The sequence below is a fragment of the uncultured Pseudoteredinibacter sp. genome, assembly GCF_947500695.1.
Taxonomy (GTDB): Bacteria; Pseudomonadota; Gammaproteobacteria; order Pseudomonadales; family Cellvibrionaceae; genus Pseudoteredinibacter.
The window spans coordinates 1-56,838 of record NZ_CANMSS010000012.1; the positions used below are offsets into that span (position 1 = coordinate 1).

Below are 56,838 nucleotides of genomic sequence, written 5' to 3' on the forward strand. Positions count from 1 at the left end.
ATAACAAGCACATCAAAAATCGCTCCACTTCGTTGCGCTGGACGTCGCTGACGCTCCGCCTTTTATGTGGGCGTTATGAGCTACTAGCGATGAGATTTATTGGAATAACACTAATTATGTTCTCTTTTTTTTCGTTCGCGAGTGGTGGACCAAAAGAAGTAACATTAACTCCTGAGCTGGCAGAGACTTTGGGTTTTAATATTCAGGTGAATCCTGAAGGCCTTGCAATCATGATCGAAATGGAGGGGCCGCTGGAAAGCCCATCTGGTTGTCCTGCCAAAAGAAGCGGATCATTCCTTCTTGGTTCAAATGGTGAGGAACTATTTGTATATATAACCGAGTTGCCAGTGTCCAATTCAAAGCCAGAAGCTATCGGATACTACACGAATAAATCGCATGAAATGGGTGTGTTTATTGACTATTTGTGTAAAGGCACAAAAGTGTTAAAAAGTATCCGGTACTCTGTGCCATCAATTAGCAAGTGGCTCATAACAAGGCCATCAAATTGACCGCTTTACGCTGCGCTTCAAGCGGCAATTTATGGCGGCGTTAAGTGGCTATGAAGTATAAATTAAAATTAGTAGTGCCAGCCGCATTGTTTGGGGTATCGATGGGGCTTGTTCCACCGTATCCATATACGTATCAGATGGAGATAACACTGGGTGCGATGCTTGTGTACTACATTTTGGGCTGCGTGATAAAGAAGCAAAGTCGAAATGCGTTTCAACTTGTGGGTTTTTTAGCTTTTTTATGTATGCTGGTAGTAATATTTTGGTTTTGGCACTTGTCTATACCGCACGGGATATGGTTCCCTCCAGATTATTTTCCAGTGGTTCAACAGTTCTATCAGGTGGATGGTGAGTCCGGGTACGATGCGAAAGTGTCGAATATTTTTATCACCCTTTGGTTAGGTGCGCTATTTATTATTTGGATTCGCCACTTAACAAGGAAATTAACTGCACGCTTGTCAGCGTCGGACGCGCAAAAAGCGCGCGCCGGTTATTGAGGCGTTATAAGTCGTTGAGGGTGTAAGGTGCATAAATACCAATTTCGAATTGTGATTAGTTTCCATTTCAACGATCACGGTGATGATCGGCGTAGGTGGTTTATGTTCGGTGATGATTGTCATAGGCGCGTGCCAGTAGAAATGGAAGGGGTAGATGACCTAAATACAATTGGAATGTTTGTAGAATCACCTGGTACCTTTTATGAGGGAGACTCCTGCGAAGCTGATTGTATTGTTATTGCTCCTGAACTATTCAAGCCAGCAATCCATCCTGGTTGCAAAGGCAAACTGTGGGATGGTGGTTTTTTCGCTGATGTAAGCGTGTTGGAAATATATGAAGATGGATGGCCAAAAAACTTATAACAAGTTAAGCCACAGCGACACAATGCACTCCGCTTAAATTTTGTGCGGAAAAATAATCGCACAAAACCAAAGCTTCGGCATTGGGCGCGTGCTTAAAGCGTTAAATGCCTATGAGCCAAGAACTGATTGAGGCAGTGAGAAATAAGAAAATTGATAGTGTTCGTAAGTTCATTGCTGATGGTTTTGATCTTGAGTATTGCGATAATAAAAAAATGACTGCTTTATCTCACTGTTGCGAAGTACAATCATTAGATATCTTAAAAATATTAGTTGAGGCAGGCGCCAATGTTAACCACAAAGATGAGCTTGGTTATCGGCCGATAGATATTGCTGGTTGGTATGGTGAGTATCGAAACGGGGCCTATACAAAACAATGCCTAGATATTATTGCCTATTTAAAGGAGCACGGTGGTGAATCATTTAACAAGAAAAGCCAGTAAAGCCCTGCGGGCAGGATGGCTCCGCCACCTCTGCTTTGGGCGTTATATGCTTACGAGGATTGAGCTGTGAGGCGTCAATTACAAAGTTTGTGCTACTTTCTTTGTGCCATTTCAGTAGTTGGAGGAATGGCCGACATTGTGTTGCAACTTTACGAAGGTAGTGAGGTACTTCGTTGGCGTCTAACGATCATTTTAATCGGCGTCGGTGTTGGTTTGCCCATTATTTTGTTCCCACTTCATGTTCCTTCAGAGGCAGAGGATCTGAACTATGATGAGAATGACTTATCTTCCGTATATCAAAATGACAGTAGTACTTTGTCAAGCTTAGCACCTGACTTAGACAGTGGGGTAAGTGGTGATGACGGTAGCCTTGACGGTGGTAGAGATGGCGGCGATTGAAGCCTCATATAACAAGTGGCTGTTGGTTGGCCGCAAAAAGCGCGGCCGGGACAGCCTACACGTTCGTTGCGGCTGCCCCAAAGCCAAGCGTTAAGTTTCTATGAAAGTATCGGAAGGAATCAGGCTCATAAAGCCTCAAATAGAAATACCCTGGGGAATTGATCAATCGTCGTGTAAAGCGATGTTTGGTGATTTTTGCCTAAGTAAGAAAACTGATAGGGTATATGAAGTTCGCTGCCAATGGCTGTCCACTGAACCAGAGATACTCACTTTGATGTTCAACCAAAATGGGCTGCATACCGTTGAATTACACCGAGTGCCTAGTAAGCAAGTGGTAAAGTCTTTCAAGCGTTGGCAGTCATTTGCAGAATCACTATTAGGTGAGCCTACTAGCAAAGACCTCGAATATTTCGAAGGCCCTGAAAGTTCATATTGGGAGAAAAGCGGAGTTCATGGTTATCACAGGTACTATTACAAATTCGGTTTTGTCGAGAAGCTCGGAGTTGTCAAAACTTAACAAGCCGCAGCAATTGCTCCCGTTGGTCGCTGGGATCGCCAAAACGCTGCGCTTTTTTGTCGTCCCCTGTGCGGAGCGTTAGGGCACAAATCAAATATGGAGCTTTGAATGAGTTTTAAAGGGCATAGGTACATTGCAAGACCCGATGGTAGTAGCAACGAAAGTTGGGAGGCGTATTCATGTGGCTACTGCGGAACGAAAGTAAGTGGTGCCGTAGTGTCATATTATGACTGGAATACTCAGCTTGGAGATACACAAAGAAATAAATGGCTTCTCTGCCCTAACTGTACAAGACCGTCAGTTAAATTTAACAACTCGGTCTTTCCCGGCTCTCCTTTTGGCCCAGAAGTTCAAGGTTTACCCGAAGAAGTAGACGGCTCCTATAACGAAGCTCGCCGATGTATGGAGGTCAATGCATTCACGGCGGCTGAGTTAATTTGCCGAAAAATATTGATGCATGTGGCAGCCGATAAAGGTGCGAAAGAAGGTGAATCATTTGCTTTCTATCTAGACTATCTAGAACAGCAAGGCTATGTAACGCCACCGATGAAAGGCTGGGTCGATCTCATACGTCAGCATGGAAATAAATCTACTCATAAATTAGATAGCCCAGAGAAGGAAAGGGCCCAGAGCACAGTAATGTTTACTGCCGAATTACTAAGGTTGGTCTATGAAATGGAGTTTATGGCAAATCAATTCACCCAAGGCCAGCCCTAACAAGGCCAGCCAGAGGGACCAAATAACCGCCGCTTTGCTCTGGTTTTTCGGCCCCTGCTGGCGGCGTTATACCTACTGGAGAGCAAAGTGCTGAGTGTCTGTCTTAGAGCTGCTGTTGTCGCTTTACCTTACTCGATTGTTGTTGGGATTCTTGTCTACTATACAAACCTATATTTTATTGGCTTTCATGATCTAACTGAACAGAAGAAATACGCTGGTTTTGAGGCGATAGAGTATATGCTTAAATTTCATGGGCCCATAGGACATCTTTCAGATGCATTGTTGAATATTACATTGGTAGCATTCGTATCATTTTTTGCTCTAATCATTCAGGGTTTCATGTATGAGAGGTCTGCGAGTGTATAACAAGCCGCAGCAATCGCTCCCGCTGGTCGCTTGGACAGTCAAAACGCTGCGCTTATTTGTCTGCCCATGTGCGGAGCGTTATGAGTTCCTACGAGGCATGAAATGAAGAAAGAAGTTGATGTCTATCCAGATCTAGAGCCAGAAGAAGATAAGATTTACCGTCTGGCTGAGGCTGTAACTAGTCTTATTCCTGCTGGTCAAGTAATGCTTCACTCATTGATATCTCCTCCAGTACAGCGACGTATGGAATCCTGGATTGCCAGCGTTGAAGACCGTCTAGCTGATCTGGCAAGCACAGGTGATATTGATTTGGCCTTAATCAAGAACAAGGAGGAGTTCTCCGCTTTAGTTCTTCGGTCTATACAAACCGCATCGGTTACCAGCCAACAAGAAAAACTCAATTATCTCGAAAACTTCATAGTTAATGTAGCAAGAGTTCCAGAAGTAAGTGAAGATGAATTGTATGTGCTTCTTAGCATTTTAAATGAGTTTACGCCATCTCATATAAGGGTACTTCACTTCTATGCCCATCCAGAAGAATATGCCAGCAAAATAGTCAATGTTCCTTCTGATGCTCCGCCAAATAATCAAGCACAGGGTCGTGAGCTAGCTATAGTCTTTGGGCAAGGTGATGCTGAGTATTGGCAAAGTGTCTTTTGGCTTGTTTCTGGTCATCACGTAGTTACAAATCATACTTCTCCAGTTAAAGCTGCTATGCCTGTCGAGAAAACAGTGTCAGGTAGGGCAACCCGTCTAGGGTTAAAGTTATTAAATATGGTGGTAGAGTAATGTGTTTAATAAACACTCATAACAAGCAGCTCAATCCGACCTCCACTGCGTTGCTCGTTTTGTGCTTTTCCGCTACCCTCGCACAAAACAATCAACTCCGTTCCGGCGGCTTAGCTGGGCGTTAGGGCGTCACTGCATCATAGTTAGGGAATAATATGGCATTAAAGGACTTTTTTGAAACAGTAGAGTCGGAAGTAAAGACTACTGTTTCTAGCGATTTTGATATTGAAATTACTGATACAAAGTTTGTTCCAAATTTTGATGATTCATGTATTACATTTGATAATTTTGATGATAAAAAGAAAAAGTGTAAGCGGCTTGAAAGCTGTGTTCTTTACGTCGACATAAGAAATTCAGTTCAAATCAGCGCCTCAAAAAAACCAAAAACTCTTGCTAAGACATATTCCGCATTCGTTCGTTCAATGATCTTGTGTGGCCGATATTATGGTGGTCATGTTAGAAACATTATTGGCGATAGAGTAATGGTGGTATTTGATCAAGATGACTGCTTTAAAAACGCAGTGAATACGGCCACTCTTATGAATAGTGTTTGCAAATATATTCTTAACGAAAACATTACAACATCGACGATTGAGTGTGGTATAGGAATAGACTACGGAAAGATGCTAATTACTAAGTCTGGTGCAATCAAGCAAGGTTCAGAAAAAGAGTTTTACCGAAGCTTGGTATGGCTAGGTCGACCTGCAAATGTGGCATCAAGACTGACAGATTTAGCCCACAAGAAAGAAACATATACCATACCTTCTGTAAAGCAGGGTAACCATTATAAGTATATCGATGAATGGGTGTGGTTAGACAAAACATATGACCAATTCATTGATGACCTAGAAGTCACTCACACTAGAAACCTGCGCCACAAAGATGATAATTTCTGCTCATTTTTTAAATCAACAATGGGGCCATATAGCACAGAGAATAGCCCCATATTGATGACTAAAGCTGTATACGATGGTTTGAAGAAGGCTTGTCCCAACGATAATGCCGTTAAAAATGGCTGGTGGAGCAAGAAAGCGATAGAAGTTAAAGATTTTTCAGGCGATGTATACGGTGGTGATGTTATATTCACTGAAGTCAAGGAGATAGAAGGTGTCTGATACTAGCGAAGTAATGGAAAGTACACTTTCCAATATTAACGATTGGCTCAAATTTGCTGAGGCCAAAAATGGTGCGCTCTTGGCGTTGAACTGTGCACTTGTTTTTGGTGTGGTTCGTACGCTGTTAGGTGTGGATAGTTTGCCGAACGAAGTGAAGTACTACGGTTACTTTGTGATTGTCCAGCTACTTGGATCCTTAATCCTTTCGTTGCTTTCAATATTACCTAGAACAACTCCTCCCTGGTGGATTAGGTTTCCTAATAAAACAGAAAATGATAATCCATTATATTTTGGCGATGCATGTAAGCACTCACCTAAAAGCTACTTAAATTTAATTCTTGGTGAATTGAGCATCAGTAAGCACGAGAAAATACATGAGCATCTTTCACATCAAATAGTAATTAATTCAAAAATCGCTTTCATTAAGTACAGTCAGTTCAATAAATCGGCTTGGTTACTTGTGTCGGCATTTCTGACGCCAATAGGCGCGTACATTTTATTAATGGTTAAGGAGTAAGAGTCTTGAACAGCCCTAACAAGCGTAGGCTATCGGAACGCTTTTCGCTCCTTCGTCGCTACAAAACGTCCGCAGCTACGGGCGTTAGAAGCACAAGCAATGAATAAGCATCGACTAAAATTTATAGCCCTAATTGTATTGCCTCTTTCGCTATTGGCATGCTCCAATTTCTTAGTGGGGCCGCCAGAGGAAGAGGTGGCACAAGATATTGAGTCGAATACTTATAAATTTTTAACATGGTATGACGGCTGGGGAGGTCATACTGTTTGGGGTGATGGCAAGGTTGGCGCGTGTTTCACTTGTGGTAGCGTAATGTGTGGTAGTACCAAGGTAGAATTCACAGTTAGCTATGACGCTCATACGAGAACTGCTGACAGCAAGTATCCTCAGGAGAAAGAATTTGCAACAATATATAATTCAATGTTGCTTGCGCACTTTAAACAAACAGAGCAAGGGTGTAGTTTTGAACTTATGCCCACAACTGGCGGTTCGGCTTCTAACAATTAGCTGCACCGAAAAAACTTCGTGCTTCGATCGAATTTTGCGTATATGAAATCTAACCGAATACGGACTTTGAATGTATATTCTGATTGGCTCGAAAAAGCCAAGTATGAGCTTTCACGCTTCGAGCAGTCGAGTGGTGTATATGATATGGCAAATTGCTTTTTGACATTAAACGCATTACCCGAATGGATAGAGAAATCTGATGAGGCTCCAGGTAAGTTGAAAAATGTAGCAACTCAAAAGATTTTAATTATGAAGGGCCAGAATTTTGATCTCGATGAGAATAAGCTAGATCAAATTGATCATCAACTGAGATTGGTTAGGTTGTTTTGCAACCACGCCAAGCACGGTAGCTCGAAGGATAAACTTGAACATATATCAATGAGCGCTCCATTCCCCTTGTCCTTTCCTGTTGAATTTGAATTCTTAAAGGTCGGCTCTGAGTTTGTAAGGGTTGTAAGTGTCCTTGATGGTGTCCTCAATTTTTGGGCCAGCGAGCTAACAAATGCTTAGCAAGCGAGTTTGTCGGAACGCCTTTTCGTTCCTTTGTCACTACAAGTCGTCCGCAACTGCGGGCGTTAAGGCAATAATGAAGATTTTCATCTTTTTCTTCTTATCCACGGTGTCCTGCGTAGTTAGCGCATGGGAGTGTGGTGATTATGACAAGTATTCTCAGAGTGTTGGGCAGCATCTAGAGATAGCCAGTGATGTTTTTTTTGGTCGGGTCTTGTCAGGCTCAGTAGAAAGTGAAGGTGAGAATGGGTTTGATGTTTCAATAGAAGTAGATGTTCTTTTGGAAGTTAAGGGTGATTTAGAAGACAGAATTACGTTATTCACCCACTCTCAACCTCCGTTCCCAGAATTTATATTGGGCGGAAGTTATGTCTTCTTTCTATACGGAAATACGAGTCTTGATTTCTGTAATTACCTAATTGAAACCGCAGTGCCTATCGACAGCTTGGACGAACTTAGGGAATATTCAAAAAGAAGAGATATAAGATCAGTAGAGCAAGTACGAGAGGTTCTCATGTACATTGAGGGGAACCTTAACAAGTGACTATGTTGTCAAACCCTAGCTTCGTCCCAGTATGTATTGTTCTTTACCATCACATTTAAGATCGTTGTCTGCTCTTTCATGCAAGCAACCAACACTGTATCTTGTTCACCCGTATCAGCTAAGTCTGTGGGTCTGTTATTCTCCAAGATAAGGAAAATTTAATGAAAAAACTGCTTGTCTTACTGCTGTTACTACCTGCGTTTTCGCTTGCAGGCGATATTACTATTGTTGGAGGTAGTTCTGGGGTTGTGCGCTCTGATTCCATTACTGTGCGAGCTACTCATGTAGCAGTGGATATTACTGCTGAAGTCGATGAAGATGGGCTTCTTGAGCAGTGGGAGAGGTTGGATAAGTTCAAAGATCGTCTTGGTATACTAGCTAGTAAAAGGGGGGATATGAGTATCAAGCGTGTTGCATCTACGTATAATGGCCGAGGCAAAAGCTCGCTGCTTGGCTCTTATGGCCCCGCTAGCAGCTACCGAATGAGAGTTTTTACTCCGTTGTCAGATCGGGAGAATGTCATTGCAGCCATAAGGCGGCTCAATGTATTCCTTGAATCAGCTAAGTCTTCTACTGGCTTAGAACTACGCACCGGAAAATATGCTCTAGCTATAGAAGACAGAAATTTATATTCAGAGAAGCTGCTGGAACTGATTAAAGAAAGAATCAACAAGCTAAAACAAGGTCTTGGGGAAGAATTTAAAATTAAAGTAGAAGACTTCTCTGACGACGTTAGGGCAGTACAAAATGGCGAGGACACCATCGCCCTATATTATAACTATGAGCTTAGCTACCACCAGTAGGTCGTCAAAACTCGATATATGTAAGAATGAGTGTTGGTATTCCGCCTATTTCAACCTAAGGGCTCTGATTCGAAGATACTGAGAGTAATCATGCGAAGGTTTTGTGGTGCATGTTCTTATATATGGAAATTATTGGAATAAGATAGCATGAAATCCATTCCCAACTACTTAATATGCCTATTGCTTCTTCTTTGTGGCTTAGTGTCAATAGCTGAGGTATCAGTGAATTTAGATGGAGGCGAGCTATCTGACAGAGCCACAGTGCTTTACTCAGTTATTTTTGCTTTTGTAACGGCCACATGGGTTCTTCACGATGCGAGAGAGTTAGATTTCAGTGCGCCGTTTGATTTTGGCCTGTTTATCTACTTGTTTTTGCCTATATTGCTTCCGTATTACTTGTTTAAAACCCGTAGGGTAGATGGGCTGATGATGTTCTTTGGTTTTGTGGCAATCTATATTTTGCCTTCCTTCGCGGGTCTGTACGCTTACGTTTATTACTCCTGATGTTGAGCGGTGTTGGAACGTAATTGAATCTGGCTCGCTGTTTGGTGGAGCCTGGAGGTCATTTTGAGGTTGGGGCTGCTGTCGTATATCTGTCGTGGTCTTGTTGCTGTAGTCGAGGTATAAATGTGTCGATATTCTCTAATGTAGTTCAGCATTCATTAAAATGACCGGTACATCAATGTGAATATTCTAAGAATAATCTTAATCGCGATAGTAGCTATAGTCAGCGCGGCAGCTGGGCTTGCCAAAATTATGCAGGCACCACAAGAACTGGAGTTTCTACAAGGGTTTGGTTTAAGCGTTTCCCAGATTGCCATTTTCGGAGCGATTCAGTTAGCTGGGGCGTTATTGCTTGTTTGGCCTAGAGCGAGAGCTCTTGGTGCTGTAGTTACTATCTTTGGCTTTGCGCTTTCTAGCTTCTTTATCTTTAAAAGCGGAAATGTGCAATTTGGTCTGTTTTCTTTGTTGCCAATTGTGTTGGCTTTTATTGTTTTTTGGCAGGCGAGAACAGTTACTGCTGGCTTACAAAATAAGCCAGCAGCGGATTGACTTCTGTGCGGGCTTCGTTATTCTTTATTGCGACTGTACTGATGGTAAATGTAATTTGACCTGTACCGTGACAGTTTAAAGAATCACTTCGCAGTCTGTAATTATCGTCATTTATGTTGCCAGAGATGATCAGTCTAGCTTTTCTATTAGTATCGTTGATTTTTTCTTTGTACGATTCTGATATTACCCTCGATAATAGGGCATATATTTTTGTTGATTCAAAATCAATAATTGATTAGTTATCTTTAGTAAGTAAAGTATCGCTTAGTGAGTCAGAGTCATCCCTTCGCTTTGATTTTCAAGATCAGTGCACTTTTTTCTATGCCCAAGCGTTGAGCAGAATGTTTGCTACACTTTAACTGTGATTGTCTTTATTGATTGTATTTTCACAATAGCCGCATAAAAATCGCATTGCCTCTGCGGTTTTAAGCAGGATAAATCCACATTTTGAAATCTCGTGAATACCATGCAATCAATTATAAATCTCTGTGCTGTAATGCTTGTTGCAATCAGCTCAAGCGCTAATGCTAAAGATACCATTACATGGGCGCTTGTCGATTGGCCGCCTTATTTTATCACTCAAGGAGAGTTTCAGGGGCAGGGCGTGGGCGATCGTTTTACCGATTATTTTATTACTCGTTTACCTGGCTATGAGCACGACAAAAAGGAAATGACTCTAGCAAGAGTCGAGAAGGAAGCTCAATTAGGAAGAACTACCTGTATGACCAATCGGTTTTATACTGAAGAGAGGGCTAAGCTTTCATATTATACTAAACCTTATTCAATGAGCTTGTCCCTAAAAATAATACTGATGGAAGATACCCATAGGCGTATAAGAAGGCCGAGCGAGCTGTCTGTAGAAGTGATTAATGAAGGATTTATGCTTAATGGTGCACTCGAATTCGGCCGATCTTATGGAGCAGACTTAGATCCATTACTTGAACAATACTTATCTAGTCCATTGCTATCGAAAAGGCGCACCACTTCAGCACAGCTGCTGGATATGCTTCAACTAAAGCGCCTCGACTACTTTATAGAGTACCCTCTGAATTTCATCTATTTAACGCAAACAAGAAGCTTAGACCCAGGTAACTTCGTTAATGTCGAAATCAGTGAATCTCCCGCCTACGTTTTATCTTGGGTTAGCTGCAGCAAAACCGAACTGGGAAGAAGGGTGGTAGAGCAGCTGAATAGTGTGATTGATGCTGAAAAAGCAAAGCCAGAATACTTGGAGCTGGTCACGCATTGGCTTCCTGAATCTGACGCGCAGAAATTGGAGGGCTACTATCGGGAAGAGATTCTATCCGAGTAGCCTTGGAGCAGGCCGTAACAGAAAATAACGTTCTAGCTTATTAAGCAGTGGCAGGCCTACTTATAATAAAGTTATTGTTGCAACAGCTGGGCGAGAAATCCTTTCTGTAAGCCTTTTGGGAGAGACTGGTCGCCCGATGTGGATATGTATATCTTCTCAAATAGCTGCGTCATATTTTTCTGTGTAAATAGTGCTCAAATTATCTCTTTTTGCTTCCTGTCGCCTGTCTGTCGTGGCCTTGTCGTGCTATTGTCGTAACAGACAAGGGCAAGTTAGCAGGATATTTTCACCTTTAGTAGTAAAAGGTGAATCATATGGACGTTATGATTAATAAAGAGTTGATTAAAACGCTAAGAAAGCAGAAAAACTGGTCACAAGAAGAGTTAGCAACGGCTGCTGGCTTAAGCTATAGAACCATTCAACGTATAGAAAGTACCGGCAATTGCGCTTTAGAGTCGAAAAAAGCTCTTGCTTCCGCACTAGAGGTTGATTTAGACGAGCTCAATTATAAACCTCCGCAGTCTGCCACTAGAAAGAGGTTTATGAGAGCGGGCGGCATTGCATTTAGAGCTGCCGCTTACTTGTTCATTCCTCTAGCTCTCGCTACTCTAGTGCTGCTGTTTAGAAACTTTCAGAAAACGGCGGTTTACGAGGTAGTTATCGCCAACCCGAACGATATCAGCACACATCGCCATAAGGTAAAAATCAGCCAATCCAAGGCAACAGTAGTCCAGTTACGTAATGGCTATACCCTAGAGGTAGAGCTCCTATATGGTTTTACTCCCAGATTAAAAACCCAGCTGTTCCATACGAATGAAGCCGGCCGGCAGCTTTTGCATAGCAGTAATCGCAGTGCGACTGTATTCCACCCTGTTAAATACGTTATTCGGCCTGGCAACAATGTATGTTTTCAGTCACCTATGCGAGATGTCGATGGGGGTTGTGCTAAGGTTTAGCTTCTTGCGATTAAAAGCGCTTCACGATTACAAGTTTGGTGAGGTATCAGAACTGACGTTGTAATAATTGGCCACAAACCATCGTCTTATTACCAATGCTCGATCACGACACTGTTTTCTTACTTTATCTATAGGTTAAATTATGAGTGTTCTATCTGTTGTTGTAGCCATTTTGGTCGCGGTAATCATGTTGCTTGTTTCTTTGTTCCACTTCTATTGGGCCTTTGGCGGCGAATACGGTTTGCAGTCGTCGGGGCCTGTTATGGAAGAGGGGGTCGAATTTAAACCGCCGGCGGCAGTTATTTTTGTAGTGGCCTGCTTATTGGCGGGGCTAGCAGTATTGTCATTGCAGCTGGTTTGGCCATGGCAGCCCATTAAGGAATACATTGCCTATGTGGGATACTTGATATCTTTTGTTTTTATTGTCCGTAGTATTGGTGATTTTAAATACGTTGGATTTTTTAAGAAGGTCTACAATAGTGACTTTGCCAACTTGGATACCAAATACTTCTCGCCCTTAATTCTTCTTTTAGGAGTGTGTTTTGGGGTATTATCAGTGTTTGGTGTATAGGTAGTATTAACTATGAATAGCTTGGCAGGAGGCTGAGGCTATTTTGAGGGGGCTTGCTCTGTGCGAACGGCCCCTTTTGTAAGGAGAGTTTATAAATGCGCCGAAATCATATTAAGGATAATTCTTTATTTTTACTCAGCTTTTTTTCAAAATCATCCTGCTTGTCGTGCGTAATCTGGCCATCTGAATTTATTTGAGTGCTTGTTGTTTTTAAACTGGAATTTTTTTATGAGAAAAATAATAGCTGTTTGGCTATTTTTGCTTACTGTCTCTCCTTTGATTATGGCTGGAAATTCGATGGGTGCAGACAGTTTCGCTAAAAAGTACATAGCCTTCATTTCCAAGCTATACCCCACATATACTGTCGAGAAGCATGGTGAGTTAGAGGTGCGAATTACTGCGCCAGGTGGCGAGAAAATGACTGCCTTTTTAGACAATGCCTATACCGATTACATTAATGACCCAGATGACCTTGAGCGTGTGTTGACTGTATATTCAAAGTCAATTGCTGCTAGCTTGAACTTTGATAAAGCGGGTTTAAGTAAGGATCAACTTGTTCCTGTTATCAAAAACAAGGCTTATCTATTCCGATCTTTAGAGATGCTCGCAAGCACTGGGAAGGCCGGGCTTGTTTATGAAAAGTTAAATGATGAACTCTATGTGCTCTATGCCTTTGATGCGCCAAATGCGATGAGGTTTTTAACGGAAGCTGATCTGGATGTGTTTGGCTTGGTGAAAAGTGAACTTCGAACGATCTCTACATCCAATTTGAGAGAACTTATTCCTGGCCTAAAGCTAGAGGGGGATCCCGCCTCTCTTTCTATGGTGGTGGTCGATGGAAACTACGAATCTTCTTCCATCTTGTTTGATGACATTTGGACCGATAGGCACTTTCCTGTCGAAGGTGATATTGTGGTATATATACTGGCGCGAGATTTGGTATTGGTTACCGGGTCGAAAGATAAGGAAAGCCTTAACAGTATTCAGGAAATTATAGGTGAAAACCGTGGTCAGTTCTCCCACCCTGTTTCTGAATTAGGATTTGTACTCATTAATGGCCAGTGGAAACTATTCTCGCCATAGCTGTTGTGCTCTGGTGTTGTGATCGCAACTTAACTTAAGTTATTAGGGAGCATGTTCTCGTGGAGACGCTAGATAAGCTACTCGATGAGCTTCGCTCGATTGCTCAGCTCGGTCTCAACTACTCAAAAGATGAATACGATCTTGAGAGATACCGCCGCTTGCTGGATTTATCGGCCCAGCATTATGAAGCTAATTGCGGCCTTTCTTCAGATATCATCAAAGAACGATTCCAACAAGAGCTAGGTTATATTACGCCGAAGGTTGGCGTCTCGGCTTCTGTCTTTGATACTGAGGGCAAGCAGCTTCTGGTAAAGCGTACCGACGATCATACTTGGTGTTTGCCTTGTGGTTGGGCTGAGGTTGGTGAATCTCCACAAGAATCATTGCGTCGCGAGGTACTAGAAGAAACGGGCCTGATTGTTGAAGTTAAAGATCAGATTCGATTAGGTTATCGAATGCCTGGAGAATTCGGTCTGCCCCATACCACTTATCACTTGCAGTTTTATTGTACGCGTATTGGTGGAGGGATTTGTGGCTCGCACGAAACTACAGATGTCGGTTTTTACGATATGGCCGATATCGATAATTGGCATTTGGACCACGCAATTGAAGCAAAAACTGCGCATCAGTATTGGGAAGCTGAGCTGAACAACAAGTAAGAGTTGAGGATTAAACGGAAATGGTAGAAAGCAGCCACGATTCTTAGAATTGAGGCTGCTGTTTAAAAGCTTTAGGAATTTTTAACTCAATCAAATTCCTCTAGTGGCATATGCTTGCTAACACCTTCGGCAATATTACCACCGCCATCGCGTTCCGCGACCACTTGTTTAAAGCCAACTTCTTGGGCACGTTCACGGAACCATAGGCCTTCTGGAGAGTGGCGTGCAACGCCATCGAAGAAGGTGGCAAACATTTGGGTTTGCTTTAAACCCATGCTTTCGTAAGCTTGATTGACCGTCATTTTGCACATCATCAGCTGATTGCGCGGAACGCCCTTGATGCGATTGGCCAGCTTCATCACTTCATCATCAAGCTGCTCTTGTGGTACTGATTTCAAAATTAGTCCCATTTCTTCGGCTTCTTTGCCGCTTACCAAATCACCAGTGAACAACATACGTTTGGCTTTTTCGACACCTAGGCGATACACCCACATCATGGTAGTCGGTACACCCCAAACGCGTGCAGGCGGGTAACCAATGCGGGCGTCGTCGGCCATGATGATCATATCACAGCACAACGCGATATCGCTGCCACCAGCTGCAGCGGCGCCGTGAATTTTGCAGATGGTGGGTTTGCGAGCGCGCCACAAGGACATAAAGTCTTCGGTGTTGCGCGACATCATGGCGTAATCTTCGGTTGGATCCCAAGGCATTTCTTGGCTGCCGTGGATCTCGCCGGAGTTTTCCTGGGCATATTGAACCAAGTCATAGCCACCGCAAAAACCTTTGCCCGCACCTTGCAGAATGATGACGTGGACTTCTGGATCGTGCTCGGCTTTTTCTACGGCTTTGCGAAGATCGGATGGCAAGCGATCGTTAATCGCATTTAAACGCTCTGGGCGGTTTAAGGTTAAAGTCGCTATGCGATCTTTGACTTCATACTTTACGGTGGATTCACTCATGGTGTTGTCTCTCTCGTGCTTCTAATATTGTGTATAGTTTTCAGCTTTCGTTTTGTAAAAAGCTGCTGTTGTCTTTCCGAAACTGGTCTTAGTATCGTGACGCTTGCCGAGCTTTAAGCTAACGACAAATACCTTGCTCGATTAGGGAGTCAATTTCGTTGCTGCTCAAGCCTGCGGTGGCCAACACCTCTCGGCTGTGTTGGCCTAGCTCGGGGGCTTCTTGATAAGGCGCTGTGTCTTGGCGGGAAAAATTCGCCGCCATGGCAACGCGGGTATATTTACCGGCGATTCTGTGCTCGGCATAATCAATCATCTCGCAGGCTTGAATCTGTTTGTTTTCAGGTAACTGCTCCATGGTGTTAATAGGGGCGGCTGGCACATCGGCTTTCCACAGTCGCTGCAAGATATCGTCGCTGTTTTGATTCATAAAGATGGGTTTTAAGCTTTCCACCAGCTCATCCCAATGCGCAAAGCGGTTTTGCATGCTGTCAAAGCGTGGGTCTTCTAATAGTTCTTGTACGTCGAACTCTTCCACTAAACCATTGAATTCTTTATCGGCTAGGATGACCAAAACGATTTCACCATCTTGGGTTTTCCAAGGGATGTAAACGCGCTTGAAATCTGGGTAGTTGAGCTCGCGCCCGGCAGCGGCGATGGGCCAGAAGGCATCGCAAGCCAAAAAGCCAATGGCGGCCTCAAGCATGGAAACCTCTACTAATTGTCCTTCTCCGGTGCGTGCGGCCTGTACCAGTGCGGCCGTTACAGCTTGGCTGGCAGTAAGCCCGGTGGTTTTATCGCATATGGTCTGTCCCAATAGCTGGCTGGGCTCCTGTAAGGACACCATGCCAGAGAGGGCTTGAATGATAGGATCGTAAGCTCTCTGCTCGGCCATGGGGCCTTGTTCGCCAAAGCCCGTAATGGCGGCATACACCAGCTTGGGGTTGTGTCGTTTTAAGGATTTGAAATCTAAGCCATGTTTAGCCATCACCCCTGGGCGGCTATTGCAGATAAACACATCGGCATCACGGCATAGGCGCTTGATTAGCTGTTGGGATTCTTCTTTTGAGAGATCCAGCGCTAAAGACTTCTTATTGCGGGCTAAGCTTAAAAAAGTCGCTGATAAACCTGGAGCCAATATTGGACCAAGATGGCGTACTAAATCGCCGGCTAGGGGCTCAATCTTAATTACCTCGGCACCTTGGTCTGCCATGATTTGGGTGCAAAGTGGTCCGGCGATTACCGTGGTGCAATCGATTACCTTAATACCACTCAGAGGGCCGTTGCTGCTGCTTGTGCTAGTCATATCCACTCCCTTCTTTTGCTTGTGTTTATTATTTTTGGCGGTGCACCAGTGCCTTGTTTTAAATGCCTAGTTGGTTCAGCAACAAGAGAGTTGCAGCCGGCCGTTGGAGAAAACTATATACGATACAGTTTGTACTGTAAATAGATCTGCCTGATGAGGTACAATGCCCAGCCTTAAAGCAGGCCTTAGCTGTTGCCCTAGTATTGCAGGTGAATGCTGAGGGCATAGACAGGTAGCCACTGGATAAGTAGTCACCGGATAATAGTCACTGGATAGGTAGTAGGCATGTCATCAGAAAAACTAGCGCGTGGGCGCCCGCGTAGTGAAGAAGTCAGGCGATCGGTGCTGGATGCCTTTGTGGCGGCAGCCTCCGAAGAGGGCTATGAGCGCGTATCCATTGATGCGGTGGCCAAATCGGCTGGTGTAAGCCGCAGTACCATCTATCGCTGGTATAAAGACAAGCGTGAGCTGTTGCTGGATGCCAGTGTCGATATTATTCAGAGCAATCAGTTCGACCCAGCCGATGACGCCTTTGACTTGGTCTTGGAGCGCTTTTTGAGCGAAACCTTTGCTACCGCTAATCATATCGGCCAGCTGTTTACTGCGATGATGGCCGAAGCTCAGGCCGATGAGCTATTTGCCCAACTGGTCTGGCAGCGCTATGCACAGCCGCGTCGGCAGTTGCTGTCGACCATTCTACAGCGTCACCCTAAAGCCGCTGCTTTAACGCCCGATCGCGAAGCGTTTATTCTGGATGTGCTATTCGGTGTTATCTGGTATCGAATGATGAGTCATCATGCGCCATTGGATGAGGCCTTTGCTGAGCAAATACAGCAAACCGTCGATCAATTAATGCAAAGCGCTTCGACTTAAAGAAACTTTACCGTTTTGCCTTGTTGTTTTGCCAAATTATTTTGGTTTCTTTGCAAAAATAATTTTTTCTTCTGCTATCAGGCACTTAGCGTTATCGCGGTGCTACCTTTTTATTTTCAAAATAGATCTTCACTTAAGTGTCCGCGGACACTTTGAATTAATTCTTTTCATTTTACCGCTCCTAGGGCTCTTTCCGTCGATGTGGATGTGCCAAAGTTCATTTGTCTCCGTCTAAGTTTGTAATTAAGAAATTAATTAAACAGTTTTCAACAAACATCATTAAGCAAACGTTTTTAAAAAGTAGTTTTATACAAAACTTAAAAGGAAGACATTATGAAAAACCATAGCAAAAAAATCGCTCTTGTAACCGCAACCGTTGGCGCTTTGTTCTTAGCAAGTGGAGCCCATGCCATTGTTGGTAAATCCACCCTGCAAGAAAGTGTCAGTGTCGTTGGCTTGGATATGGCACAGAGCCAAGATCAAAAAACCTTAGAAAAACGCGTTCACAATGCGGCCGCTAAAGTGTGTGGTGTTGATCAGGCTATCGATTCTCGTTCTGCCAGTCGTATTGCCGATAGCAAGCGTTGTTATCGAAACTCTATTGAAGCTGCCATGAAAACCGTTGAGTTGGCTGCGCGATAGTGATTGTTCTAGAAAAACTGCTTGGGCTGATCATGTTATGCCGGCCCAGGCGGATTATCTAATATGACATTTTTGTCATGTTCTTGATAGCTAGATCTGCTTGTAGATCAATGGCTATGCCTACTGAAAGCAGATAGCTTCTACGGAAGCTCTCTTCTTTCCATTTTTCTCTCCTTTTTTCTTCCCATTTTCCTAGTCTCTGTTTCTCCCGTATCTTATTCCATCTCTGCTTTAACTGGATTATTGAACTCTTTGACTCTTAAGTATTGGTAAACATTTTTACCAAAAGATATTTTGTATACATTATTCAGAGTTACTGTTTTTTCGAGTAGCGTTAACTGGATTTTAAAAATAGCTTAGCGGTAGTTTTTGTCTTGGATTAGGCTGGGCTAACAACTTCTAGTGAGTGTTTTTCTAGACAGCTTTGGAAGCATCGGAAAACTTTTAATATGTAAATTTGTGGCGCTTTTCGAATATCAGGGGGCTTTTACTAATGGCATCAATCGCTTAATTAACTTTGCGTTAGTTTGAGGCTTAATTGGGTTAAAACTTTTCACCGCTTAAGTAACTCTTTTTATCGATCAGCGTATCCTTTTTTGCTTTGTTACCGTCTAAAGTTAGGACACAAGAAAACAATATAAGATTTATTTAGCAGTACCCTAGCAAAAACATAAAGCCCCATAGCAACGTTTAAAAGGTAATCGGCATGAATAGCAATAGCAAAAAAATCACTCTCGTTTCAGCGTCAATAATGGCTCTTTTTATGGCAGGCAGTGCCCAGGCCATTGTCGGTAAAAGTACGAGTGAAGAAATCGTTAGTTTCTCGGACTTAAACTTATCGAAGGTGGAAGGGCAGAAAACCCTGCAGCGTCGTCTTGAAGCCAGTGCAAAGAAGGTTTGCCAGGTTGATCAAGCGATAAATACCCGTTCGATCAGTCGTATAGCAGACAGTAAGCGCTGTTATCGTGAATCTGTAGAGCTGGCGATGAAGAAGGTAAAATTGGCCAAGCGTTAATTTACTGGCTAAAGCTCTATACTGGAGCCGCGACATTGTCGCGGCTCCAGTGTTTTCACCTCTCAAACCTGTCTTGATTTAGCCCGCTGTTTCCAATTCTAAATTGCTCTTTTAGTAGTTAGCGTTAACCATAGCTGCCAAGCTTTTAAAGGCTTTGATTCTATTTTCTGTCCATGGGTGTGCATAACTAAGGCGTAAATTATTGCGGTAGTTATCCTGTGCTGTGAATAAGCGCCCGGGGGTTAACACTATGCCTTGCTCTAGCGCCTGCTCATATAAGGCCAGCGTATCAATGTGTTTGGGTAGTTCTATCCATGCGGCTAGCCCACCACTGGCTTGGCTGCAGCGGGTTTCTTCGGGTAAATAATCTTGGATTAAATGGCGCATTTCCTGATAGCGCTCTTGATATTGGGATCGCTTGCGGCGCAAATGCTTATCTAAGCCGCCTTCGGCAATATAAAAGCTCAAGCCCTGCTGACTTAGCTGTGGTACCGCAAGGCTAGTGGCCAGTTTGGCCTTAATGACTTCCTGTTGATAGCGACCTGTGGTCAGCCAGCCAAGGCGTAGGTCTCGAGATAGGTTTTTAGAAAAAGAAGAACACTGTAAAACAATGCCATCTTGATCATAGGAATATAGGCTGCGAGGGCGCTGCTGCCCAAAGTACAACTCGCCGTATATATCATCTTCGATCAGTGCAAAGTCATGTTGCTTGGCAATTTTAAGTAGCTCTTGCTTGGCTTCTTCGGGCATGCTGGCACCGGTTGGTGTGGCAAAGCAGGGCGAGCAGATAAGCGCTTTAATAGGCCAATGCTGTGTGGCTAAGCGCAGGGCGTCGATACTTAAACCTTCATTAGCTGAGCAGGGCAGCTCTAGCGCTTTTAAGCCTAGAGTCTCGATAAGCTGCAGGCTGCCATAAAAGCCCGGGGATTCCACCGCGACAACATCGCCCGGGCGAGTGGTCGCTAATAACGCTAACAACAATGCATGTTGGCAGCCATTGCTGATGATAATTTCATCCTCGTGTGCCTTGGCGCCGCCGTGGGCCATCAGTTGTTGAATCTGCTTGCGCAGAGCGGGCAGCCCTAGCGGCTCATCGTAATACAAGTACTGGGCGCTGCTTTGTTGGCGCTGGGCTCGCCCTAAGCAGCGTTGCAATTTTTTATTGCTGGGTTCGCTGTCATGGCCTGGGTATAGATCAAAAGCTGCCCCTCTTTGCATAATGCCCATTAGGATCTGTCCTTGATCCAGTGTTCTGGCATCGACTTTAGGGCTACTAATCGCAGGGCTGGCAAGTTGATGCTGGCTTTGGCAAACATAAAAGCCCGAGCGAGTTCGTGCTTGCACTAAGCCGTCTGCCTCTAAGCGCTCATAGGCACTTAAAACCGTCGCTTTCGAGAGCTGCTCGGTTTGGGCTAAATGGCGAATTGAAGGCATTTTTTCGCCTGCCGCTAACTGCCCACTTTCTATCTGTTGGCGTAATTCACGCTCGAGTTTTAGGTATAAATAGTCATTCATGGTCAAAACGGTACAGTTTAAAAATAATTAATAGGTACAGTTGTAATATTTGAAATTCTGTACCTCATTATAAACATTTTTGTGCATCTGTACCTATGTGTGTTGCATCTCTAGACTGCTGCCTCATAACCGTGACAGAGATCGCCCTGATGCCTACCAATTCTAAACCAGAAAAAATCCCTCTAGTGTCCTTGGATGTCGCTCCCCCCGAGGGGCAGCAGTATAAAGAGCTCTATGAGGGCCACCGAGTTTATGTGCGTAAAACCCAAGGTATTTTTCAGCGCTTGCGTCGCAATATCGCTGTGCCTTTGATGTTGGGGTTTTTCTTATTGCCATGGTTACGGATTGATGACCGCCAGGCCGTATTTTTGGATGTCATCGAGCAAAAATTTTATGTCTTGTGGTGGGTGTTTTGGCCGCAAGATACGATCTTATTGGCGAGCTTATTAATTATCGCGGCCTTCGCCCTATTCGCAGTAACAGTATGGGCAGGAAGAGTGTGGTGTGGCTTTGCTTGCCCGCAAACCGTGTGGACCTCTATTTTTATATGGATTGAGGATTTTTTTGAGGGCGATCGCAACAAGCGAATTCGCTTAGATGCCGCGCCTTGGTCATTGGAGAAGATCCGCAAAAAAGCCAGCAAGCATATTTTATGGGGCTTGGTGGCCGTTGCTACCGGCACCACTTTTATCGCCTATTTCTATGGCATGATCCCGCTTATTAAGGACTTGGCGACCGCTCAAATCTCATTAGAAAGTTTTTTGTGGACGCTATTGTTTGTTGTGCTCACCTATCTAAATGCTGGCTATATGCGAGAGCAGGTGTGCAAGCATATGTGCCCTTATTCGCGCTTCCAGTCAGTTATGTACGATCAAAGTACCTTAATGGTGAGCTATGACGAGCAGCGTGGTGATCCCCGTGGCCCACGTAAAGCGCGCAGCGATTACAAAAAAGGTGGCTTGGGCGCGTGTATCGATTGCGATTGGTGCGTGCAGGTTTGTCCTGCGGACATCGATATTCGCAATGGTTGGCAAGCCGAGTGTATTAACTGCGGCTTGTGTATTGATGCTTGCGACAATGTGATGGAGCGCATGGGCTACCAGAAAGGTTTAATTCGCTTTGCTTCTGCCCTAGATCTAGGCGGTTTTTGGCAGCGCTTTAAGCAGCCGCGTATGTTGGGCTATAGCCTCTGCTTGGTATTAATGTCGGGCTTGTTTCTTAGCAACCTAGGTGGCCGCGAGCCACTATCCATCGATGTTATTCGTGACCGAGGGGTGCACTTGTACCGTGAGCGCAATGGTCAGATAGAAAACGTCTATACCGTAAAGCTTAATAATATGTCGGACCGCCCGATGGAAGTGCAGCTAGGCCTAGCGGCCAAACAAGGTTTTAGTCTGTCTGGCCGTCGTAAGCATTATTTGGAAGCCGGTGAGGTTTTCACCGTGCCGCTCCGCATTAGTATCCAGGCTGATGGTTTGGCTAAGAGCAACTATCAAATCGCCATTTCGGCGACTCATAGTGGCAATACCGAGGCTAAGATCGAGCAAAAGGTCGCGTTTATTGCGCCAATAAAGAGCTAGGCTGGCAAGGCCTAAAAGGTAGCTTTAACAAATACTAACACTCAGCTACACCTCTCAGTTACCCCTGTTTTGGCAGGCTTAGAACTTAGTTTTTAAGCCTGCCTTCTTTTTGGCGGGAGCCATGAGTTTGCAGCAGGTGTTTAGGTGTTAGGAGTCAACAAGCGAATTATTTGGGTGGCGAGCTGTGCATTAGGCGTGGTATTAGCCGGATGCTCTTGGGCCCCCAAACACTATAGTCCTGATACGGCTGAGCTAGATATACCCGAATATTGGCAGTCCAGCCAGCGTGGTGAGCCGCAATCGCTCGACACGCTGTTAAGTAAGCAAGCAGGGCAGCTAGATCTACTTAGTTTGCTGCCCAGCTTAAATTTAGAGTCTAAGCTAGATCCCTTATTTTCAGCCAACCCAAGCTTTCAGCGTCGCCTGTATCAGCTATTAGAGCAACGTGCGTTGCAGGGGCAGAGCGAAGCGGCTTTGCTACCCTCTTTGAATATCACCGCCGATAGAGATCGAACCGCATCAGCAGGCCAAAAGGCCAGTAGCCAACACAGTCTACGCTTAAGTAGCAGTTGGGAGCTGGATGTCTGGGGGCGTTTAAGTGATCAGTTGCAAGCTGCCGAATTCGATAGCCAAGCTTTAGCCTTAGAAATTGAATACGCTAAACGCTCTTTGTTGAGCGATGTGATTCAGCAAGCATTATTCTTATCTAATGGCCGCCTGGCTTTAGAGTTGGAAGAGCGCCGACTTGCTAGTGCGCTAAAAAATGAGCAGCTGATTCACCGGCGTTACAGAGCTGGTTTAGGTAGTTTGCGTGATCTGAATGTAGCGCAAACCGAAAGCTATCAGCGGCGTGCTGCTACGGAAGTTCTGCGAGAAAGTCAGCTTAACTATCAACGGGATTTGCAACGATTGTTTGCCGATTTTGAAATGCCGACGTTCGCAGAAAACACTTGGCAAGATGTAAAGTTTCCTGAAATCTCAATGCCAGCAACAGTCCTGGCCCAGCGACCCGACCTGCAGGCGGCCTTCAAAAAAATCAAAGCTGCGGACCTGCGAAGTGAATACAGCTATAAGCAATTACTGCCTAGCTTCACCATTAATGCCAATCTCTTTAATAGCCAATTGAAAACGGCTGACCTACTCAGCAGTGACCCTAGCTGGAATCTATTGGGCCAGCTAAGTCAGAGCCTGTTTCAGGGTGGAAGAATCAAATCAGAAATCAAAGCCGCCGAAGCGAGAGCTGCACAGGCCTACTGGTCCTATAAAGAAGCCTTACTCGGCGCTTTTTTTGAAGTGGATTCGGCACTGAGTAAAGAAGCTAGCTTGGCAAAGCAGGAGCAAGCGCTAAAAGCCTCCTTGCGTTACGCGCAACAGAGTCATATCGACGTTGAACAACGATATCAACGTGGATTGAGCAGCATCTTTGATGTGCTTAGTGCCCAGCGTACTAGCTTCGATCTGCAGGCGCAGCTCTTGCAGTTGCAATTGGATCGAGCCAGTAACCGTTTGAACTTGGCCTTGGTAATGGGGCTGCCAATCAAAGCCACAACAATTTAATGCTATGTCTTTTTCTTCATACAAAAGGCAAGGAAAGAGTGGGAACTAAAAAACTATGCTGAGTAAGCTTAAGAGCAATACGCTTTGGATTTCATTAGCGGGGCTAGGCCTGTTAATGCTATCGCTGGCCTATACCGTCTATGCCATTGAAAATCGGCCGGAGCCAGAAAAGTACCAAGAGGCCCAGCGCAAAGTGTTGGTCACGGTGGAAGCGATTAGTGTGGGTGCTCACCAAGGGCGGGTATTTGCCAATGCCGAAGTGCGCCCTAAATATGAGATGAGCCTCAGCTCTGAACTATCGGCTCGCGTTGAGAGCTTGCATCCTCTCTTTGAAACAGGCCGAGTTCTGAGCAAAGGAACAAGCCTACTTAAAGTCGATGCATTGCGCTTTCAACAGGAATACGCACAGGCGCAGCAGAACCTGGCACAGGCCAATTTAAACCTGCAGCTTGAAAGACAAGAATCCAAGCAAGCACTGCTGGAATGGCAAGAGAGTGGGTTGGCGAAAGGGGTTAGCGTAGCGAAAGGATCGAAGACAGCGAAAGCATCGAAGGAAACGAAAATTGAAGCGGATGACTTGCGTCTGCGTAAACCTCAGTTACAACTGGCAGAAGCCGAAGTCGAGCAGGCCACTGCTGCACTCAAGCTGGCAAAGCAAAATTTAAATAGAACCGAGATGCGCCTACCTTTTGATGCCGTTATTAGTGAACGTTTAGTAGCACCGGGGCAGTTTTTACAAGCGGGGCAGGCTGTCGCAACAATATACAGCGCCAACGATCTAGAGCTAACCGTGATGCTTAAACCGTCGGAGTGGCAATTGCTTTTCGGTGCTACTCACAGTATTGAGAATTACCAAGCGAGTATTATCTTAAGTGGAGATGATGGCAGTAGCTGGCGGGCAAAAATTGCTAGGGCCGGTCAGGCCTTTGATCGCCAAACCCGTTTGCGACCTTTGGTATTGCGTGTTGTACAAGACCCAAAGCAAGAGATGTCTCTTTTGTCAGGTAATTTTGTGGGGGTGGAAATCCCTGGACGGGTTGAGCAAGGCCTAATGGCTGTAGCGGCTAGCAGTGTGAGCAGCAGTGGTGATCTATGGTATGTGGATGCCAAAAAACGATTGCGAAGCTTTAGCGCCGATATCGCATTTCAGCACAAAGGCAATGTTTATGTGCGTCCTCCCGCAGGGCTGGTTAGCCAAAGCTTAGATATCCTCAGTAGCCCGCTTCCACACTATGTAAATGGCCAGCAGGTCGAAGTGCAAAGGCTGAATCAGCTGGCTGTTAATAGACGTGGTGCTGCGCAATGAATTCGTCTGATCAGCATAGCGACAAGCAAGGCATGGATAAGCAAGCGATCAATAAAGGTGTCGTTGCCTGGTTTGTACATAATCCCGTTGCTGCCAATTTATTGATGCTGCTCATCTTAGCGATGGGGCTAGGAACGGCGGCCTCCTTACGTATTGAAGGCTTTCCGAGTGTAGAGCCGAATCGCATCAGCATAGATGTGCGTTTTGAAAGTGGCGACCCCCAGCAGGCCGAAGAAGGCATTGCGATTAAGATCGAAGAGGCCTTGGCTGGGCAGGCGGGTATTAAGCGAATAGCTTCGTCCAGTACTAATAGCTCGGTTACCGTCACCGTTGAAAAGCAGCATGATTATGACCTCGATCGTTTAACCGCTGAGGTTAAAAATATCGTCGATGGTATTCCCAGTTTTCCTGCTGCTGCAGAGAAGCCGATTGTTTCACGCCAGCAATGGGATGAAAGTGCTATCTGGGTGAGCGTTTATGGTGATGTAGGGCAGCGAGAGTTACAGCAATTTAGCCGCAGACTAGAAACAGACTTGTTGAAGCTCGGGAGCGTTCATAAAGTCACCCGCAGCGGTTGGCGCACCGATGAGATTTCTGTAGAGCTTGATGAGTACGCCTTGCAAAGCTACGGATTAAGTCTAAACGATGTGGTTGAGCGTATTCGAGCTGAGTCCATTAGTGAGAGCAGTGGGGAGTTGCGTTCTGATAAAGGTTTGATTCTGCTGAAGGCTGATAAGCAACGTTATAGAGCTTCAGAGTTCGCGCAAATAGTTGTTAGCAGCTACGCCGATGGCCGTGACGTTTTGTTGAAAGATATTGCCACTATTCGCGAAGGATACGAAGAAAGCCCTAATGTACTTTCTCGCTTACATGGAAAACGTGCTATCACGCTAGAAGTGGGCGCAGGGCGGCGGGACAATATTATTGAAATCTCGGAGCAGGTTAAAGAACGTGTGCAACATTGGCAGGGCTCAGGCGATACTCCCGAGGGCGTAGTTATCGAAGCCTGGTGGGATCAAAGTAGCAATATGATCGATCGCCTGAATTTGATAGTTGATAACGGCTTGATCGGTATTCTGTTGGTAATGTTGGTGTTGACCATCTTCTTGAACTTTAAGGTTGCTCTGTGGGTGGCAATGGGTTTGCCGATTTGTTTTGCCGGTGGCCTAATTTTAATGGGAGGGAGTTTTTGGGATCTAACCTTGAACCAGTTAACCACCTTTGGCTTTGTATTGGTGCTAGGGATTTTAGTGGACGATGCTGTTGTAGTGGGGGAAAGTGTCTACTCGGCACGCAAAGAGCTTGGTGATAATGTAGAGTCCACAATCGTGGGGGTACAGCGCATTGCGGTGCCAACCGCATTTGGTGTATTGACCACGGTAGCGGCATTTTTTCCCTTGTCTTTGGTTGAGGGGCAATTGGGCTCACTCTTTTCCCAGTTTGCTTTGGTGTGTACCGCCTGCCTGATTTTTTCCTTGATCGAGTCTAAATTAATTCTACCTGCGCATTTAAGACATCTACAAACTCAGCAAAATCAGCATGAAGATGAAGCTAAAAAGCCGAAGAACATGGCCACTAGAGCCTTGTCTTTTGTGCAGGGAAAAGCGAATAATTTGATAGTTCGTCTCAATGAGGATTATTACCAACCTTTGTTAGATAGGGCTCTGCGCTTTCGCTATGCCACGTTATTGTGTTTTTTCGCAGCCTTTGTCTTGGTTATCGGTATGGTGCCTAGCGGAAAGGTAGGCTTTAGCTTCTTTCCTGATATCCCTGAAGATAATGTCTCAGTGTTCTTTAGTGTCAGCCAAGGTGGGGGCTATGGCTTGTTGCACCGTCAGGTCGACAAGGTGGAACGAGAGATTGCGACCTTAGACCAAGAGCTTCAAAAGCAATATGCTGTAAAGGAGGCATTTACGGCCCGTGTCTACTCACTGGTGGCGGATGATCAAAGCGGCTTGGTTCAGATTGAGCTTAGCTCGGCGGCTAGAAACTATATTGATTCCACAGAATATGCAGAGCAACTGCAAGAACAGCTCAATACTTACGAAGGTTTGCAAGATCTTATTGTTTCAACAGACGACTTTGAAGATAAAGATGTAGAGCTTAACCTGCTATCGGAGGACGCCAGCCAGTTAAATGGTGCCGCACAAATGCTAAGTGTAAAGCTCGCCGAGTTAGCTGGGGTGCAGGATGTTCACAATAACTATGCGGCAGTACAGCCTGTCTTTCTATTTGAGCTGACCCCGCTCGGCCGCTCTCTTGGCATGTCCACGGCGGATTTAGCCCTGCAAATTCGGCAGAGCTTTTATGGTGCCGAGGTACAGCGCATACAGCGGGGTAAAGACGAGGTTAAGGTCCGAGTGCGCTATCCATATCAGCAGCGCCAAGATATTACCAGCCTTGAAAATGCTCGTGTGCGCAGCCCCAGTGGGGAGGTGCTACCGCTAGCACTGGTGGCAAAGGTTAAGACAGAGCTAAAGCAGGAAACCATTCGAAGGGTAGCCAATCGTCGCTCGGCGACTATTAGTGCAAACCTTCAGGAACAAATACTCAGTAGCTCAGCTCTAATCACCACTTTGGAAAATGAAGTCTTTCCTGAAATTAAGCGCCAGTACCCCAATATCGATATCCTGATTGATGGGGATGCCGCTGAGGAGGAAGAAAGCTCGGATTCTTTGCTTGGTATTTTTATGCTGTCGCTATTTAGTATTTACTTTTTGTTAGCTGTGCCACTTAAATCCTATTGGCAGCCATTTGTCATTATGTCGGCTATTCCTTTTGGAATTGTAGGAGCCGTAATCGGGCATTGGGTAAATGATTTGGCGATTAGTATTCTATCGATATTCGGAATTCTCGCTTTAAGCGGAGTTGTGGTGAACGATAGCCTATTATTATTGAATCAATTTAACGCTTTGCGTTCCAAGGGCGTAGCTTTGCATGATGCACTCCTACAGGCGGGTGCTTTGCGTATGAGGGCTATTGTATTGACTACCTTAACAACGGTACTTGGCTTAGCGTCTTTGCTGCAAGAGACGGCTTCTCAAGCCCTATTCTTAATCCCGGCAGCTACATCACTGGCCTATGGCATTACTTTTGCTACTTTGGTGACATTAATATTAGTGCCAATTGTGCTTATGATTGCAGAAGACATTCGAGCACTATTTTTGCGCATGCGAAACAAGTTAACCCCTCATACATTGGGAGCCCGCGAATGAATATTCAAACTCTATTAGTCGAAGATAATATTAATCTGGCGACTACTATCGCGACTTATTTGAAGCTAGAAGGTATTGAGTGTGATTTTGCTCCCAATGGCGAAGCGGGTCTAAACCTAGCTCTAAATAACAATTACCAAACCATTTTACTGGATATTAATCTGCCCAAACTTAATGGCTTTGAAGTATGCGAGGCATTAAGGAATCAGGGGGTTGATACTCCAGTTTTAATGCTAACCGCGCGCGATGCCTTGGCCGACAAGTTGAATGGTTTTGATGTAGGTACAGATGATTACCTAGTAAAGCCCTTTGAAATGGAAGAGCTGGCTGCGCGGATTAAATCGCTCTCGCATCGTCGAAGCGCTCAAGCCAAGAAACTATTCTTGGCCGATATTGAAGTCGACTTGCAAAGTAAAACGGTTTGCCGGGGTGGAAAGTTGATTGATGTGACGCCAACGGGCTGGACCATATTGGTGGAGCTAATGCGAAAATCGCCGGATATTGTAAAACGTGATGCCCTGGAGTGGGCGATTTGGCAGAATGATGTTCCGGATACTGATTTGTTAAAAGTTCATATGTATCGCTTGCGTCAACAGCTTGATAAGCCCTTTGATAAAACACTGATTCATACTGTTCCCAATCATGGCTTTGTTATGCGTGAGCTGAATGTTTAAAAAGATATTTTCTATCGGGCCAAACCGTAGTATCAAGAGCCTATTGATGTGGTGGATTATTGGTGCAGGTACCATTTTTGCACTGATTTTTGCCATCATGTCTTCCATACTTCTAAATCTAGGGGTATTACTAAAACTCAAAGGTGAGGCAGAAAGGGAAATCTCCGCTTATATGTCTCGTCTTGAGAACGACCCGAATGCGCCGCTGATGGCCGATGATTTTTACCACGTTTACACCTCTATCGATGATATTCCCGAGCCTATCAAGCTGATTTTTAAGCCTGAAAATTTCGAGCATGAAGATTATGATTTCTTTGTCGATATTGATTATGACGAAAGCGAAGATACACCGGCTGATGATTTCAAAGAGCTGTGTGAAGGGCAAAACTGCCAAATACTCTTTTTGTATGCTTACCGTATGCCGGAAGGTCAGTGGCTTTATCTGTTAACGGGCATACAGCTAACTGAAGCTGAAGATCAAGAGCGAGATACGGTTCAAGATGCTGCGCTTTATTTTGCCCTATTTATTATCTTATTGTTTTCCCTTCTAGCTCTTTTGCTATTTCGTAGAATAAGCCAACCTGTTCATGCTATTTCACAGTGGGCAAGCGAGCTGACGGTCGATAATGTAAAACAAGATTTGCCGAGTTTTCGTTATCGAGAGCTCAATGTTATCGCGTTAAAGCTTCAAGAAGCCTTTGCCAGGACTGCGGAATCAACAGAAAAAGAACGAAGATTCTTGCAATATGCAAGTCATGAGCTTAGAACGCCTATTGCCGTAGCTGCCGGAAATATTGAACTTCTTGAAAAGCTCGACGGATTCAGTGATCTCTCTGGGCAAGAGAAGCAGGCTTTAGAGCGCATAAAGTACTCCGTAACAGATATGCGACTACTGACCGAGACACTGCTTTGGTTGAATCGAAAAGATGCGATTAGCCCTCCTGTAGAAAAGATCGATTTACTGGAGCTGTGTCAGAGCTCTATCGACGACAATAGCTATCTATTGAAAGGGAAAAGTGTCTCTATTGATCTAAGAGGCTTGTCAGTATACGTCGAAGAACCCCCTGTATTTTGCACTATTCTAATTTCAAATCTAATTCGGAATGCGTTTCAACATACCCAGAAAGGTGGTGTGGAGGTAAGTTTATCCGATAATGGCCTGCGAATTCTAAACTGGGAAACAACTGACTCTGCTTCAGTGACGGACTCGGAACAGGTTGGTTTCGGTTTGGGCTTAGATTTAGTAGAGCAGATTGCTGAAAGACTGGGGTGGTACTATCACTGTGAAATTACAGGCAGTGGTCGTGAATGCCTATTGCGATTTAAACCTGTGTAAAGTTAGTCGGTTTGGGAAATTAAATCTTTTTAATACACCTCATGGATACCTCTGAATAAATAAGATAGCCACTATCTTAAACAAGAGGAACAATGGCATGAGGTTTTATCAATTTATCACCGCAGCTTGCTTATCTACTTGTGCGCTAGGCGTGTTGGCACAAAGTGATGAGCGTCATGACGAAGACAGCGAAGGCTATGCTTTAGGCATACTCGTAGGCAATGATCAATCTCTTTATGTGGGCGGTGATGATGAAATTCAGCCCTTTCCCTTTATTCAAGCTCGCTGGGGCAACTTTTTTATTGGTGGGCCGGGCCTTGGATACTATCTATACGAAGATAACGGTTGGTCTATCAGTACCTCAATAGCCCTTGACGGTATCGGAGATACGGATCGCGATAATAGTAAGTTGCTTGCTGACATGCCTGAGTTCGATAGTATCGTAATGGGACAGATTGGAATATCGAAAGAAACCAACTGGGGTGAGTTTAGCTTGTCATTGGCTTCAGATGTAAGTGGAACCCATGATGGTACAAGTGCCGAGCTAGAATACAGTTTTGAAATACCTATGGCAGGCTGGATGATTGAGCCGTCGATTGGCTTGCAGTGGCAAAGTGAAGAGATTAATCAGTACTTTTACGGCGTGGAACAACAATATGTACGCCCTGATCGTGCATTTTATAAGGCCGATGCCGGTGTGAATTATAGCGCTGGAATCATGGCTATGTACCCATTTATGGAAAATCATGCCGTGGTTTTAAATCTGGAATACGAGTCCTATTCCAAAGAAATCAGCGATAGCTCCATCGTGGACCGCGACAATACCTTCAATGTAGGTATTGGTTATGTATACCGTTTTTAAAGGCTAGGAAGTCCTCTCCTCCTTTGGCCCGAGCAGCGCTCGGGCTTTTTTAAGGTATCAGTTTGGAGTATTTAGCGATTATTGATTATGGGATAAATCTCTTTAAGCAACCATTTCTCCAATGCTATCCAACCATCTTCAACTTGCATCATTGCTGTGACTTCTAGTTCATTTTTGGGATCGGCCCAAAAAGTAGTGCCGCCCATGCCGCCCCAAAAAAAGCTACCTTGCGCACGCACATCACCCGCAATTTCCTTTATGCCTAAACCATAGCCAAAGCCTACTCCCTGGTAAACCCTCGGCAAAAAATGAGTGTCTAAACCCTTGGTTTTACTGCTTAACATCAGTGCTGTGCTCTTTTCTGAAAGCAGCTTTTTCCCTTCAAACTCCCCCTTGTTGGCGAGCATGCTAACAAAATTACTGTAGTCTTCGCTTGTTGAAACCAAGCCGCCTCCACTGGATAGCAATTTTGGCTTTTCTAAATAAGGGCTATCTTTGGCTCGTTCGCTAAGTGATATCTTTTCTTGATTGAATACAAATGCGGCTTCAAAGGTACCTGCATCGTATACGTACATATCGACCAGGCGATGTTGCTCTTTCTCTGGCACGTAGAAAGCGGTGTCTTTCATATTCAAGGGTTCAAAAATAAATTTCCGAAAGTAGGCATCCAGCTTAAGGCCGCTTACGCGCTCGATGATGGCACCTTGGATATCACTGGCGATGCTATACTTAAGTCTCTCACCTGGTGGAAATTTTAAGTCGATACCGGATAGATCATCGACAAGGTCGTCTAGGGTATTACGGCGGCTGAGCGGATTGGCAATCAAATAGCGAATATCTACCCAGCTCTTTAAGCCGCCGCCGTAACCGAAACCAGCGGTATGGGAAAGCAGTTGGTGAATGTTAACGGTATACACCTTACCATCAACCTCGAACGGTTCGAACTCTGGTAGATACTTACGAATATCATCGTCTAGTGAAATGAACCCTTTATCCAACAGTTGCAGCATGGCAACAGCAGTAATGGGTTTGCTCATGGAATAGATGCGAAATAGTGCATCCTTGCTCATAAGCTTTTCTTTAGAAATATTGATCTTGCCATGGGCTTGGTGGTGGATAACATCGCCACGGTGTTTCACCTTTAGCACCAAACCGGGTAGTTGGTGGGCGTCCAATAATTCCTCAATTTTTTGGGACAGCCGTAGATGGCGAGCCTCCGAGCTAACGATGACTGGATGACTATCCGCTAAATGCGGATTCGCCAAAGGCTCTTCAGCCGCTGTACTGGTCGCTATCACTATCCAGAACATATTGATAAGTAAGGGTAAAAGTTTGGCGCTTTTCGAGGGACTTAGCAGTGTCACGGGCTTTGATTCCTGAGTTATTGAGAATATGAGCCTAAGATATCGCCGACAAGGTCAAAGCCAGGTGAAATTATCACGATAATTTGGGAAAGCCCTTGTATCTGCTGATTTACATCAAAGGTGTTTCGCCGCCAACAAGACACAATGCCTGCCCTGTAAACCAAGTGCTTTAATCATTACAAAAGGAAAACGGTTTTGCTTCGAGTGATAAGTGTACTGCTGCTGGGTCTGTTGTTGCCTGGCTTGGCTCAGGCTTCAGATAGCCCAGGTCAGTTAATGGATCTAACCCAGCACTGGGTTGGCTATGCGGCTATCGCCGTATTTGTAGTGGCCTATACCTTGGTGATATTTGAAGAGCAGTTGCATATGCGCAAGTCTAAGCCAGTGCTACTGGCGGCCGCTGTGATATGGGTGATGGTAGCCATAGTCTACCGCCACCATGGTGATTCCCATCTGGTCGAATCGGCTATTCGGCACAATTTTTTAGAATTTACCGAGCTGTTCTTTTTCCTTCTAGTGGCAATGACCTATATAAATGCCATGCTGGAGCGTGGGGTATTCGAAGCCTTGCGAGCCTGGTTGGTACTAAAAGGTTTTAGTTATAGGGCACTGTTCTGGTTGACGGGTGCCTTATCTTTTGTGATCTCCCCCGTGGCCGATAACCTAACAACGGCTCTAATAATGTGTGCCGTTATCTTGGTGGTCGGTGAGGGCAAGCCGAGCTTTGTATCGATTGCTTGTATTAATGTAGTAGTGGCCGCCAATGCCGGTGGTGCCTTTAGCCCTTTTGGAGATATCACCACCCTAATGGTTTGGCAAAAGGGCGTTATCGAGTTCTTCGAATTCTTTGCCTTATTTGTGCCTTCATTAGTGAATTTCCTTGTGCCCGCTTTGATCATGCAGTTCGCGCTACCAAGCGGAAAACCACCGGCTGGCGATCATGAAGACGTCAGTATGAAGCATGGTGCGTTGGTAATCGTTGGATTGTTTCTGCTTACCATAGTTACCGCGGTGAGCTTTCATAACTTTCTACATATTCCACCTGTGTTTGGCATGATGGCAGGCCTCGCCTATTTAAAACTCTATGGTTATTCCCTACGCCGCCGCTCTTTAAGTTGGCACAGTGGCAGTGAAAATCCACCCGGCTCCCATGACGATCCCTTTAATTTTGATGTATTCGAAAAGATCGCTAAAGCAGAGTGGGATACGCTGTTCTTCTTTTATGGCGTGATCTTGGCCGTGGGTGGCCTTGGTTTTATTGGTTACCTGAGCTTAGCTTCCGGCTTTTCTTACGGCGAGCTAGGCCCTACTACATCCAATATTCTAGTAGGCTTTTTATCGGCAATTGTGGATAACATTCCCGTTATGTTTGCAGTGTTGACTATGAACCCTGAAATGTCGCACAACCAGTGGCTGTTGGTAACATTAACAGCTGGAGTTGGTGGTAGTATGTTATCCATTGGCTCCGCCGCTGGCGTTGCGTTAATGGGACAAGCTAGAGGGCAATATACTTTCTTTGGTCATTTGAAATGGACACCGGTGATTGCCTTAGGATATGGGGCGAGTATTTGGGTGCATCTATTGGTGAACGCGTAGAGTTGAATTGTGATTGGCTTGAGAGTGATTGGGCTCTTAAGCCTACTCTATTTAAGTTCCTCAATGGATTCCATGTTATTTATGCCGCAATTGTTTCGTACTGCAGCGTGTTTTCGAACCTTGTGAGTTTGATTCGAAAATTTTGTTTGAGAGTTATCGCTTAAGACCAAGGTTCATTGTGGCGAGGGAAGACGCCATTCTTTTGTAGAATCTTGGCGGTAATAATATTGGGGAATTAAATGGTACCGGAGGCCGGACTTGAACCGGCACGCTATCGCTAGCATCGGATTTTGAATCCGACGTGTCTACCAATTTCACCACTCCGGCACAGAGGGCGAACGCGGGTGCGTTGCTGAAAGAGGGCGTGATTATAACAGTGACTTTTATGCCGTCAAGTATTTATTTTAATTGGTTTTTTTAAAGTGCTTGCTGCTGTCGTTTGAACTGCTACCATGGCCAGCCCTCTAAGAGCTAAGCTTGCCTTAGGGCTGTAATCCGGTAGTCATTCGAGTAGATCAAGCTATGAGCGCCAAGTCGCACCGTTTAAATCGTAAAATTCATTTCTGGGGAGCCATTATTTGTGCGCTGCCGGTTTTGATTATGATTGGCTCGGGGGTATTGCTGCTGCTTAAGAAGGAAAGTGATTGGATTCAGCCGCCTACGATTAAAGGTAATAAGGGTGAGCCTACTCTGGCCTATGTGAATATATTGGCTAAGGCCCAAGCTGAACCTTTATTGGAAGTTGAGAGCTGGCAGGATATTAAGCGCTTAGACGTTCGCCCTAGTAAGGGAGTGATAAAGCTGCAGAGCCGCAATGGCTATGAAATGCAGTTGGATCAACAAAGTGGCGAGGTATTGCATATTGATTTTCGCCGCTCAGATGTAATTGAGGCGATTCACGACGGTAGTTTCTTTCATGATGCCGCTAAGTTGGGCTTATTTTTGCCGGCATCGATTATCTTATTTACCCTTTGGGTGACTGGGATGTATCTCTTTATTATCACCTTGCAGGCTAGAGCGCGGAAGCGGCGTCGGATAGGTAAGTAGTAATTCAAGCACATCGGCTTCGAAGTGGGGTCAGAACCCATGGGTTCTGACCCCGTTTGGTAGAAGTTTGGTGGTTCAGCCGTTGCGATCTTTCTTAGTTTGTTCTTTCTTAAAGCCCTTTGGGTGGATTTTATAAGTGCATTTTGAGTGTGTGGGCTTTGGTCGTGCCGGATAGTTTGGTGGGGGCTTAAGGTTCTCGGCTTCGAGGTGGGGTCAGAACCCATGGGTTCTGACCCCGTGTTTTTTGGGGCTTACCAGCTTAGGTCGATGCCGATGCTGATGCCTCGGCCGGGTTCGTTGATGCCGGAGCCGTGGCTGCGGTAGGCTTTGTCGCTGATATTGTTTAGATCCAGATACCAATGCCCTTTGGCCTTTAAAAATGTCTGGCTGAGTTTATGGCTGCTGCGAAGGTTGATTACCGTGTAAGCCGGAGTGCCTCCCGGTGGAATGCGTTCATCATCCTCCAAATCGGCGGGGCTTAAGTGGTCGGCTTTGGCGCTGTGGCGTATTTCCAATTCGACTTGGTGACCTGGGACCTGCCATTGCACCGCAAGTAATCCGCTTGAGGGCATGCTGCGGCTAAAATATTGATCGCTTTCAAAATCTGGCAAACTTTGTTCACCTTGTACCCAGCTGCTATTGCCTTTTAGTGACCAGTTTGAGTTTAGGCGCCAGAGCCAGCTGGCCTCAAAACCATGCATAAAGCCACTGGAGCTATTGGCTTTGCTAACCTCGGTTAAACCATCAACAATGCGGCCAGTGGGCGTGCTGGTAATGTAGTCTTCAATATCGGTATGGAAGGTGTTGAGCTGCCACATTAGGCCGCTATCACTGGCAAGGTTTGACCAACGTATAGCCGCTTCTGTGGTAAGAAAATGTTCGGGATCTAGATTCAAAGCCGCGATTTCAGTTTCATTGCTACGGCTTTTTCCGAAACGACTTAAATCGGCAATATTAGGTGCGCGAAAAGCTTGGCTTATTCCAAACCAGGCTTGCCATGGGCTGCTGATGGGCTGCCAAAGCAGCTTAATGCTGCTGGAAGTGTTACTCCAATCTTGATCGTAACTGGCGGCATTAGCGCTGCTAGGATCTTCAAAGCGGCCGATATAGGCGCTAACCCAGGTATAACGACTGCCCAGTTGCCATTGCCAGTCGTCGCTGATGTCGTAATGCCACTGGGCATAAATGCCGACTTGGCTAAAGCGGCTATCGTCACCAATAGGGCCTTGGATTCTTTCGCGTAGTAGATCGCCTTGCTGGTCGAGCTCCTCACGGCTGCTGTCAACAAGGTCGCGATAAATATCTAAACCATAGGTAAAGCGGTGAGCGCCTAGCTGGCTATGCAGTTGAATATCTAGGCCGCTCATGCGTGAATCGAAGCGCTCCATGATCCATTCACCATTACTTTTTTGGCGTTCGCCAAACTCTAGCCATTGCTGATTCGACAGTGTGATCTCGGCCCTTTGCAACCAATTGACTTCGGGCTCGCCAATAAGTTTGATATAGCCAAAGCGGCGTTGCTGATCTTTGCTGCGGTGCAAATCATTGCCAACACTCGTGCCAGCAAAGCTCTTTGCAAATATTGTGGAGTGTGTGCGCCAAACATCATCCTGCTTAAGGTTTTGGTAAAGCGCTTGTAGCTGCCAATGGCTATTGAGTTGTTTTAGATATTTAAAATCATAGCTTTGTTCTTGGTAGCCGCTGGTAGCTAATTTACCTAAATCGGCCGCTTCTATATTGCCAAAATCTTTATAGCTAAAGCCCGCTAATAAGCCCCAGTCCTCACCGTGCCCAATATCCAGTTGAGTGCGGCTGCGCAAACTGTGCTCGGCACTATTCCAACGCAGTTGCTGGCCTAAGGTGGCGCTAAATACATTGGCACTAAAACGGCTTGGCTCTTTACTGTGTAAATTTAAGGTGCCGCCTATAGCATCGCTGCCATACAGCACAGAGGCGGGGCCATTTATTAGCTCTAAGCCGGACAAGCCTTGGCTATCTATCAAGCCAAAATATTCACTAGGACCATCACGGTAGACCGAGTTGTTGTAGCGCACCCCATCAATCAAGGCCAGCGTGCGATAGCCCGTAAAACCACGAATAAACGGCGAGCCATGCCCATTGGCTGTCTTTTGTACGCTAACACCAGGCAATCCAGCAAGGGATTCCGGCAGGTTACGGCTTTGCCTAAGTGATTCCTCACTTACGCTGTAGCTCGCATAGGGCAGATCTTCCAGTAAGGCTTGCTGGCGGGCCGCAGTAACTAAGACTTCATCAATAAGTGGCTCAGCGTGGGAAGAACTGGCTGCTATCGCTGCGCTGAGCAGGCTAAGCAGCAGGGGGCGTTGGTGCATAAAACTCTTGTGCTGGTTCGGAATACAAGTCTGAAGCCCGCTATTTTAAAGGCTTCTGGCTAGCTAGGGATATAGCCCTGCAAGCGTTTCGGCCCGGCACTATAACGCTTTGTAGACAAAAGTACATGGGAATTAAAATAAATTACAAATGCTATTGATATGGATTCTCATTATCTGTACCATTCCGCCAAATTCTGCTATGCCCACATAAAAATTAGTGATTAAAGCCCAAAAAGAGGCAGAAGGCTGGCTCAAAGATTCAATAAATGAGGATTGGAGATCAATATGAAAATTAAACTGCTAGCAGCTGCAGTCGCTGCTGCGGTTGTTGCCCCAAGTGCAATGGCTGGCGAAAATCTATGGTTGTACACCAAGGGTACTGATACACGCCCTGAAGGCAGCTTTGAATTCAAAGTGAGTGATATTTGGCGTAAGGGTAAAAACTCTGGCAACTACGATTTTCACGATATTCGTCCGGAAATCGAATACGGTATTACCGATAAGTTGAGCTTGAGTGTTGAAGGTATGATCTTCCACCACGACTATCGCGTAACCGATTGCATGGGCCCTATGATTGAAACCCAAGGCGGCACTTGTACTGAAGATGAAGAAGGTGTTGAAGATCCTGGTCCTGGTTTTAAAGACACTCAGTTTGGTGGCTACGAAATTGGATTGAAGTACAACGTCCTAAGCCCATATAAAGATGACTTTGGTTTGTCCTTGGGGGTGGGTTACGAGCGTCGTGACAAGTACCGCTTAGACGGTGCTGACATTGATCAGGACTCTTTCACTTTTACCACTTTCTTACAGAAAGACTTTTTGGATGACACTTTAGTTTTTGCACTGAATGTAAAAACTGAATTTGAACGTCGTAAGTCTCCTGGTGTTTTGGAAGAAGAAATTGCCGTTGATGCATCGGCTGCGGTTTCTTACCGTGTTGCGCCTAACTGGTTTGTGGGTTTGGAATTCCGTCACCAGTCTGATTATCTAAACCCAGAAGAAGAAGGTGAGTTCGATCCTACCTTGAAGCGTTCTAGCTTTGATTTAAGCGACTTCCGCATTGGTACTCAGCACCAAAACGGTAACTACTTTGGCCCAACTATTCACTACGCTCAGCAGAAGTGGTGGGTAACAGCTGGTGCATTGTGGCAGGTTGCTGGTGGTGGTTCTTGGCACTCATTCAGCAATAACAACCGTAACTGGGATGAGCACGAGAAGGTGCACATCGGCTTTATTTACGGTTACGAATTCTAAGTTTCCCCTCAATGATGCTTAGTTTGGGCAGCTTTTTAATCAATTAGAAAGCTGCTTTACTCTTGGGGCCCTCGGCCCCATTAGTGTTTTATATTCTCTTATTTTATTTTCTTAGAGAGGTTCTTATGGATAGGCGTTCATTTACCAAAATGGTGTCTTTACTTGCGGTCGGTACTTACTTGCCAGCCATCGAAGTCCATGCCAAAACCTATCTGACTATTGATCAAGCTCGCAAGCTATTGTGGGGCGATGAGGCAATGGAACAGATCCCGGTGACTTTGTCCGGTGAGCAGGTTAAGAGTATTAAAAAAGCTTCTAAAGTTCGTGTTCGCAACGATAAGTTGCAAGTCTGGAAAACCGAAAGCGGCGGCTGGTTTATCGTCGATCAGGTTATTGGTAAACACGAAAATATTGATCTAGCTTTCGCTTATGATCATGAAGGTAAAGTGATGGGTTTTGAAATTTTAACCTATCGTGAAACCTATGGTTACGAAGTGGCCAACCCTAAATGGAAGGCCCAATTTAATGGCCTTGATTACAAAGAGCACCTTAAGCTTGATAAGCAAATTAAAAATATATCCGGTGCCACTCTCTCTTGTCGCCATATTACCGATGGCATCAATCGCCTAAGTCACACTTGGGAACAGGTTCTTCGTCACCTATAATACGCGGCTGAAGTGATAGCCGAGTGATAAAATGACAACAAACCGAATTAATCGGTGTAAGCCTTTGCTGGGTACTTATGTGGATGTATCCATAGAGGCTGATCTGGATGATGAAGAAATATTAGATCTCAGTATCGATGCCTTTTCAGCGATCGCTGAGGTGCATGAAGGTCTGGGTTTTCACAATCCGGATAGTGAGCTGTCTGAGATAAACCGTTGGGCTTTGTTAGGCATCGAAGATCCGATTGCGATCTCAGAAGATATGCGCAGAGTTATGGGCTTGGCGCTTTCGCTTAGTGAAGCCAGTGATGGTTTATTTGATGTCACTATTGCGCCACAACTCGTAGACCAAGGTTCTTTGCCGAATATACATCATGGCGCCATTATTGTGGGGTCGGGTGCTAGCGGATCGGCTGTTGCAGGTTCGGGTAATTGGGAAAACGTACACCTCAGTGATGAGGGCTTGAGCTTCTCTGCTCCAGTGCTTATTGATCTGGGTGGCATTGCAAAAGGCTATGCCGTTGATAAAGCCATCGAGCGCATTGGTGCGGGTAAAATGGATGCCGATGTAAAGTTGAATATCAATGCTGGCGGTGATCTGTATTTAAGTCATTGGGAAGAAGAAACGGTGGGTGTGCGCTACCCGGATGAGCCCAATAAAAATCATAAAATGCCCATGTTGGCGCCAGCTTTGGCTACCAGCGCTTGTTATTTTACCGAACAAGACAGTGTGATGATTCACCCAAAAAGCGGTGAGGCCACAGTGCGAGGCTATAGTGTTTCAGTCTTTGCCGAGCAATGCATGTTAGCCGATGCGCTAACTAAATTGGCATTTTTGAACCCGAGGGATACCCGAGTCATTCGCCAATATAAAGGCCGCGCCTTTATGTTAGATAGCCACAATGGCTTGCTTGAGTTGTAAGGCTCGCATAGCGTAATTTAGATAATCGCGAATCATAAAAGTACCTAAGCTATGGCTTATATAGATGTAAGAATTCCAACAAGCTATCGTCGCCTGCTATATCTCGCTCTTGCGGTGAGCTGGGTGACAGGTATCGCCTTTTTTATTCTCAGTCGCTTTATTACCGTGGAAGGTGATTTTGGTCCTGAAAAGCATCCCTTACAATTTCCCACTCTAATGGTGCATGGCGCGGCGGCCTTTATCGTGATGATGGGCTATGGTGCTGTTATGATGAATCATGTCTCGGCGACATGGCGTCTTCAGCGTTTGCGGGGCTTTGGTATCACTTTGCTTGTGGTATTGCTGTTTCAGGTGATCAGTGCCTATTTATTGTATTACCTATCGAGCGATGAGATTCGTGGTGTATTTGCCAATCTTCACGCCCTAGTAGGGCTAAGCTTCCCTCTTATATTAACTATCCATATTGTTACCGGTCGTCGCCAGCGTGCTCAGATGCAGGCTCAGCTCGAGGCGCGTAAAGCGGCCCGTAAACAACAGCAAGCGGCAGCGGCATAGCAAAGCTGGTATTTGCGCTCAATAGCCGCGCTACTCGTAGCCAAAGCCTCGCTTTTGATATACTCTGCGCTGCTTTTTTAAACTGCAGTGCTTATCATGCGTCGCCAAGATTTTTACTACGATTTACCCGAACAGCTTATCGCCAAGCAGCCAGCGGCTGAGCGACGTGGCAGCCGTTTGTTATGCCTAGATGGCCCAAGCGGAAACTTAGACCACCAGCAATTCCCAGATTTATTAGATCAGCTCAATGAGGGAGATCTAATGGTGTTTAATAACACCCGTGTTATTCCGGCGCGTGTGTTTGGGCAGAAGGCGACCGGTGGCAAGGTAGAAATCTTAGTCGAGAGAATAGTCTCGCCTAAACAAGTTCTGGCTCATACCCGCGCCAATAAAAGCCCTAAGGCTGGCAATATCATCATATTGCAAGATGGTAGCGAAGTGACCGTCACTGGGCGTCAGGGCGCCTTGTTCGAGTTGGACTTTGGTGGGCAAGAGGTGCTCCCCGTGCTTGAGGCCATTGGCCATATGCCGCTGCCGCCTTATATTGATCGCGCTGATGTGGATAGTGATAAAGAGCGTTATCAAACCGTTTATAGCGATGAGGAAAAAGCTGGGGCTGTGGCAGCTCCTACAGCGGGGTTGCATTTTGACGATGAATTATTGGCTGCCATAAAAGCTAAAGGCGTGGATTTAGCTTTTGTTACTTTGCATGTTGGCGCCGGGACTTTTCAGCCGGTAAAGGTCGATGACATCCATCAGCATCAAATGCACAGCGAGGTTATGGAAGTTTCCAATGAGGTGTGTGAGCAGGTACTGCGTACCAAAGCCCGTGGTGGCAAGGTGGTGGCGGTAGGCACCACCTCAGTGCGTTGCTTGGAATCCGCCGCCCAACAAAGTATTTCCCAGCTGATTGAGCCCATGCAGGGCGAGACCGATATTTTTATCTACCCCGGTTATCAATATAAGGTCGTGGATGCCTTGGTGACCAACTTCCACTTGCCTGAGTCTACCTTGATGATGCTGGTGTCGGCTTTTGCGGGTTATAAAAATACCATGTTGGCCTATCAAGAAGCGGTTGCCGAGGAGTATCGCTTCTTTAGTTATGGTGATGCGATGTTTATTCGCCATAACCCTGAGGCTATTAATGAAGTGCCAGGCCAATAAGTTGCCTGTTAGCAGTGTTTTACCGAAAACGTATTTAGAACAAATTAAATCGAACAATTGAACTGAAAAACTGAACAGAAAGGTGCCCCGTGAGTCGCGAATGTATGATGAGCTTTGAATTGGATAACAGTGACGGTAAAGCTCGCCGTGGTCGATTGAAATTCCCTCGTGGTACTGTCGAAACCCCGGCTTTTATGCCGGTGGGAACCTACGGCACGGTTAAGGGCATGTTGCCGCGTGATATTGAAGAGATTGGCGCCCAGATTATATTAGGCAATACCTTCCACCTAATGCTGCGCCCAGGTACCGAAGTGGTTAAAGCCCATGGCGATCTGCATGATTTCATTCAATGGAAGGGCCCAATTCTTACCGATTCCGGTGGTTTTCAGGTGTTTAGCTTGGGTGATATGCGCAAGATCACCGAAGAAGGCGTGGTGTTTAAATCTCCCATTGATGGCTCAAAAGTAGAATTGAACCCTGAGATCGCCATGCAGGTTCAGCGCGATCTTGGCTCAGATATCGTAATGATCTTCGATGAGTGCACGCCTTACCCGGCTACCGAGCAAGAAGCGCGTGATTCTATGGAGCTGTCTTTGCGCTGGGCAAAGCGCAGTAAAGACGCCCATGGCGATAACCCTTCGGCGCTGTTTGGCATTGTGCAGGGCGGTATGTATGAAGGTCTGCGCAGCGAATCTTTACAGGGTTTGGAAGAAATTGGTTTCGATGGTTATGCCATCGGTGGCCTTTCAGTGGGTGAGCCCAAAGAAGATATGGTGCGTGTATTGGATCATTTGGCCCACACTATGCCAGAGAACAAGCCTCGCTATTTGATGGGGGTGGGTAAGCCAGAGGATATTGTAGAAGCCGTGCGTCGTGGCGTGGATATGTTCGACTGCGTAATGCCAACCCGCAATGCTCGCAACGGTCATTTATTCACCACCGAGGGCGTGGTGAAGATCCGCAATGCCAAGCATCGCCATGATACCAGCCCCTTAGATGCTGAGTGTGATTGCTATACCTGTCAGAATTTCAGCCGTGCTTATTTGCACCACCTTGATAAGTGTGGGGAGATCTTGGGTGCCGAGCTTAATACCATCCATAATCTACGGCACTATCAGCGCATCATGTCTGAGTTGCGCGAGGCAATCGCTGCTGAGCGATTAGAGGATTATGTGCAGGAGTTTTATGCGCGTCAGGGTAAAGAGGCCCCGCCGCTGACTTGATATAACTCAACTAATGTAGTGATATAACCAGTTCTAGTTATAGGCCTTTTTCCTGAATCGCCGATAATTACTGGGCCCACAGCGAACGACATACGGATATGTAATTGGGTGCGGATTTCTTGCGTACGCTGTGGGCTTTCCCTTCTTTTTTTGCTCTAAAGTCCACCAGCTGCTCGTAAATTAGACACTGTTCATGTCGCTGAGCTTGTATTTTGTGCAGATGCCCCCACTTTCTCTCACAAGCCCTAATCACAATAGCTTGCTGTTGACCAAAGCGATATAATTCGGGCCTTTTGCTGGGCCATGCCCTTATTTTTGCTGATCGATTGATCGGCACCACAGTCGTAAACGGAAAACACTATGCTGAACCGCTATCCGTTCTGGAAGTACCTAATCATTTTGGGGGTTACGGCCCTAGGCCTGATCTACTCGGCCCCAAATCTCTATACGCCTGATCCGGCTATTCAAATCTCGGGTCAATCGGCGGCTATGCAGATTAATGATGAGCTATTAGAACAAGCAAATAACGCTCTTAAAGAACAAGGTATCGATTATTTTGGCGAGCAAGCCAACGGTAAAAATGCGCTCATTCGCCTGCGCAGTGCCGAAGATCAGTTAGCTGCCAAGCAATTGTTGACGGAAACCTTGGGTTATAACTACGTTGTGGCCCTAAGTCAGGCGCCAACGACTCCAGAATGGTTACGTGCCTGGGGTGCGGAGCCTATGAAAAAAGGCTTGGACTTGGCCGGTGGTGTGCACTTCTTGCTAGAAGTTGATACCCCCAAAGCCATTGCTAAGCGCATGCAAACCAATGTTAGTGAAATCAAAAGCCAGCTGCGTAAAGAGAAGATTCGCTATCAATCGGTAAAATTAGGCCGTGATAATGTGATTATTGCGCGCTTTAAGACGGAAGAAGCTCGTAATAAAGCCACTTCACAAGTGCGTGAAAACTTCCCGAATATGCAGCGCTTTGTTGATACCGACGAAGATGGCACCTCGGTACTGCGTGTACAAATGACCGAGGCAGGCATTAAAGAAATTGAAGATTACGCAGTTAGTCAGAACTTAACCACCTTGCGCAACCGTGTAAACGAGCTGGGTGTTTCTGAGCCGATTGTTCAGCGCCAAGGTCGGACCCGCATTGTGGTGCAATTGCCCGGTGTACAAGACACTGCTGAAGCAAAGCGTATCATCGGTAAAACCGCTAACCTAGAGTTCCGCTTGGAAGCGAAGCCAGAAGCCTCGGTTGCTACCAAGGAATCTTTTGGTTACCGCAGTGAGCGCGATCAGCAGATCTGGGGTAACGCTTTCTTAGAGAAGAAAGTCGTGATCACCGGTGATCATGTGTCTGGTGCTCAAGCCAGCTTTGATACCCAAACCAGCCAGCCTCAAGTAAATATTAACCTGGACAGTAAAGGCGGTCAGAAGATGCACCGCAATACGCGCAATAATGTTGGCCGCCGCTTAGGTGTGCTGTTTATTGAGCAGAAGACCCAGGTGAAATACGTTACTGGCGAAGACGGTAAAAAAGAACCTAAGTACACTCAAGTTGAAGAGAAGAAAATCATCAGCTTGGCAACGATCCAATCAGGTCTAGGTGTCCAGTTCCGTATTACCGGTTTGGACAGCCCAGCTGAAGCTTCTGAACTGGCACTTTTGTTGCGCTCTGGTGCTTTGGCAGCCCCAATGTACTTCGCTGAAGAACGTACCATTGGCCCATCTTTAGGTGCTGAAAATATCGAGCTGGGTATTATCTCGGTACAGATCGGTCTAGCCTTTGTTGTGCTCTTTATGTTGGTGTACTACCGTGCCTTCGGTATCTTCGCCAATATCGCTCTAACTCTAAACCTAATTTTGTTGGTTGCCGCCATGTCGATCTTGGGTGCAACGCTAACCTTGCCGGGTATCGCTGGTATCGTTCTGACCGTAGGTATGGCGGTGGATGCGAACGTGCTGGTGTTCTCGCGGATTAAGGAGGAGCTGGCCAATGGCCTGCCGCCGCAATCGGCCATTAACGCCGGTTACGATCGCGCCTTTACCACCATCTTGGATGCCAACATTACCACCTTGATCGTGGCCGTGATTCTTTATGCGATTGGTTCTGGCCCAGTGCAGGGCTTTGCGGTAACGCTATCCATCGGTATTTTGACCTCGATGTTTACTGCCATTATGGGCACCCGTGCCTTGGTTAACTTGGCCATCGGTGGCCGTAAAATCCAGAAGCTGTGGATCTAGGAGCAAATCATGAGTAAAGCTAAGAAAGAATTGAAAGTGATTCGCTTTATGTCCCAGCGTAAGCTGGCGGCGATCTTTTCCTTGCTGTTAATCATTGGTTCGATTGCCAGTTTGGCCACCAATGGTTTGAAGTTCGGTTTGGATTTTACTGGCGGTTCACAAATCGAAGTAGGCTATCAAACACCTGCCGATGTTAACGCTATTCGCCAACAATTGGTGCAAGCGGGCTTCCCTGATCCTGTCGTAGTTCACTTCGGTGCCGAAACCGATGTATTGATTCGCATGCAGGAAGATTCTGACGCTGAGCTAGGCGATAAGGTGATGGATACCCTGCGTACTGACGGCTCCGATGTTGAATTGCGCCGGGTAGAGTTTGTTGGCCCGCAGGTGGGTGAAGAACTACGCGACGACGGTGGTATCGGCATGCTATTCGCTTTGGCGGTAGTTATGATCTATGTTGCCATGCGTTTCCAGTTTAAGTTTTCGGTAGGTGCGGTGGCCGCATTGGCTCACGATGTGGTTATCGTTTTGGGCGTATTCTCGGTATTACAGATCGATTTCGATCTAACGGTATTAGCAGCGGTGCTAGCGGTTATTGGTTACTCGCTAAACGATACCATTGTGGTATCTGACCGAATTCGAGAGAACTTCCGTAAGATCCGTAAAGCGGATTCTGTCGAAGTAATCGATATCTCACTGAGTCAAACCTTGGGCCGTACCTTGGTAACATCTTTGACCACCTTATTGGTATTGGTTGCGCTGTTCTACTTTGGTGGTGAGCTAATTCACGGCTTCTCCATCGCATTGTTAGTCGGTGTGGCGATTGGTACCTACTCGTCAATCTACGTGGCAGCAAATGTGTTGTTAATGATGGGCATTTCTAAAGAAGACCTAATGCAGGTTGAGGTTGAGAAAGAAGGTGCTGAGTTTGACGAAATGCCTTAAAGTGCATTAAGGCGTTTATCAGTGAAAATAAAAAAGCCCTGCGGGGCTTTTTTTGTAGATGGAATTAGAGCTGTTTTTGACGTTGCTAGCTCGGCAGTTGTTGTTATAAGGATGTCGTCTGAAAGATGTGTAAATTAGCTTTTAGGGTTGGTCTTTGCCTACTGGGGTTATCACTTTACTCGGTGAATATATATGGGCAGCAGATCTTTAGTTGCATAGGGAAAAGCGGCAAAAAAATCTACACTGATAAGCGTCATCTCTGCAAGTCTTCCGGCGAGAAAGCTCAAGACGTTATACAACATGTTGAGCTTGCCGAGCCAAATTTGCACTCAAAGTACGGTGCAACCATCAGTAAAGAGTATCGCAACTACGCCTTCAGATCTTATGAGCCTCTAACGGGCTATAACATAAATATCATTGCTGAAAAGCGCCTCACTACAGAGCATCCAGAGCTTCTTCAGAAGGCTGCAGTTAAGCTCGAAAAAGCTGTGCGTAGAGCTTTCAAAGCATTCCCATCGAGCATTTTAGGAGAATTCTCTGATGTTAAGTTCTATCTCTTCACTGGGGATGAGGCGAGAACTGGGGGGAGGCATGGCGGACAGTGGTACTTTAGAGAAGGTAATCGCTTCTCGCGGCGATTTGACGATAGTGTGGTTGTCAGATCGGTAAAGGATTATATAAAGTACAAAAGCCTTACGGCTGCGCAGTTCGCTGTACATGAATTGAGTCACGCCTATTATTCTTATCACTGGAAGCGCTTATATAGGCCTGCGAAAAAGGCTTTTGAAAACGCCAAAAATAAAAAACTCTACGAAAATGTAGAGCACAAAAGTGGAAGGCTTGTTACGAAAGCCTATGCCAGAGAAAATTCACATGAATATTTCGCAGAACTGGCAACAACTTATTTTTTGTCAAATAGCTATTACCCCTTTAATGCCCGTGATCTTGCGACTTATGATCCAGAAGGCTACGAAATGATTGAAAATGCCTTTCTCAATATTGAGCCAAACTAAGCCCTTACATTACTAAACCACAATTAGATTGATGCACGTTAAAGCACTTCTATAATAGGCTTCTTACTTCGTTCAATTGATCTTAGGCCTTATATGAAAATCCCCGTCATTGAAACCGAGCGACTTCGCCTTTTACAACCAAGTGTCGAGTGCTTTGAGGTGTATCGAGATTTTTATACTGATGCGGAAGCTTCAAAAATGTACGGCGGCCCCATCAATGAAGAGCAGGTGTGGGCGCGTTTAAAAGCTGATCTTGGGTCCTGGTATTTATTAGGCTTTGGGGTATGGGTGATTCAAGAAAAAAGCAGCGATAAATTGATGGGTACATGTGGTTTTTGGCAGGGTAAATCCTGGCCTAGGGAATTAACTTGGTGGGTAATGCCAGAAGCTCGCGGCCAGGGTGTCGCCACTGAAGCCTCAAAAGCCGCTTTGGATTATGCTCGCAAGCATTACCAGTGGCCGAGTCTAGAAACCTATATGAACGATGATAACCATACTGCCCGAGCTCTAGTTGAAAAGCTCGGAGGCAAGAAAGTACGCCGCGAATCTTTTTCCGATGGCTTGAAGCGAGATATATACCAGTTTCCTAGCCTTTGATAATCACTGACGCTTAAGCTTCCGGCTTAACTGTTGCGCCTTTGGGCTTTTTAAAATATGACCAATCGAAATGCATATACCAATTGTCTTGGATTGGCCAAATACAGATTAAAAAGCTCTTGAAGCCCTTAGCACTTACGCAATCTTCATCATTAAGCTCTATCTTTTCAGGGCTGTAGATAATGCTGCTAAAGAGCGTATTTCCGCCAGCTTCTGAAGTGGTAAATGGAATATAGACTTGCTGTCCCTGTTTTTTATAGGCTTGAACTTTCGCCTCTTGAAGAAGCTTTCGTATCTTGCTCGCCAATGCCTCTGGAATCTCAATCGGGGCAGCATTGTCATCTGTCGCTGCATAAGCTTTAAGATCCCCTTGCGGGGAAAGATAAGCTTTACTGACTGAACTCTCTCGCTTGGCATACTTTATCAGTTCAAGAAGCTCTTTCTGATGGTTGATTAATAGTGTTCTAGCGACAGTAAATTGATCGTCTTGCGCCATTTCTCGTGTGGGCTGGTAAGCATCAACTGTAAAGCTATAAAGCATGCATAAAATAAAAGACAGGCGGCCCAGGGTTTTCAGGGTTTGGTGCTCGATCATATTCACTTAACAACTCCCTTGCATGTGTATTATTCTTAGCGTTAGCCTATCAGCTAATTATTGCTCAAACAAAGTGTACTGCACGGAGAAAAATAACGATGAGACACATACAGCAATTAAACGCAGTTGTTTTTACCCTAATCCTTACGGTATCGATGAATGCAGCGGCAGAGATTAAACTCGATGCCAAACTAGAACCCTTTAGAGCCTTTATTGGTACTTGGCAGGCACCTATGAACTGGGGCAAGGACAAAGGCACAGTGCTGGATGTCGCGCATTGGCAAGCGGCATTGAATGGTAAAGCATTAAAGACAGTGCACTCGGTAAACGATGGCGATTATGGTGGTGAGAGTTTTATCTTTTGGGATAAAAAAACGAAGAGCTATAAATCCTTTTATTTTACGACGGCAGATTTTTATACCGAGGCGACGATTAAGCTGGAGGGGGAGAATAAATTTTCTATTTTAGAAAAGGTTGAGGCTTCATCAGGTGGCTTGTCCAGCGGTATCAGCGAAGTTAAGTCCACCTGTGAGATGATTAACGGCGAGTTGCATATGTCTACCTCTTACTTAAAAAATGGCAGCTGGACAAAACCAGAAACACGACGCTATACCGCAAGCAAGCTTAAGCCAAAATTTAAGCATGAGCCTTTGCAATGAAAACCCAGGGGCGTTTGTTAGGGCGCTATCTCTCGACTATAACCCCAGGTGAACTGCGTTGGATAGGGTTGCGACCCGCTAGGAAGGAGCGCGTCGTAGATGTAAATTCGGTGTTGGCGATTGCTGACAGAGGCTTGGAGGGAGATCACCGCTGTGCAAAAACTCCTGGCTCGGCAAGACAGGTAAGCTTAATTAGCGAAGAGGATCTGAGCTGTATTAAGCAGCTTTGTGGTGTCCGCGAGCTAAAACCAGAACTGTTAAGACGTAATTTATTGGTTCGAAATGTGAATTTAAATATTTTACGACATCAGCGATTTAAAATAGGCGAGGCTGAGTTTGAAGCGACTGCGCAATGCCATCCATGTTTTAGGGCCTGTTAACACTAATTCGGTCATCACTGTTAGAGCTAAAATCGCCTTAATCACGGCGCGAGGCGCGTAGTTTGGTTGCTCCAAATAAGCAACGAGCAACACCGAGTAAGGCGATTTTAGCCTAACCCTTCGGGCCGACTTATTTCATCGCTCGGCTGTGTTAGTGCTCGCTATAGTGGAGCGACCACAATACGCTCACCCTGCCTTGCCGAATCGATGAAATAAGTTCGGCAGTGACGGCCGAATTAGTGTTAACAGGCCCTAGGATGATTGAGCCACTTGGCCCTTCGGGCCCTGCCAATATGTATGGTTATGGTGGGCTTTGTGCAAAAATAACCAAGACTGGCCGAATCTCAGTTGGCGATAAATTAGAGGTAATTCAGCCTTAAGGTTTGTGATAAATTGCCCCAATAAACCCAGTATTTAACTCAGTTAATCCCTAGCCCCCGTCATATTCTAGAGCTTTTTAAAGCTGCTCTTTAGTTCTTTAGTGAAAGCAATAGAAACCCTAATAAAATCAATGGCTTTCTTAGTTTTCACTGAGTTTGTGATATTGAGCCAAATCAAAAACCTCATACCTTATGTTGAATTAAAGCAATGCTCTACTACATTGTATTTAGACGACAGCATTTTCAACACGTCAGTACGCCAAACAGGGAGGGCAGAGCGTATTGTTTTGACAGGTATTATCAATGAATTTTTCAGGTTTGAGTATTAGGCAGAAGCTACTGATCAATAGTGGGATCAGCGCTTTTGTACTCGTAGTTCTCTGCTATGTAGTTTTTGCGTCATTAAAGTCCTTAAACGATAGCTCCAAAATGGTTCAGCATACTTACGAAGTTATTGATCAATCCAATGGCTTGGTTGCTTCGATGGTAGATATGGAAACTGGCCTAAGAGGTTTTTCAGTTGCCGGGCAAGAGGACTATCTTGAGCCTTATCACCAAGGTAAAGATAACTTCCAGTCTTACTTTAAAAAAGCGCGGCAGCTCACCAGCGATAACCCTGCACAACAAAGAAGATACGATGCAGTAAAGCAAAATGCTGAGCAGTGGCAAGCTTATGCTGAGAAAATGATTGAGCTACGCCGTGATATTGCCTTGGGCGATGATGCCAATCATGAGCTACGCGAGCTGATTGATTCCGGTATCGGCAAACAGAAAATGGATGGCCTTAGGCAAGATATTACGAGCTTAGGGAATGCGGGCTTGGGCAGATCTCTATTGGCCGCAATGATCGATATGGAAACAGGCCTGCGAGGATATATGCTCAATAGAAAAGTTGAATTCCTCGAGCCTTATAATGCCGGTAGGGCAATTATTACTTCAAGAATTTCTTCGGTTGCAGGCACTAGTTTAGAGGCCAATATTCAAGGCTGGATAACAGACTATTCACAAAAAGCGATAGCGCTAGTTGAGGAAGCCAATAGACATCCTCATATGGATACTTTGTATGCGGAATTCGCTAAGAAGCAAGGCAAGCAATATATGGATCAGTTGCGTGCCCAGGTAAAAGAGATTGTTGATATTGAAAACCGTCTTATGGATCAAAGGCGCAGCGCGGCGGAAAGCTCTAGCGATTTAACCTTATTGATTGTTACTGTGGGTGGCTTGCTTGCCGCACTCGCTTCAATGGTATTCAGTGGGATAATCTCCAGAACAATCACTAAGCCGATCAATGAAGTGGTGGATGTCGCAAGATCTTTGTCAGAGGGTGATCTACGAGTCAATATCGAGGCGAAAAACGATAATGAAATCGGTAGTTTGCAAGGGGCGTTGGGCACTACTGTGAGCAACTTGCGCGAGATTATTTCTCGTATGTCCGATGCCAGTGGTGACTTAACTCAAGAATCCAATAAGCTTAGTGACGTCACCGCAGAAACCAGTGCAGGATCTAAGCAGCAGCTTAATATGACCAGTGAAGTGGCAATGGCCATGGAGGAAATGTCGGCTACCGTTTCTGATGTCGCAAAGAATGCCAGCGTTGCCGTTAGCTCGGCAACGGAAGCAAGTGACGAGGCAAATCGAGGGATGCAGGTCGTACAAGTGGCCATCGATTCAATTAATAAGCTCGAGCAAGAAGTTAGCGGAACCTCGGCGAAGCTCAATGAGCTAGAGGGTGAAGCCGATAATATTGGGGGCATCCTCGATGTTATTCGAGATATTGCCGAGCAGACCAATCTGTTAGCGCTTAATGCTGCAATCGAGGCGGCCCGGGCTGGGGAGCAGGGGCGTGGCTTTGCAGTTGTGGCTGATGAAGTACGCAGCCTCGCTGGCCGGACTCAAGAATCTACCGAAGAAATTCAGAGTTTGATTGAACGCCTTCAGCAGGGCGCTAGAGATGCAGTGGGTGCCATGCAAAAAAGTCAAGAGTTTGTAGTGCATAGCGTGGATGAAACCAACAAGTCGGGTGCCGCTTTGCAACTGATTTTCAACGCGGTTGGTGAAATTTCCCTAATGAATACCAATATTGCCAGTGCTGCTGAACAGCAAAGTGCTACAGCTGGACAAATTAATCAAAGTGTTGCGGCTGTGAATGATATTTCCCAGTCTAACTCAGTTAATAGTAACAAGATGGTCGAGTCTAGCGAGAACTTAAATGCTCTTGCTGGGACGCTTGGTGAGATGGTTCAGAAATTTAAGATATAAAGATGTCTTAGTCGCGTGAAGCCCTAGTATCTATGATGCTAGGGCTTCTGTGTGTTTCCCCGCCTTATTTTCTGCGCAGTTAAACAGTTGCTGCATGGAGGCTTCGGGTAGCTCTCTTTCATACATTTTGCCTATAGGGTTTACTACTGGGCTTTGTCACTATAAAAGCGCTGATTCAATCGGAAGTTTTGTGAGGAAAAACAAATGGGCGCTGTGATATATCGAATGATACTGATTTGGATGCTTGTGCTGAGTGCTCTGGGAGCATTATTTTTGCAAAAGCTAATGGAGCAGTCTGAGTTGTGGTCCTATGTATTTGATTTTTCTTGGGGACTGGCCTTTTGCTTGCTTGTGTTTCTACTTCTAAAAAAGTTGCCAGGTAAAGAAAAAGCTTGGTATTTCGTTTTAGGGGGCGTGGCTTATTATATTGTTAGTGATTATTTTGGGGGTGGATCATGGGCTTATGGCTTGGCGCTCATTGTGGCGTTTGTAATCGCACATCTTTGTCAGCCACTGCATAGGCGGGAATAGAATTTTTCCGCACATTATTCCTCTGCCCCAATTCCTTCAAGACATTGCATTGCCGCCTCAGCTTTTTCATAGGGTACATAAATATGATCATGGTAGAAGGCCGCCACAACATTGGCGCTAATGCCAGCTTGGGAGAGTGCTCCACTTATCGCAGCAGTGAGCCCTACAGCCTCTAAGCTAGAGTGAATGCTAAGGCTGATGGCAGCAAAGGCCTCACTGCATTCTAAGGCAAGTAGTTTAGCCTGCGCTTCTTCAAGTATTAAGCTGCTGCCTTCTGATTCCTGATAAAAACCCTGTAAATCGCTAATTTCAATTTGGTCTAAGATCTTTGGCAGTTGCTCGCTATCAACAGTAGCGAATACCCAGCAGCCCTTTTGTAGCTTAGGTTGCATATTACTAAGTAGTACGGAAAGATTGTTTTCGCCTTGCATAGTTTGCGCTCATATCAGTTTGTAGGTGGTGAAGCAAACAACTGTTAGCATAATACGTCTCTTATGTGATGTTGCAATGATTAGTGCCTAATTGCGAGGTGTCGCTAACTGCACTTATGTTCGACAAGCCTTCGCGTGCTTTGTGTCAATACCGTATATGCTTTACTATCCTAGCTCGATGTTTAAATCATTTGCGGAGCTTACTTCCATGCGCTTACGACAGCTTTTGTTCGTCTTGCCTCTCTTTACTGCGCTATCATCCTTAGCTGCTGACTGCCCTGATATATTGAAGTTTGAAGCCCGGAAGCTACGTTCCAGCGAGCGTGTTAATTTCTGCGAGAAGTTCTCTGGTAAGCCCTTGCTAGTCGTTAATACAGCAAGTCATTGTGGTTATACTGGGCAGTTCGCAGATTTGCAGGTGCTTTATGAAAAATATCAGCCTCAAGGTCTAGAGGTTGTAGGTTTTCCATCCAATGACTTTAAACAAGAAGCCAAAGATGAAGCAAAAACCGCCGAGGTATGTTACATCAACTATGGCGTTAAATTTACCATGATGAGTAGCAGCCCAGTAACGGGTGATGATGCGAATACGCTGTTTAAAGAGTTGGCCGATAAAACCGGTAAAGAGCCTAAGTGGAATTTTAATAAGTACTTAGTGAGCCCTGACGGAACACAGGTGAAGTACTTCCCTTCAAAGGCGAAGCCTTTAGGGGGCGATCTAGAGGCTGCGATTCAGCAGAGCTTGCAAAACGAATCTTAGTTTTTGTCGCTTTTAAAACCTGCTGATTTGATGTGAAAGGCCAGGCTGAGCACGGTGGCACAGCCTGGCAAAAGGCTTACCCCTGAGCGTTAATACTGTAGTTTTCCCGTGGAAAATGCACATGAATTAAACCGAAATCTTCAGTATTTCTGGCCACAATAATGCGCTCTTGATTTACCGCGACAAGCTTACCCTGCACTGGCACAAAGCCATAGTCAGAAGGGCTTACAGCAACATCTTTGTTTAATAGTTCATGTCCTGCTGAATCAATAATTTCCCTTGGTTGCGCATTTCTGGCTGTGCTGAATGCATCGGCTTGGCTTATTTCAACACGCTGGCCGTGGCCAATAGCGGCCACACGCCGGAACCAATCTTGTACCTTTGCGTCACACTGCAATTCCCTGCGGCTACAGTTTACGTGCAGCCATAATGGGTGGTAAACGCTAAAATCTACTGCTGTGGGGGCATTGCCATCTAGCCATTCATGCTGATCTAGCTGCTTGGATATTCTGCTGATTAGATCTTCTATTAAGGCTTGGGACTGCTCGAGATTCGGACGCTTTGCATCGCTGCCTTTTAACAGCTCGCCCCGATCTTTAATAAAACGAAAAGCGCCTATAGGGCCAAATTTAAGCAACATAGTGCTTAAAAGTCTGAGAGGAGGTACTGAAGACACAGCAGCAAAAAATGCTTCGCCCTCGGCAAATTGAGCAATGCTCTTTGCTTCTGGGCTAGCGTTTTCGGGGTTTAGCTCGGCCTGTTTCGCCAGTGAGGCAATTTCCTTAGCGATTAAATCACTGTCACAAAATATATCCGCACCAATTTGGGCAACCGGTATTCTGCGATAGCCACCAGCGAGAGGGTCAACATTGGGTCTTGGCAACCATACCGGTGAGAGTAGGGACTGCCAGCTCAAATTTGCTAAGCCAAACATCAAGCGAATCTTCTCAGCGTATGGCGAACTATCGTAATGATGCAAAATCAAAGTGTTGCTCATCTATGGTATCTCCGTGTTAGCCGGCTGTTAGGTTTGTGCCTGATGTTTCGGCTATATATTCTCTGGGTATTCTCAGATCGCCTTCACTTCGGTTGCAAAGGTATACTCGCCAAGCTCTTGACGTACCAGTTCGGCAAGGATTTCTGCATCTTTGCATTCAAACTGAACTAGCTGTCCGTGCTTTTTCGAAGCCTCGACACTAAAGCTGGCCTGTAATTCTTGCAGCTTATCTGCAAGGTGTAGGCTTACCACCTTCGCTACAATGTCATTGCGTAAATCGGGTTTGAATATTTTACCTACAGCAGTTACCGGCATTTGCTCTACAAAATAAATTTCTTTAGGCACGGCTGCTCGCTCAGCAATATTGCCCATAGCAAACTCCAAGAATTCTCCTTCGTTCTCTGCTTGATCGGGTTTTAGTTGTAGGTAGACCACAGGTACTTCACCAACACGCTTATCAGGCTTGCCAATAGCAACTGCTTCGGCAACAGCCGGGTGAGTGTAAAAGACTTCTTCGATCATCTGTGGATCGATATTATGTCCACCGCGAATAATAAGGTCTTTACTGCGGCCGGTTAGCCACAAATAGCCTTCTTCATCGAGTCGGCCAAGGTCACCGGTATTAAACCAGCCGTCTTCAACCCATTGCCCTTGATTTTGCGCAGCTTGTTTATAGCCATTAAATACATTTGGCCCTTTGATAGCGATGCAGCCGGCTTCATTGGTATCGCAATCACGTAGCCAGTTCCCGTTCTCGTCGACTTCAACGATGCGTAGCTCCATATAGGGTAAGCGCAAACCAACAGCGCCAACTTTGCGCTCTCCATAGCGTGGGTTTGCAGTGGAGGCGCAGGTGCCCTCGGTTTGACCATAGCCTTCTAAAATAGATAAGCCGGTTTTTTCTTCAAAGTTACGGATCAGCTCAGTGGCTAAAGGCGCTGCGCCACATAGGCAGAAATCCAAACTGGATACATCACTATCGCCAATGGGAACTTCAATTAATCCGCTAAGAATGGTAGGCACGCAGCTGAAGTAGCTGACTTTATAGCGCTCAACAATACGCCAGAAATCTTTAATCACCGTTGGATTACGATAGCCTTGGGGGCTTGCTAGTACAGCCTCAGCACCTTGCGCCCAAGTTGCTAAGCCAGTAACAAAAACGGCGTTTACATGAAATAGCGGCAAGCCAGTTAACGAAACAGCCCCAGGGCCAATATCGAGCCCAGCTTCCATTTGCCATACAGTGGTTAGCTCATTGAAGTGAGTGTGGGGCGCCAGTTTGGGTGTGCCCGTGGTGCCGCCAGTATGGAAGTATGAGGCTATATCGTCCTGTTGTATTTCACGGCCGCTATCTAGACTGTCGCTATTGTGCTTAGCAATCGTGTCATCAAAATCTAAAATAGTATCGCTTAAGTATTCTTCACGATCGGCTGTCATGGCCGCCGCAAATTCGGCAGGCATAAGTTTGCCCATATCAACAGCCAGAATATGGCTAAGGCTTGGAACCAATTCTTTAACCGCGATGGCTTTATCCCAGAGCTCAGCACCAGGAAATGGGGCTAGGGTAACCAGAACTTTTGTTTGCGCTTCATTAAGAATCGCAGCGATATGTTCAATTTCCAATAAAGGATTTATTGGATTAAAGATGCCCGCAGCTTCACTGCCCCAGATAGTAAAGTGGGTATGAGGCAGGTTGGGTAATAGCATGGAAACGGTGTCATTAGCATTGACGCCAAGCTGGTGCAGTGCATTGGCTGTCTGGGTAATTTTTCCAAACAGCTCTTTATAGCTGTAACGAATAGGTTCCTCATCGGCGCTACCCTGTAATAAAAAGCTCAGTGCTGTTTG

57 protein-coding genes and 1 tRNA gene (1 of these 58 only partly in view) are annotated in these 56,838 nt (G+C 45.6%); 48 read left to right on the forward strand and 10 right to left on the reverse strand.

Annotated features, from left to right (window positions below; translation table 11 throughout):
- The 21 genes from Q1A08_RS18060 to Q1A08_RS18160 form a co-directional block, all read left to right on the forward strand.
- The coding region (locus Q1A08_RS18060) for a hypothetical protein (RefSeq protein WP_363323550.1) at positions 1 to 509 on the forward strand (509 nt) is incomplete at its 5' end.
- Positions 510 to 559: 50 nt separating this feature from the next.
- A complete protein-coding gene (locus Q1A08_RS18065) occupies positions 560 to 1,006 on the forward strand; it encodes a hypothetical protein (RefSeq protein ID WP_299775515.1) in 447 nt (148 codons plus the stop codon).
- Between the two features lie 102 nt (positions 1,007 to 1,108).
- Positions 1,109 to 1,369, forward strand: coding sequence for a hypothetical protein (locus tag Q1A08_RS18070; RefSeq protein ID WP_299775517.1), 261 nt, complete (start codon positions 1,109 to 1,111; stop codon positions 1,367 to 1,369).
- Positions 1,370 to 1,479: 110 nt separating this feature from the next.
- The gene (locus Q1A08_RS18075) at positions 1,480 to 1,809 is read left to right on the forward strand and encodes an ankyrin repeat domain-containing protein (protein WP_299775519.1); all 330 of its coding nucleotides are present in this window, start codon (positions 1,480 to 1,482) and stop codon (positions 1,807 to 1,809) included.
- Positions 1,810 to 1,875: 66 nt separating this feature from the next.
- Positions 1,876 to 2,208, forward strand: a complete 333-nt coding sequence (locus Q1A08_RS18080; RefSeq protein WP_299775521.1) for a hypothetical protein — start codon at positions 1,876 to 1,878, stop codon at positions 2,206 to 2,208.
- A 100-nt stretch (positions 2,209 to 2,308) separates the two neighbouring features.
- Positions 2,309 to 2,725 (forward strand): hypothetical protein, encoded by a 417-nt coding sequence (locus Q1A08_RS18085; RefSeq protein ID WP_299775523.1) that lies wholly within the window; start codon positions 2,309 to 2,311, stop codon positions 2,723 to 2,725.
- Between the two features lie 108 nt (positions 2,726 to 2,833).
- Complete coding sequence (locus tag Q1A08_RS18090) at positions 2,834 to 3,442, forward strand: DUF4145 domain-containing protein (protein ID WP_299775525.1); 609 nt, start codon at positions 2,834 to 2,836, stop codon at positions 3,440 to 3,442.
- A 468-nt stretch (positions 3,443 to 3,910) separates the two neighbouring features.
- Positions 3,911 to 4,597: a hypothetical protein gene (locus Q1A08_RS18095; RefSeq protein WP_299775527.1), complete on the forward strand. Its 687-nt coding sequence runs from the start codon at positions 3,911 to 3,913 to the stop codon at positions 4,595 to 4,597.
- 155 nt (positions 4,598 to 4,752) lie between these two features.
- Positions 4,753 to 5,712, forward strand: a complete 960-nt coding sequence (locus Q1A08_RS18100) for an adenylate/guanylate cyclase domain-containing protein (protein WP_299775529.1) — start codon at positions 4,753 to 4,755, stop codon at positions 5,710 to 5,712.
- The gene (locus tag Q1A08_RS18105) at positions 5,705 to 6,229 is read left to right on the forward strand and encodes a Pycsar system effector family protein (protein WP_299775531.1); all 525 of its coding nucleotides are present in this window, start codon (positions 5,705 to 5,707) and stop codon (positions 6,227 to 6,229) included. Before Q1A08_RS18100 ends, Q1A08_RS18105 begins: the two co-directional genes overlap by 8 nt.
- Positions 6,230 to 6,328: 99 nt before the next feature.
- Positions 6,329 to 6,736, forward strand: coding sequence for a hypothetical protein (locus Q1A08_RS18110; RefSeq protein WP_299775533.1), 408 nt, complete (start codon positions 6,329 to 6,331; stop codon positions 6,734 to 6,736).
- A gap of 42 nt (positions 6,737 to 6,778) precedes the next feature.
- Positions 6,779 to 7,246, forward strand: a complete 468-nt coding sequence (locus tag Q1A08_RS18115) for a hypothetical protein (protein ID WP_299775535.1) — start codon at positions 6,779 to 6,781, stop codon at positions 7,244 to 7,246.
- A 76-nt stretch (positions 7,247 to 7,322) separates the two neighbouring features.
- A complete protein-coding gene (locus Q1A08_RS18120) occupies positions 7,323 to 7,790 on the forward strand; it encodes a hypothetical protein (RefSeq protein WP_299775537.1) in 468 nt (155 codons plus the stop codon).
- A gap of 161 nt (positions 7,791 to 7,951) precedes the next feature.
- Positions 7,952 to 8,593 (forward strand): hypothetical protein, encoded by a 642-nt coding sequence (locus Q1A08_RS18125; RefSeq protein WP_299775539.1) that lies wholly within the window; start codon positions 7,952 to 7,954, stop codon positions 8,591 to 8,593.
- A gap of 147 nt (positions 8,594 to 8,740) precedes the next feature.
- A complete protein-coding gene (locus tag Q1A08_RS18130; protein ID WP_299775541.1) occupies positions 8,741 to 9,097 on the forward strand; it encodes a hypothetical protein in 357 nt (118 codons plus the stop codon).
- Between the two features lie 252 nt (positions 9,098 to 9,349).
- Positions 9,350 to 9,646: a hypothetical protein gene (locus Q1A08_RS18135; protein ID WP_299775543.1), complete on the forward strand. Its 297-nt coding sequence runs from the start codon at positions 9,350 to 9,352 to the stop codon at positions 9,644 to 9,646.
- A 466-nt stretch (positions 9,647 to 10,112) separates the two neighbouring features.
- Positions 10,113 to 10,958: a TIGR02285 family protein gene (locus Q1A08_RS18140; protein ID WP_299775764.1), complete on the forward strand. Its 846-nt coding sequence runs from the start codon at positions 10,113 to 10,115 to the stop codon at positions 10,956 to 10,958.
- A 314-nt stretch (positions 10,959 to 11,272) separates the two neighbouring features.
- Positions 11,273 to 11,914, forward strand: coding sequence for a helix-turn-helix transcriptional regulator (locus tag Q1A08_RS18145; protein ID WP_299775544.1), 642 nt, complete (start codon positions 11,273 to 11,275; stop codon positions 11,912 to 11,914).
- A gap of 142 nt (positions 11,915 to 12,056) precedes the next feature.
- A complete protein-coding gene (locus Q1A08_RS18150; protein ID WP_299775546.1) occupies positions 12,057 to 12,485 on the forward strand; it encodes a DUF3995 domain-containing protein in 429 nt (142 codons plus the stop codon).
- Positions 12,486 to 12,713: 228 nt separating this feature from the next.
- Entirely contained in the window at positions 12,714 to 13,568 is an 855-nt protein-coding gene (locus Q1A08_RS18155) for a DUF1444 family protein (protein ID WP_299775548.1), read from the forward strand.
- A 59-nt stretch (positions 13,569 to 13,627) separates the two neighbouring features.
- Positions 13,628 to 14,227, forward strand: a complete 600-nt coding sequence (locus tag Q1A08_RS18160) for an NUDIX hydrolase N-terminal domain-containing protein (RefSeq protein WP_299775550.1) — start codon at positions 13,628 to 13,630, stop codon at positions 14,225 to 14,227.
- Between the two features lie 86 nt (positions 14,228 to 14,313).
- Here the strand turns inward: Q1A08_RS18160 and Q1A08_RS18165 are convergent, their stop codons facing one another.
- On the reverse strand, positions 14,314 to 15,189 hold the full coding sequence (locus Q1A08_RS18165; protein ID WP_299775552.1) for a crotonase/enoyl-CoA hydratase family protein: 876 nt from the start codon (positions 15,187 to 15,189) through the stop codon (positions 14,314 to 14,316).
- A 118-nt stretch (positions 15,190 to 15,307) separates the two neighbouring features.
- Positions 15,308 to 16,492, reverse strand: a complete 1,185-nt coding sequence (locus Q1A08_RS18170; protein WP_299775554.1) for a CoA transferase — start codon at positions 16,490 to 16,492, stop codon at positions 15,308 to 15,310.
- Between the two features lie 285 nt (positions 16,493 to 16,777).
- Between Q1A08_RS18170 and Q1A08_RS18175 the strand changes: the two genes are divergently transcribed.
- From Q1A08_RS18175 to Q1A08_RS18185, 3 genes are all read left to right on the forward strand, one after another.
- Positions 16,778 to 17,365: a TetR/AcrR family transcriptional regulator gene (locus Q1A08_RS18175; protein WP_299775556.1), complete on the forward strand. Its 588-nt coding sequence runs from the start codon at positions 16,778 to 16,780 to the stop codon at positions 17,363 to 17,365.
- Between the two features lie 333 nt (positions 17,366 to 17,698).
- Entirely contained in the window at positions 17,699 to 18,007 is a 309-nt protein-coding gene (locus tag Q1A08_RS18180) for a UrcA family protein (protein ID WP_299775558.1), read from the forward strand.
- 706 nt (positions 18,008 to 18,713) lie between these two features.
- Complete coding sequence (locus Q1A08_RS18185; protein ID WP_299775560.1) at positions 18,714 to 19,022, forward strand: UrcA family protein; 309 nt, start codon at positions 18,714 to 18,716, stop codon at positions 19,020 to 19,022.
- A 111-nt stretch (positions 19,023 to 19,133) separates the two neighbouring features.
- On the opposite strand, the gene Q1A08_RS18190 is transcribed toward Q1A08_RS18185, so the two are convergent.
- Positions 19,134 to 20,537: a PLP-dependent aminotransferase family protein gene (locus Q1A08_RS18190; RefSeq protein ID WP_299775562.1), complete on the reverse strand. Its 1,404-nt coding sequence runs from the start codon at positions 20,535 to 20,537 to the stop codon at positions 19,134 to 19,136.
- Positions 20,538 to 20,686: 149 nt separating this feature from the next.
- Between Q1A08_RS18190 and ccoG the strand changes: the two genes are divergently transcribed.
- The 7 genes from ccoG (at position 20,687) to Q1A08_RS18225 (ending at position 31,067) form a co-directional block, all read left to right on the forward strand.
- Complete coding sequence (ccoG, locus tag Q1A08_RS18195; protein ID WP_299775564.1) at positions 20,687 to 22,117, forward strand: cytochrome c oxidase accessory protein CcoG; 1,431 nt, start codon at positions 20,687 to 20,689, stop codon at positions 22,115 to 22,117.
- Positions 22,118 to 22,261: 144 nt separating this feature from the next.
- Positions 22,262 to 23,674, forward strand: coding sequence for a TolC family protein (locus Q1A08_RS18200; RefSeq protein ID WP_299775566.1), 1,413 nt, complete (start codon positions 22,262 to 22,264; stop codon positions 23,672 to 23,674).
- Positions 23,675 to 23,729: 55 nt separating this feature from the next.
- Positions 23,730 to 24,980, forward strand: coding sequence for an HlyD family efflux transporter periplasmic adaptor subunit (locus Q1A08_RS18205; protein WP_299775567.1), 1,251 nt, complete (start codon positions 23,730 to 23,732; stop codon positions 24,978 to 24,980).
- Entirely contained in the window at positions 24,977 to 28,195 is a 3,219-nt protein-coding gene (locus Q1A08_RS18210; RefSeq protein WP_299775569.1) for an efflux RND transporter permease subunit, read from the forward strand. Before Q1A08_RS18205 ends, Q1A08_RS18210 begins: the two co-directional genes overlap by 4 nt.
- Positions 28,192 to 28,869: a response regulator transcription factor gene (locus Q1A08_RS18215; protein ID WP_299775571.1), complete on the forward strand. Its 678-nt coding sequence runs from the start codon at positions 28,192 to 28,194 to the stop codon at positions 28,867 to 28,869. Before Q1A08_RS18210 ends, Q1A08_RS18215 begins: the two co-directional genes overlap by 4 nt.
- A gap of 46 nt (positions 28,870 to 28,915) precedes the next feature.
- Positions 28,916 to 30,205, forward strand: coding sequence for a HAMP domain-containing sensor histidine kinase (locus tag Q1A08_RS18220; protein WP_299775573.1), 1,290 nt, complete (start codon positions 28,916 to 28,918; stop codon positions 30,203 to 30,205).
- A gap of 97 nt (positions 30,206 to 30,302) precedes the next feature.
- A complete protein-coding gene (locus Q1A08_RS18225; RefSeq protein WP_299775575.1) occupies positions 30,303 to 31,067 on the forward strand; it encodes a MipA/OmpV family protein in 765 nt (254 codons plus the stop codon).
- Between the two features lie 71 nt (positions 31,068 to 31,138).
- Here the strand turns inward: Q1A08_RS18225 and Q1A08_RS18230 are convergent, their stop codons facing one another.
- Positions 31,139 to 32,431, reverse strand: a complete 1,293-nt coding sequence (locus Q1A08_RS18230; RefSeq protein ID WP_299775577.1) for a serine hydrolase domain-containing protein — start codon at positions 32,429 to 32,431, stop codon at positions 31,139 to 31,141.
- A gap of 204 nt (positions 32,432 to 32,635) precedes the next feature.
- Here Q1A08_RS18230 and nhaD point away from each other — a divergent pair, with 204 nt between their 5' ends.
- The gene (gene nhaD / locus Q1A08_RS18235) at positions 32,636 to 34,027 is read left to right on the forward strand and encodes a sodium:proton antiporter NhaD (RefSeq protein ID WP_299775766.1); all 1,392 of its coding nucleotides are present in this window, start codon (positions 32,636 to 32,638) and stop codon (positions 34,025 to 34,027) included.
- 240 nt (positions 34,028 to 34,267) lie between these two features.
- Here the strand turns inward: nhaD and Q1A08_RS18240 are convergent.
- Positions 34,268 to 34,354, reverse strand: a tRNA-Leu gene (locus tag Q1A08_RS18240).
- A 195-nt stretch (positions 34,355 to 34,549) separates the two neighbouring features.
- On the opposite strand from Q1A08_RS18240, the gene Q1A08_RS18245 reads away from it, so the two are divergent.
- Positions 34,550 to 35,074 carry a PepSY-associated TM helix domain-containing protein gene (locus Q1A08_RS18245; RefSeq protein WP_299775579.1) on the forward strand — a complete coding sequence of 175 codons (525 nt, stop codon included), beginning with the start codon at positions 34,550 to 34,552 and terminating at the stop codon, positions 35,072 to 35,074.
- Between the two features lie 251 nt (positions 35,075 to 35,325).
- Here Q1A08_RS18245 and Q1A08_RS18250 read toward each other — a convergent pair whose 3' ends face one another.
- Positions 35,326 to 37,425, reverse strand: a complete 2,100-nt coding sequence (locus Q1A08_RS18250) for a TonB-dependent receptor (RefSeq protein ID WP_299775581.1) — start codon at positions 37,423 to 37,425, stop codon at positions 35,326 to 35,328.
- Positions 37,426 to 37,710: 285 nt separating this feature from the next.
- Between Q1A08_RS18250 and Q1A08_RS18255 the strand changes: the two genes are divergently transcribed.
- The 10 genes from Q1A08_RS18255 (at position 37,711) to Q1A08_RS18300 (ending at position 47,998) form a co-directional block, all read left to right on the forward strand.
- Positions 37,711 to 38,679, forward strand: coding sequence for a DUF6662 family protein (locus tag Q1A08_RS18255; protein ID WP_299775583.1), 969 nt, complete (start codon positions 37,711 to 37,713; stop codon positions 38,677 to 38,679).
- 125 nt (positions 38,680 to 38,804) lie between these two features.
- Positions 38,805 to 39,344: an FMN-binding protein gene (locus Q1A08_RS18260; protein WP_299775585.1), complete on the forward strand. Its 540-nt coding sequence runs from the start codon at positions 38,805 to 38,807 to the stop codon at positions 39,342 to 39,344.
- Between the two features lie 31 nt (positions 39,345 to 39,375).
- Positions 39,376 to 40,266, forward strand: a complete 891-nt coding sequence (locus Q1A08_RS18265; protein ID WP_299775587.1) for an FAD:protein FMN transferase — start codon at positions 39,376 to 39,378, stop codon at positions 40,264 to 40,266.
- A 51-nt stretch (positions 40,267 to 40,317) separates the two neighbouring features.
- Positions 40,318 to 40,821, forward strand: a complete 504-nt coding sequence (locus Q1A08_RS18270) for a hypothetical protein (RefSeq protein ID WP_299775589.1) — start codon at positions 40,318 to 40,320, stop codon at positions 40,819 to 40,821.
- A gap of 96 nt (positions 40,822 to 40,917) precedes the next feature.
- Positions 40,918 to 41,985, forward strand: a complete 1,068-nt coding sequence (queA, locus tag Q1A08_RS18275) for a tRNA preQ1(34) S-adenosylmethionine ribosyltransferase-isomerase QueA (protein WP_299775591.1) — start codon at positions 40,918 to 40,920, stop codon at positions 41,983 to 41,985.
- 89 nt (positions 41,986 to 42,074) lie between these two features.
- Positions 42,075 to 43,208 carry a tRNA guanosine(34) transglycosylase Tgt gene (tgt, locus tag Q1A08_RS18280; RefSeq protein WP_363323551.1) on the forward strand — a complete coding sequence of 378 codons (1,134 nt, stop codon included), beginning with the start codon at positions 42,075 to 42,077 and terminating at the stop codon, positions 43,206 to 43,208.
- A gap of 360 nt (positions 43,209 to 43,568) precedes the next feature.
- Complete coding sequence (gene secD, locus Q1A08_RS18285; protein WP_299775593.1) at positions 43,569 to 45,443, forward strand: protein translocase subunit SecD; 1,875 nt, start codon at positions 43,569 to 43,571, stop codon at positions 45,441 to 45,443.
- A 9-nt stretch (positions 45,444 to 45,452) separates the two neighbouring features.
- A complete protein-coding gene (secF, locus tag Q1A08_RS18290) occupies positions 45,453 to 46,388 on the forward strand; it encodes a protein translocase subunit SecF (RefSeq protein ID WP_299775595.1) in 936 nt (311 codons plus the stop codon).
- Between the two features lie 125 nt (positions 46,389 to 46,513).
- Positions 46,514 to 47,401 (forward strand): hypothetical protein, encoded by an 888-nt coding sequence (locus tag Q1A08_RS18295; RefSeq protein WP_299775597.1) that lies wholly within the window; start codon positions 46,514 to 46,516, stop codon positions 47,399 to 47,401.
- A gap of 93 nt (positions 47,402 to 47,494) precedes the next feature.
- Complete coding sequence (locus Q1A08_RS18300) at positions 47,495 to 47,998, forward strand: GNAT family N-acetyltransferase (protein WP_299775599.1); 504 nt, start codon at positions 47,495 to 47,497, stop codon at positions 47,996 to 47,998.
- Positions 47,999 to 48,011: 13 nt separating this feature from the next.
- On the opposite strand, the gene Q1A08_RS18305 is transcribed toward Q1A08_RS18300, so the two are convergent.
- Positions 48,012 to 48,599, reverse strand: coding sequence for a hypothetical protein (locus Q1A08_RS18305; RefSeq protein WP_299775601.1), 588 nt, complete (start codon positions 48,597 to 48,599; stop codon positions 48,012 to 48,014).
- A gap of 92 nt (positions 48,600 to 48,691) precedes the next feature.
- Here Q1A08_RS18305 and Q1A08_RS18310 point away from each other — a divergent pair, with 92 nt between their 5' ends.
- The 4 genes from Q1A08_RS18310 (at position 48,692) to Q1A08_RS18325 (ending at position 52,802) form a co-directional block, all read left to right on the forward strand.
- Positions 48,692 to 49,252, forward strand: coding sequence for a hypothetical protein (locus Q1A08_RS18310; RefSeq protein WP_299775603.1), 561 nt, complete (start codon positions 48,692 to 48,694; stop codon positions 49,250 to 49,252).
- Entirely contained in the window at positions 49,249 to 49,632 is a 384-nt protein-coding gene (locus Q1A08_RS18315) for an MOSC domain-containing protein (protein WP_299775605.1), read from the forward strand. Before Q1A08_RS18310 ends, Q1A08_RS18315 begins: the two co-directional genes overlap by 4 nt.
- A 683-nt stretch (positions 49,633 to 50,315) precedes the next feature.
- Positions 50,316 to 52,271, forward strand: coding sequence for a CHASE3 domain-containing protein (locus tag Q1A08_RS18320; RefSeq protein ID WP_299775606.1), 1,956 nt, complete (start codon positions 50,316 to 50,318; stop codon positions 52,269 to 52,271).
- Between the two features lie 285 nt (positions 52,272 to 52,556).
- Positions 52,557 to 52,802: a hypothetical protein gene (locus tag Q1A08_RS18325; protein ID WP_299775608.1), complete on the forward strand. Its 246-nt coding sequence runs from the start codon at positions 52,557 to 52,559 to the stop codon at positions 52,800 to 52,802.
- 14 nt (positions 52,803 to 52,816) lie between these two features.
- Here Q1A08_RS18325 and Q1A08_RS18330 read toward each other — a convergent pair whose 3' ends face one another.
- On the reverse strand, positions 52,817 to 53,233 hold the full coding sequence (locus Q1A08_RS18330) for an ACT domain-containing protein (RefSeq protein ID WP_299775610.1): 417 nt from the start codon (positions 53,231 to 53,233) through the stop codon (positions 52,817 to 52,819).
- Positions 53,234 to 53,441: 208 nt separating this feature from the next.
- Here Q1A08_RS18330 and Q1A08_RS18335 point away from each other — a divergent pair, with 208 nt between their 5' ends.
- Positions 53,442 to 53,993, forward strand: coding sequence for a glutathione peroxidase (locus tag Q1A08_RS18335; RefSeq protein WP_299775611.1), 552 nt, complete (start codon positions 53,442 to 53,444; stop codon positions 53,991 to 53,993).
- Between the two features lie 76 nt (positions 53,994 to 54,069).
- Here the strand turns inward: Q1A08_RS18335 and Q1A08_RS18340 are convergent, their stop codons facing one another.
- Together Q1A08_RS18340 and Q1A08_RS18345 are read right to left on the reverse strand one after the other, a co-directional pair.
- The gene (locus tag Q1A08_RS18340) at positions 54,070 to 54,990 is read right to left on the reverse strand and encodes a glutathione S-transferase family protein (protein ID WP_299775613.1); all 921 of its coding nucleotides are present in this window, start codon (positions 54,988 to 54,990) and stop codon (positions 54,070 to 54,072) included.
- A gap of 72 nt (positions 54,991 to 55,062) precedes the next feature.
- Positions 55,063 to 56,838, reverse strand: partial view of an acyl-CoA synthetase gene (locus Q1A08_RS18345; protein ID WP_299775615.1) — the 3' portion only. It continues 120 nt past the right edge of the window; 1,776 of the gene's 1,896 nt are visible here — the last part of the coding sequence; its start codon lies beyond the right edge, outside the window; its stop codon occupies positions 55,063 to 55,065.

Excerpts from the sequence above, each read along its gene's own strand:
- Q1A08_RS18065 (WP_299775515.1), top strand. The coding sequence starts at position 560 with ATGAAGTATAAATTAAAATTAGTAGTGCCAGCCGCATTGTTTGGGGTA.
- Q1A08_RS18070 (WP_299775517.1), top strand. The coding sequence starts at position 1,109 with ATGTTCGGTGATGATTGTCATAGGCGCGTGCCAGTAGAAATGGAAGGG.
- Q1A08_RS18075 (WP_299775519.1), top strand. The coding sequence starts at position 1,480 with ATGAGCCAAGAACTGATTGAGGCAGTGAGAAATAAGAAAATTGATAGT.
- Q1A08_RS18085 (WP_299775523.1), top strand. The coding sequence starts at position 2,309 with ATGAAAGTATCGGAAGGAATCAGGCTCATAAAGCCTCAAATAGAAATA.
- Q1A08_RS18090 (WP_299775525.1), top strand. The coding sequence starts at position 2,834 with ATGAGTTTTAAAGGGCATAGGTACATTGCAAGACCCGATGGTAGTAGC.
- Q1A08_RS18095 (WP_299775527.1), top strand. The coding sequence starts at position 3,911 with ATGAAGAAAGAAGTTGATGTCTATCCAGATCTAGAGCCAGAAGAAGAT.
- Q1A08_RS18100 (WP_299775529.1), top strand. The coding sequence starts at position 4,753 with ATGGCATTAAAGGACTTTTTTGAAACAGTAGAGTCGGAAGTAAAGACT.
- Q1A08_RS18110 (WP_299775533.1), top strand. The coding sequence starts at position 6,329 with ATGAATAAGCATCGACTAAAATTTATAGCCCTAATTGTATTGCCTCTT.
- Q1A08_RS18115 (WP_299775535.1), top strand. The coding sequence starts at position 6,779 with ATGAAATCTAACCGAATACGGACTTTGAATGTATATTCTGATTGGCTC.
- Q1A08_RS18120 (WP_299775537.1), top strand. The coding sequence starts at position 7,323 with ATGAAGATTTTCATCTTTTTCTTCTTATCCACGGTGTCCTGCGTAGTT.
- Q1A08_RS18125 (WP_299775539.1), top strand. The coding sequence starts at position 7,952 with ATGAAAAAACTGCTTGTCTTACTGCTGTTACTACCTGCGTTTTCGCTT.
- Q1A08_RS18130 (WP_299775541.1), top strand. The coding sequence starts at position 8,741 with ATGAAATCCATTCCCAACTACTTAATATGCCTATTGCTTCTTCTTTGT.
- Q1A08_RS18135 (WP_299775543.1), top strand. The coding sequence starts at position 9,350 with ATGCAGGCACCACAAGAACTGGAGTTTCTACAAGGGTTTGGTTTAAGC.
- Q1A08_RS18140 (WP_299775764.1), top strand. The coding sequence starts at position 10,113 with ATGCAATCAATTATAAATCTCTGTGCTGTAATGCTTGTTGCAATCAGC.
- Q1A08_RS18145 (WP_299775544.1), top strand. The coding sequence starts at position 11,273 with ATGGACGTTATGATTAATAAAGAGTTGATTAAAACGCTAAGAAAGCAG.
- Q1A08_RS18150 (WP_299775546.1), top strand. The coding sequence starts at position 12,057 with ATGAGTGTTCTATCTGTTGTTGTAGCCATTTTGGTCGCGGTAATCATG.
- Q1A08_RS18155 (WP_299775548.1), top strand. The coding sequence starts at position 12,714 with ATGAGAAAAATAATAGCTGTTTGGCTATTTTTGCTTACTGTCTCTCCT.
- Q1A08_RS18165 (WP_299775552.1), bottom strand. The coding sequence starts at position 15,189 with ATGAGTGAATCCACCGTAAAGTATGAAGTCAAAGATCGCATAGCGACT.
- Q1A08_RS18170 (WP_299775554.1), bottom strand. The coding sequence starts at position 16,492 with ATGACTAGCACAAGCAGCAGCAACGGCCCTCTGAGTGGTATTAAGGTA.
- Q1A08_RS18175 (WP_299775556.1), top strand. The coding sequence starts at position 16,778 with ATGTCATCAGAAAAACTAGCGCGTGGGCGCCCGCGTAGTGAAGAAGTC.
- Q1A08_RS18180 (WP_299775558.1), top strand. The coding sequence starts at position 17,699 with ATGAAAAACCATAGCAAAAAAATCGCTCTTGTAACCGCAACCGTTGGC.
- Q1A08_RS18185 (WP_299775560.1), top strand. The coding sequence starts at position 18,714 with ATGAATAGCAATAGCAAAAAAATCACTCTCGTTTCAGCGTCAATAATG.
- Q1A08_RS18190 (WP_299775562.1), bottom strand. The coding sequence starts at position 20,537 with ATGAATGACTATTTATACCTAAAACTCGAGCGTGAATTACGCCAACAG.
- ccoG (WP_299775564.1), top strand. The coding sequence starts at position 20,687 with ATGCCTACCAATTCTAAACCAGAAAAAATCCCTCTAGTGTCCTTGGAT.
- Q1A08_RS18205 (WP_299775567.1), top strand. The coding sequence starts at position 23,730 with ATGCTGAGTAAGCTTAAGAGCAATACGCTTTGGATTTCATTAGCGGGG.
- Q1A08_RS18210 (WP_299775569.1), top strand. The coding sequence starts at position 24,977 with ATGAATTCGTCTGATCAGCATAGCGACAAGCAAGGCATGGATAAGCAA.
- Q1A08_RS18215 (WP_299775571.1), top strand. The coding sequence starts at position 28,192 with ATGAATATTCAAACTCTATTAGTCGAAGATAATATTAATCTGGCGACT.
- Q1A08_RS18220 (WP_299775573.1), top strand. The coding sequence starts at position 28,916 with ATGTGGTGGATTATTGGTGCAGGTACCATTTTTGCACTGATTTTTGCC.
- Q1A08_RS18225 (WP_299775575.1), top strand. The coding sequence starts at position 30,303 with ATGAGGTTTTATCAATTTATCACCGCAGCTTGCTTATCTACTTGTGCG.
- Q1A08_RS18245 (WP_299775579.1), top strand. The coding sequence starts at position 34,550 with ATGAGCGCCAAGTCGCACCGTTTAAATCGTAAAATTCATTTCTGGGGA.
- Q1A08_RS18250 (WP_299775581.1), bottom strand. The coding sequence starts at position 37,425 with ATGCACCAACGCCCCCTGCTGCTTAGCCTGCTCAGCGCAGCGATAGCA.
- Q1A08_RS18255 (WP_299775583.1), top strand. The coding sequence starts at position 37,711 with ATGAAAATTAAACTGCTAGCAGCTGCAGTCGCTGCTGCGGTTGTTGCC.
- Q1A08_RS18260 (WP_299775585.1), top strand. The coding sequence starts at position 38,805 with ATGGATAGGCGTTCATTTACCAAAATGGTGTCTTTACTTGCGGTCGGT.
- Q1A08_RS18265 (WP_299775587.1), top strand. The coding sequence starts at position 39,376 with ATGACAACAAACCGAATTAATCGGTGTAAGCCTTTGCTGGGTACTTAT.
- Q1A08_RS18270 (WP_299775589.1), top strand. The coding sequence starts at position 40,318 with ATGGCTTATATAGATGTAAGAATTCCAACAAGCTATCGTCGCCTGCTA.
- queA (WP_299775591.1), top strand. The coding sequence starts at position 40,918 with ATGCGTCGCCAAGATTTTTACTACGATTTACCCGAACAGCTTATCGCC.
- secD (WP_299775593.1), top strand. The coding sequence starts at position 43,569 with ATGCTGAACCGCTATCCGTTCTGGAAGTACCTAATCATTTTGGGGGTT.
- secF (WP_299775595.1), top strand. The coding sequence starts at position 45,453 with ATGAGTAAAGCTAAGAAAGAATTGAAAGTGATTCGCTTTATGTCCCAG.
- Q1A08_RS18295 (WP_299775597.1), top strand. The coding sequence starts at position 46,514 with ATGTGTAAATTAGCTTTTAGGGTTGGTCTTTGCCTACTGGGGTTATCA.
- Q1A08_RS18300 (WP_299775599.1), top strand. The coding sequence starts at position 47,495 with ATGAAAATCCCCGTCATTGAAACCGAGCGACTTCGCCTTTTACAACCA.
- Q1A08_RS18310 (WP_299775603.1), top strand. The coding sequence starts at position 48,692 with ATGAGACACATACAGCAATTAAACGCAGTTGTTTTTACCCTAATCCTT.
- Q1A08_RS18315 (WP_299775605.1), top strand. The coding sequence starts at position 49,249 with ATGAAAACCCAGGGGCGTTTGTTAGGGCGCTATCTCTCGACTATAACC.
- Q1A08_RS18320 (WP_299775606.1), top strand. The coding sequence starts at position 50,316 with ATGAATTTTTCAGGTTTGAGTATTAGGCAGAAGCTACTGATCAATAGT.
- Q1A08_RS18325 (WP_299775608.1), top strand. The coding sequence starts at position 52,557 with ATGGAGCAGTCTGAGTTGTGGTCCTATGTATTTGATTTTTCTTGGGGA.
- Q1A08_RS18330 (WP_299775610.1), bottom strand. The coding sequence starts at position 53,233 with ATGCAAGGCGAAAACAATCTTTCCGTACTACTTAGTAATATGCAACCT.
- Q1A08_RS18335 (WP_299775611.1), top strand. The coding sequence starts at position 53,442 with ATGCGCTTACGACAGCTTTTGTTCGTCTTGCCTCTCTTTACTGCGCTA.
- Q1A08_RS18340 (WP_299775613.1), bottom strand. The coding sequence starts at position 54,990 with ATGAGCAACACTTTGATTTTGCATCATTACGATAGTTCGCCATACGCT.